The sequence below is a fragment of the Marivivens sp. JLT3646 genome, from assembly GCF_001908835.1.
In the GTDB taxonomy this organism is placed as follows: domain Bacteria; phylum Pseudomonadota; class Alphaproteobacteria; order Rhodobacterales; family Rhodobacteraceae; genus Marivivens; species Marivivens geojensis.
Map to the genome: position 1 here is coordinate 619,393 of NZ_CP018572.1, position 57,671 is coordinate 677,063.

Annotated in this window: 46 protein-coding genes, 2 tRNA genes and 1 pseudogene (2 of these 49 only partly in view); 27 read left to right on the top strand and 22 right to left on the bottom strand. The window is 56.3% G+C overall.

Annotated features, from left to right (window positions below; genetic code table 11):
- From BSK21_RS03175 to BSK21_RS03190, 4 genes are all read left to right on the top strand, one after another.
- A protein-coding gene (locus BSK21_RS03175; RefSeq protein WP_156529573.1) for a hypothetical protein crosses the window boundary here: on the top strand, nt 1–130 show its final stretch. The gene continues 509 nt to the left of window position 1, outside the view; 130 of the gene's 639 nt are visible here — the last part of the coding sequence; the start codon falls outside the window, past its left edge; the stop codon is at nt 128–130.
- Nucleotides 131–142: 12 nt separating this feature from the next.
- On the top strand, nt 143–1,534 hold the full coding sequence (locus tag BSK21_RS03180) for an O-antigen ligase (protein ID WP_067549805.1): 1,392 nt from the start codon (nt 143–145) through the stop codon (nt 1,532–1,534).
- Complete coding sequence (locus BSK21_RS03185) at nt 1,531–2,283, top strand: metallophosphoesterase (RefSeq protein ID WP_067549803.1); 753 nt, start codon at nt 1,531–1,533, stop codon at nt 2,281–2,283. Before BSK21_RS03180 ends, BSK21_RS03185 begins: the two co-directional genes overlap by 4 nt.
- 62 nt (nt 2,284–2,345) lie before the next feature.
- Entirely contained in the window at nt 2,346–4,466 is a 2,121-nt protein-coding gene (locus BSK21_RS03190) for a GNVR domain-containing protein (protein ID WP_067549801.1), read from the top strand.
- A gap of 26 nt (nt 4,467–4,492) precedes the next feature.
- Here the strand turns inward: BSK21_RS03190 and BSK21_RS03195 are convergent.
- A tRNA-Cys gene (locus BSK21_RS03195) sits at nt 4,493–4,566 on the bottom strand.
- Nucleotides 4,567–4,706: 140 nt separating this feature from the next.
- Between BSK21_RS03195 and BSK21_RS03200 the strand changes: the two genes are divergently transcribed.
- The 3 genes from BSK21_RS03200 (at nt 4,707) to BSK21_RS03210 (ending at nt 7,526) form a co-directional block, all read left to right on the top strand.
- Nucleotides 4,707–5,360 (top strand): protein-L-isoaspartate O-methyltransferase, encoded by a 654-nt coding sequence (locus tag BSK21_RS03200; RefSeq protein ID WP_067549799.1) that lies wholly within the window; start codon nt 4,707–4,709, stop codon nt 5,358–5,360.
- Nucleotides 5,361–5,418: 58 nt separating this feature from the next.
- A complete protein-coding gene (locus tag BSK21_RS03205) occupies nt 5,419–6,783 on the top strand; it encodes a TolC family outer membrane protein (protein WP_067549798.1) in 1,365 nt (454 codons plus the stop codon).
- 83 nt (nt 6,784–6,866) lie between these two features.
- Nucleotides 6,867–7,526, top strand: a complete 660-nt coding sequence (locus BSK21_RS03210) for a hypothetical protein (protein ID WP_067549792.1) — start codon at nt 6,867–6,869, stop codon at nt 7,524–7,526.
- Here BSK21_RS03210 and BSK21_RS03215 read toward each other — a convergent pair.
- Together BSK21_RS03215 and BSK21_RS03220 are read right to left on the bottom strand one after the other, a co-directional pair.
- Nucleotides 7,511–8,974 (bottom strand): cobyric acid synthase, encoded by a 1,464-nt coding sequence (locus BSK21_RS03215; protein ID WP_067549790.1) that lies wholly within the window; start codon nt 8,972–8,974, stop codon nt 7,511–7,513. The two genes, BSK21_RS03210 and BSK21_RS03215, sit on opposite strands and share 16 nt — an antisense overlap.
- Nucleotides 8,975–9,108: 134 nt before the next feature.
- Nucleotides 9,109–9,429, bottom strand: a complete 321-nt coding sequence (locus BSK21_RS03220; protein ID WP_067549788.1) for a DUF6280 family protein — start codon at nt 9,427–9,429, stop codon at nt 9,109–9,111.
- A 225-nt stretch (nt 9,430–9,654) separates the two neighbouring features.
- Between BSK21_RS03220 and efp the strand changes: the two genes are divergently transcribed.
- Both efp and BSK21_RS03230 read left to right on the top strand, forming a co-directional pair.
- A complete protein-coding gene (gene efp, locus BSK21_RS03225) occupies nt 9,655–10,218 on the top strand; it encodes an elongation factor P (protein WP_067549786.1) in 564 nt (187 codons plus the stop codon).
- A gap of 102 nt (nt 10,219–10,320) precedes the next feature.
- Complete coding sequence (locus BSK21_RS03230; RefSeq protein ID WP_067550520.1) at nt 10,321–11,427, top strand: pyridoxal phosphate-dependent aminotransferase; 1,107 nt, start codon at nt 10,321–10,323, stop codon at nt 11,425–11,427.
- Here the strand turns inward: BSK21_RS03230 and BSK21_RS03235 are convergent.
- Nucleotides 11,424–12,605, bottom strand: coding sequence for an alanine--glyoxylate aminotransferase family protein (locus BSK21_RS03235; RefSeq protein ID WP_067549784.1), 1,182 nt, complete (start codon nt 12,603–12,605; stop codon nt 11,424–11,426). The genes BSK21_RS03230 and BSK21_RS03235 overlap by 4 nt on opposite strands.
- Before the next feature lie 123 nt (nt 12,606–12,728).
- On the opposite strand from BSK21_RS03235, the gene BSK21_RS03240 reads away from it, so the two are divergent.
- Together BSK21_RS03240 and BSK21_RS03245 are read left to right on the top strand one after the other, a co-directional pair.
- Nucleotides 12,729–14,477, top strand: coding sequence for an ABC transporter ATP-binding protein (locus BSK21_RS03240; protein WP_231924782.1), 1,749 nt, complete (start codon nt 12,729–12,731; stop codon nt 14,475–14,477).
- A gap of 36 nt (nt 14,478–14,513) precedes the next feature.
- Nucleotides 14,514–15,245 carry a folate-binding protein YgfZ gene (locus BSK21_RS03245; RefSeq protein WP_067549782.1) on the top strand — a complete coding sequence of 244 codons (732 nt, stop codon included), beginning with the start codon at nt 14,514–14,516 and terminating at the stop codon, nt 15,243–15,245.
- On the opposite strand, the gene BSK21_RS03250 is transcribed toward BSK21_RS03245, so the two are convergent.
- The 3 genes from BSK21_RS03250 to BSK21_RS03260 form a co-directional block, all read right to left on the bottom strand.
- Nucleotides 15,242–16,876 (bottom strand): acyl-CoA synthetase, encoded by a 1,635-nt coding sequence (locus BSK21_RS03250; RefSeq protein WP_067549780.1) that lies wholly within the window; start codon nt 16,874–16,876, stop codon nt 15,242–15,244. The two genes, BSK21_RS03245 and BSK21_RS03250, sit on opposite strands and share 4 nt — an antisense overlap.
- Before the next feature lie 200 nt (nt 16,877–17,076).
- A complete protein-coding gene (locus BSK21_RS03255) occupies nt 17,077–19,986 on the bottom strand; it encodes a valine--tRNA ligase (RefSeq protein ID WP_067549778.1) in 2,910 nt (969 codons plus the stop codon).
- A gap of 70 nt (nt 19,987–20,056) precedes the next feature.
- Nucleotides 20,057–20,497: an Lrp/AsnC family transcriptional regulator gene (locus BSK21_RS03260; RefSeq protein WP_067550516.1), complete on the bottom strand. Its 441-nt coding sequence runs from the start codon at nt 20,495–20,497 to the stop codon at nt 20,057–20,059.
- Between the two features lie 112 nt (nt 20,498–20,609).
- On the opposite strand from BSK21_RS03260, the gene BSK21_RS03265 reads away from it, so the two are divergent.
- Complete coding sequence (locus BSK21_RS03265) at nt 20,610–21,749, top strand: ornithine decarboxylase (protein ID WP_067549773.1); 1,140 nt, start codon at nt 20,610–20,612, stop codon at nt 21,747–21,749.
- Between the two features lie 69 nt (nt 21,750–21,818).
- Complete coding sequence (locus tag BSK21_RS03270) at nt 21,819–22,886, top strand: DUF2235 domain-containing protein (RefSeq protein ID WP_067549771.1); 1,068 nt, start codon at nt 21,819–21,821, stop codon at nt 22,884–22,886.
- Between the two features lie 9 nt (nt 22,887–22,895).
- On the opposite strand, the gene metF is transcribed toward BSK21_RS03270, so the two are convergent.
- Nucleotides 22,896–23,762, bottom strand: a complete 867-nt coding sequence (gene metF / locus BSK21_RS03275) for a methylenetetrahydrofolate reductase [NAD(P)H] (RefSeq protein ID WP_067549769.1) — start codon at nt 23,760–23,762, stop codon at nt 22,896–22,898.
- A gap of 91 nt (nt 23,763–23,853) precedes the next feature.
- Here metF and BSK21_RS03280 point away from each other — a divergent pair, with 91 nt between their 5' ends.
- Nucleotides 23,854–24,768 carry a LysR family transcriptional regulator gene (locus BSK21_RS03280; protein WP_067549768.1) on the top strand — a complete coding sequence of 305 codons (915 nt, stop codon included), beginning with the start codon at nt 23,854–23,856 and terminating at the stop codon, nt 24,766–24,768.
- Here BSK21_RS03280 and BSK21_RS03285 read toward each other — a convergent pair.
- Nucleotides 24,722–26,689 (bottom strand): bifunctional diguanylate cyclase/phosphodiesterase, encoded by a 1,968-nt coding sequence (locus BSK21_RS03285; RefSeq protein WP_197498167.1) that lies wholly within the window; start codon nt 26,687–26,689, stop codon nt 24,722–24,724. The genes BSK21_RS03280 and BSK21_RS03285 overlap by 47 nt on opposite strands.
- A gap of 150 nt (nt 26,690–26,839) precedes the next feature.
- Here BSK21_RS03285 and BSK21_RS03290 point away from each other — a divergent pair, with 150 nt between their 5' ends.
- From BSK21_RS03290 to BSK21_RS03305, 5 genes and pseudogenes are all read left to right on the top strand, one after another.
- Nucleotides 26,840–27,634, top strand: coding sequence for an inositol monophosphatase family protein (locus tag BSK21_RS03290; protein WP_067549765.1), 795 nt, complete (start codon nt 26,840–26,842; stop codon nt 27,632–27,634).
- A gap of 267 nt (nt 27,635–27,901) precedes the next feature.
- Entirely contained in the window at nt 27,902–28,387 is a 486-nt protein-coding gene (locus BSK21_RS03295; protein ID WP_067549763.1) for an Lrp/AsnC family transcriptional regulator, read from the top strand.
- A 70-nt stretch (nt 28,388–28,457) separates the two neighbouring features.
- Nucleotides 28,458–28,543, top strand: a tRNA-Leu gene (locus BSK21_RS03300).
- A gap of 75 nt (nt 28,544–28,618) precedes the next feature.
- Nucleotides 28,619–28,759, top strand: a pseudogene (locus tag BSK21_RS16250) (DUF6538 domain-containing protein); the annotation flags it as partial.
- A 15-nt stretch (nt 28,760–28,774) separates the two neighbouring features.
- Complete coding sequence (locus BSK21_RS03305; protein ID WP_197498165.1) at nt 28,775–29,809, top strand: tyrosine recombinase XerC; 1,035 nt, start codon at nt 28,775–28,777, stop codon at nt 29,807–29,809.
- A 202-nt stretch (nt 29,810–30,011) separates the two neighbouring features.
- Here the strand turns inward: BSK21_RS03305 and BSK21_RS03310 are convergent.
- The 8 genes from BSK21_RS03310 to BSK21_RS03355 form a co-directional block, all read right to left on the bottom strand.
- A protein-coding gene (locus BSK21_RS03310) for an IS3 family transposase (protein ID WP_156529555.1) occupies nt 30,012–31,165 on the bottom strand; the annotation gives its coding sequence in 2 pieces (ribosomal slippage) (nt 30,012–30,889 and nt 30,889–31,165; 1,155 coding nt in all).
- 881 nt (nt 31,166–32,046) lie between these two features.
- On the bottom strand, nt 32,047–33,303 hold the full coding sequence (locus tag BSK21_RS15825) for a hypothetical protein (RefSeq protein WP_156529554.1): 1,257 nt from the start codon (nt 33,301–33,303) through the stop codon (nt 32,047–32,049).
- 121 nt (nt 33,304–33,424) lie between these two features.
- Nucleotides 33,425–33,838 (bottom strand): hypothetical protein, encoded by a 414-nt coding sequence (locus BSK21_RS03325; RefSeq protein ID WP_067548647.1) that lies wholly within the window; start codon nt 33,836–33,838, stop codon nt 33,425–33,427.
- Between the two features lie 175 nt (nt 33,839–34,013).
- Nucleotides 34,014–34,445, bottom strand: coding sequence for a hypothetical protein (locus BSK21_RS03330; RefSeq protein ID WP_067548644.1), 432 nt, complete (start codon nt 34,443–34,445; stop codon nt 34,014–34,016).
- Between the two features lie 222 nt (nt 34,446–34,667).
- Nucleotides 34,668–36,764 carry a VapE domain-containing protein gene (locus BSK21_RS03335; RefSeq protein ID WP_067548641.1) on the bottom strand — a complete coding sequence of 699 codons (2,097 nt, stop codon included), beginning with the start codon at nt 36,762–36,764 and terminating at the stop codon, nt 34,668–34,670.
- Nucleotides 36,765–37,680: 916 nt separating this feature from the next.
- Nucleotides 37,681–39,420: a SulP family inorganic anion transporter gene (locus BSK21_RS03345; protein WP_067548292.1), complete on the bottom strand. Its 1,740-nt coding sequence runs from the start codon at nt 39,418–39,420 to the stop codon at nt 37,681–37,683.
- Nucleotides 39,421–39,519: 99 nt separating this feature from the next.
- Entirely contained in the window at nt 39,520–41,193 is a 1,674-nt protein-coding gene (locus tag BSK21_RS03350) for a bifunctional protein tyrosine phosphatase family protein/NAD(P)/FAD-dependent oxidoreductase (protein WP_067548289.1), read from the bottom strand.
- Nucleotides 41,194–41,235: 42 nt separating this feature from the next.
- The gene (locus tag BSK21_RS03355) at nt 41,236–42,120 is read right to left on the bottom strand and encodes an MBL fold metallo-hydrolase (protein ID WP_067548286.1); all 885 of its coding nucleotides are present in this window, start codon (nt 42,118–42,120) and stop codon (nt 41,236–41,238) included.
- Between the two features lie 411 nt (nt 42,121–42,531).
- Between BSK21_RS03355 and BSK21_RS03360 the strand changes: the two genes are divergently transcribed.
- Both BSK21_RS03360 and BSK21_RS03365 read left to right on the top strand, forming a co-directional pair.
- Nucleotides 42,532–43,788 carry a hypothetical protein gene (locus BSK21_RS03360; RefSeq protein ID WP_067548283.1) on the top strand — a complete coding sequence of 419 codons (1,257 nt, stop codon included), beginning with the start codon at nt 42,532–42,534 and terminating at the stop codon, nt 43,786–43,788.
- 165 nt (nt 43,789–43,953) lie between these two features.
- Entirely contained in the window at nt 43,954–44,214 is a 261-nt protein-coding gene (locus BSK21_RS03365; RefSeq protein ID WP_067548280.1) for a hypothetical protein, read from the top strand.
- Here the strand turns inward: BSK21_RS03365 and BSK21_RS03370 are convergent.
- The 5 genes from BSK21_RS03370 to BSK21_RS03390 all read right to left on the bottom strand — a co-directional run bounded on the left by BSK21_RS03370 (nt 44,207) and on the right by BSK21_RS03390 (nt 49,567).
- On the bottom strand, nt 44,207–45,838 hold the full coding sequence (locus tag BSK21_RS03370; protein ID WP_067548277.1) for an alpha-D-glucose phosphate-specific phosphoglucomutase: 1,632 nt from the start codon (nt 45,836–45,838) through the stop codon (nt 44,207–44,209). The genes BSK21_RS03365 and BSK21_RS03370 overlap by 8 nt on opposite strands.
- Nucleotides 45,839–45,936: 98 nt before the next feature.
- Nucleotides 45,937–46,587, bottom strand: coding sequence for a sugar transporter (locus BSK21_RS03375; protein ID WP_067548274.1), 651 nt, complete (start codon nt 46,585–46,587; stop codon nt 45,937–45,939).
- Complete coding sequence (locus BSK21_RS03380; RefSeq protein WP_197498130.1) at nt 46,588–47,373, bottom strand: ATP-binding cassette domain-containing protein; 786 nt, start codon at nt 47,371–47,373, stop codon at nt 46,588–46,590. It abuts the gene before it with no gap.
- On the bottom strand, nt 47,370–48,449 hold the full coding sequence (locus BSK21_RS03385; protein WP_067548271.1) for an ABC transporter permease: 1,080 nt from the start codon (nt 48,447–48,449) through the stop codon (nt 47,370–47,372). The genes BSK21_RS03380 and BSK21_RS03385 overlap by 4 nt, the downstream gene beginning before the upstream one ends.
- 98 nt (nt 48,450–48,547) lie before the next feature.
- Complete coding sequence (locus tag BSK21_RS03390) at nt 48,548–49,567, bottom strand: substrate-binding domain-containing protein (RefSeq protein ID WP_067548268.1); 1,020 nt, start codon at nt 49,565–49,567, stop codon at nt 48,548–48,550.
- Nucleotides 49,568–49,764: 197 nt separating this feature from the next.
- Between BSK21_RS03390 and BSK21_RS03395 the strand changes: the two genes are divergently transcribed.
- The 6 genes from BSK21_RS03395 to BSK21_RS03420 all read left to right on the top strand — a co-directional run.
- Entirely contained in the window at nt 49,765–50,193 is a 429-nt protein-coding gene (locus BSK21_RS03395; protein WP_067548265.1) for an RbsD/FucU family protein, read from the top strand.
- 18 nt (nt 50,194–50,211) lie between these two features.
- Entirely contained in the window at nt 50,212–51,450 is a 1,239-nt protein-coding gene (locus BSK21_RS03400) for an ROK family transcriptional regulator (RefSeq protein ID WP_082959389.1), read from the top strand.
- 39 nt (nt 51,451–51,489) lie between these two features.
- A complete protein-coding gene (locus BSK21_RS03405) occupies nt 51,490–52,320 on the top strand; it encodes a YihY/virulence factor BrkB family protein (protein ID WP_067548262.1) in 831 nt (276 codons plus the stop codon).
- A gap of 141 nt (nt 52,321–52,461) precedes the next feature.
- Nucleotides 52,462–55,926 (top strand): Ig-like domain-containing protein, encoded by a 3,465-nt coding sequence (locus BSK21_RS03410; protein ID WP_074038954.1) that lies wholly within the window; start codon nt 52,462–52,464, stop codon nt 55,924–55,926.
- Nucleotides 55,927–56,001: 75 nt separating this feature from the next.
- A complete protein-coding gene (locus BSK21_RS03415) occupies nt 56,002–57,327 on the top strand; it encodes a TolC family protein (protein WP_067548259.1) in 1,326 nt (441 codons plus the stop codon).
- Nucleotides 57,324–57,671, top strand: partial view of an ATP-binding cassette domain-containing protein gene (locus BSK21_RS03420; protein WP_067548256.1) — the beginning only. 1,884 nt of this gene lie beyond the right edge of the window; only the first 348 of its 2,232 coding nucleotides appear in the window; its start codon is at nt 57,324–57,326; its stop codon lies off the right edge, out of view. The genes BSK21_RS03415 and BSK21_RS03420 overlap by 4 nt, the downstream gene beginning before the upstream one ends.

Sequence of the window (57,671 nt, forward strand, 5' to 3'; positions counted from 1 at the left end):
GGTCGATTACTTTCTATACCACCCAGAACACCGCGATTGGTTGGTCGCTTTGCTGCAAGATCAATCAGGAAATGCTGATTTTCTACAATCGCTTAGGGATCGGCTCGCCGAAGAGGCGATGCAAGGATGATGGGGGTAAATCGTGTTCACCTTTGAAGATGTTGGCGCGGCCCAGCCATATCGCCCCGCCCGCAGTGGGTGGCTGTCTAACGTCTACGGCCCCTTGTTGATCGTCCTCGTCCTCCTGTCCGCTGTCGCCGCGGGCGGGGATCGTCCGCTTGTGTGGCTCTTGATGACGCTGAGTTTGGCTGTCCTGGGGTTGCTCTATGGGGTGGCTCAGATCATGTGCAGCCGTTGCCACGTCGATCTTGTGAAAGGGCAGATGGCGATTATCCTACCCGCCGTGGTCGCGATAGGTTTTGCATTTGTGCAACTTTTGCCGCTGGGGTTCGATCCGACAGGGGCTTTGCCGCCCGACCTCTGGCCTGATTTTTGGACGATCAACCGTAGTGCTACGATCCTCGCGTTGGTGCGGATGGCGGGCTACCTGCTGATGTTCTGGCTCTTGATCAGCGTGGGCGATAGTGCCGCGCGCTTGACCCAGATGGCGACACTGTTGTTCTGGGGGCTCTTTGCCCATGCGGTTTGGGGGCTGCTGGCGCTGTCGTTCTTCGGCGATATCCACTTTTGGGGTGACAAATTGGACTACGTGGGGTCGGCCACGGGAACGTTTATTAACCGCAACGCTTTTGCAACGTTTCTCGGGATGGGGGTGTCGTTGGGTGTCGCGCTGACGGTCCGGCGCGCCTTCGCGCCGTCGATCCGCATGCCCGCTGGTCCCAAGGCGTGGTCGCCTCACAAGCTGGACGTCGTGGCCTTGGCGACGGCAACGACGGTGATTTTAGCCACGGTGTTTGCCACGCAGTCGCGATTGGGGGGCTTGGCGACCGTTGTGGGGGCCGCTGTCACTCTTGGCCTCATGATGGCCAAGGCGGAGCGGATGAAGCGCGGCCATATCTGGCGTGTCTTGGTCTTTGGTGGTGTTACCCTATCGGCGATCCTTTTGGTCATGGGGCAAGGGCTGTTGGATCGATCGATTCTCACTGTTGCGGGCAGCATTGATCGGTTTGAACTCTACCGCGAGGTCATTGGGATGATCGCCCACCGCCCCCTGATGGGTTTTGGGTTGGACGGGTTTCCCGATGCGTTCGAGCTGTACCATGACCCCGCGCTGGACCCGTCCTTGGTCTGGGATCGGACGCACAATACCTATCTGGCCCTTTGGGTCGAACTGGGACTGATCGCGGGCAGCCTTCCGATGGTCGCGGTTGCCATCGCGGTCGTCAAAGCGTGGAGAAACTTGATGCGCAGATCGGACGGATTCGCGACCTCAGCGGCGGCAATAGGGGCCACAGTAACGGTCGCGGTTCATGCGTCGGGGGATTTCAGCCTTGAGGTCGCGGGGAACGTCTACCTCTTTGTTGCCCTAATCGCGCTGGGCGTGGCGCGGTTCCGCAGGGCGGGGGGCGGATGATTGGGCGTTGGCGCAAAACATCGCGGCGGATGCTGCACCTGCCGACCATGCCAGCCGCGATCTATGCCGTGGGCGATATTCATGGGCGGTTCGATCTCTATCACCAGATAGAGCAACAGATCATAGAGGACGCCGCGTCGATTGATGGGCCAAAGCTGCTGGTTATTCTCGGTGACATTGTGGACCGCTCGGCAGGGGTATCGGGGCTAATCGATCACCTTCTTGCGCCTGATCCTGCAGGGATCCAACGCGTTATTCTCTGTGGAAACCATGACGATATGATGTGTCGTTTTTTGGACGATCCAGCGGGCAATCGGGCGTGGTTGGACTGTGGCGGTGCTGAGACGTTGGCCTCTTACGGTTTGCATCTGGGTGAGGTGATGCCGCCGACTATGAGGTTGCAGCATCAGCTGACGACGATCATCCCGCCCGATCATCGTGATTTTCTCATGGGCCTGCCGCTTTCGCTGACCGTTGGCGATTATGTCTTTGCCCATGCGTCTTATAACCTTGATCAGACTGACGCGCGGCAGGACGCGCAGACCCTCATGTGGGGCGATCCCGCGCTGGCTGATCGGGCAAAGTCGAGGCGCATCTTGATCCACGGCCATGTGATCGAAGACGAACCCTGCATTCGCCCAAACCGCATTTCGATTGATACAGGTGCTTATAAGACGGGGGTTTTGACGGCCGTTCGGCTTCTGGCCGGGGGATGCACCCCCACCTTTCTCTCAACCAAGCCTAAATAAACCAAATTTAAAACAATTTGGGCCAAAACCCGTTCTGAAGCCCCAAGTGCCGAGTGTTCAGAATGACGACGCCCTCGCGAGAGACGATTGATATCAAGGACCTATTGTCGATCCTGCAGCGTCAGGTGCGGCTGATCGGGATCACGATCTTTGTCTTTTTGACAATCGCGTTTCTCTTTTTGGCCCGCGCTGTGCCGCTCTACACCGCGACGGCTTTGATCGAAGTGGACCCTGCGGGCCGCAGTCTGCTCGATCCGCAGGACGCTCAGCGGGCGGCGGCGACTATGGCGGATGCGCGGCTGGAGAGCGAGGTTGAGAAATTGCGCTCCAGCAGCCTCGCGCTCGATACGATCCGCGATACCGAACTTTACCTGACCGATGAATTCGGCGTGTCGCTGAGCCTGACGGACCGCGCGAAACAGGCGATTGGATTAGAACTGCCAGAGTCGCCGACGGGGCTAGAGGTGGTGCAGGCGACCTTGGGGCGGTTCAATGATGCGATGTCGGTGCGGCGTCGGGGGCTGACCTACCTTGTCGCCGTGTCATTTACCTCGGAACATCCGACCCGCGCGGCAGAGGTCGCGAACGCCCACGCGCAGACATACATTCGCAGACAACTCGATGCGAAAGTGCAGGACGCATTGGCGGGGCGCGATATTTTGCGGGCGCAGCTCGATCTGGCACAGACGCAACTGGCTGCGACCGATGGAGCGTTTTCGGACTATATCAACCGAAACCTTGATCGGTTGATGGCCGAGTCTGGATCGATGGCCGTCGAAAACCTGCGAGATCAGATGACTGCCGCCGCCGCCACGCGGGTCGAACTGCTTCAGGCGCAAACGCGGGCACGAGCCGCGTTGGAGGCGTCAGATTTTGACAGGCTCGCCAATGAAATCGGTGATGCGACGCTTAGTGCGCTGACCGAACAGCGCAGCGTGTTGGCCCGTCAGATCGCAGGTAGCACTGAAGGCGCGGCAGAGGCTATCGACCTTGCCGCTGGGCTCGCCGATCTAGAGGCGCGGATCGCGACAGAGGGCGCGCGGGCCGTGTCGCAACTCGATGCGAGTGTGACGGGATACGAGACGGCCGAAGCCGATCTGCGGGCCCAATTGCAGACCGAATTGCTCTCTAGCCCGCTCAGTCCGCAAACGCTGACAGAAGTCTATAGTCTGCAACAAGAGGCCCAGATCGCGCAGCGCCAATATGACACGATGCTCTTGCGGCTGCGCGAGATTGAAACGCAGGCATTGGTTCAGATCGCGGATAGCCGTGTCGTGTCCGAGGCCCTTCCGCCGCGCCAACCGTCCTACCCGAACAAAAAACTGATCCTCGCCCTCGCGCTCTTTGCAGGGATCGGTGGCGGGATCACGCTGGCCTTTGCCTATGAATATTTTGTCGGCGGCGTCACCTCGGCCATTCAGTTGGGTAATCTGCTGCCCGCTCGCGTCGGCGCTGTGATTCCGCGTGAGTCGCTGCCTGCCGATCAAAAAACGGTCGCGGATAAAGTTGTGAATGAACCGATGTCGCTGATCGCGGAATCCTTTCGTCGACTACGCGCTGCCGTTGACCGCGCTTGGCCTGACGATCCGGGGAAGGGGAAGGTGATCATGGTGTGCTCTTCCGTTCCTGCCGAAGGGAAATCGACCACCGCGCTCGCCCTTGCGCGAACCTATGCGGCGGCGGGCAAAAAGACGCTGTTGATCGACGCCGATCTTCGTAACCCGAGCCAGCACAGCTTTATCGGCTGTGAACCAAAGCACGGGATTCTCGATTACCTCTTGGATGAGGTCGACGGAGATGAGGCGTTCTATGACGCCGATCCGAAATCCTCGCTGGGCGTGATGATGGGGCGCCGACGGTCGATGGTCCCGACCGATGCACCGCTGCAATCCACCACGTTCCGCGATCTGATCTCAAATGCTCGCGGGGCCTTGGACGTGATTATCATCGACACAGCGCCGCTCGTTCCAGTGGTCGATGCCCGCTACATCGCGCCGCTGGCCGATTGTGCGGTCCTTTGTGTCCGCCACGGCATCACCAAACAATCCGAACTGCGCACCTGTTTCGACCAACTGACCGACTCATTGCCCAGCGACACCGAAGTGGTCACGGTTCTCAACTGCTACGAGGGCCGCGAAAAATCTTACCGATACGATGGCTATTACGGCTACGCGGGCAAATAGGTCACAATTTTCAGGGGGATACCCAGTGGAGGCGAGTAGGAGAATCGAACTCCTGTACACGGATTTGCAATCCGCTGCGTCACCACTCCGCCAACTCGCCGCCAGTGGTGCGGGTGATCTATACAACTTCGTTCTGGGGTGCAAGCGTGTGCTTTCGTGGAATCTTTACCTTTCCGCCGTTGATCGTTCGGGGTAGATATGGCAAGACCCCAATTGGAACTGAACGAAAGAGTTTAGACCGTGGCAGATTATACCACCCGCCGGACCATGATGGTCGACACCCAAGTACGTCCTTCGGACGTTACAAAATTCCCGATCATCGATGCGATGCTATCGGTTCCACGTGAGGCGTTCGTGCCCTCTTCGATGCGAGAGGCCGCCTATATTGGCGAAAACCTCGATATTGGAGGCGGTCGCGTGCTGCTGGAGCCGCGCACATTGGCTAAGATGCTCGATGTTTTGGACATCAAACCGACCGAAGTGATCCTCGATATCGCGCCGGGTCTGGGCTACTCCACCGCGGTTCTTGCGCACATGGCAGAGTTCGTGATCGGCGTCGAAGACGACGAATCCCGCGCAGAAGAAGCTCAATCGATTCTCTCTGAGCAGGGCATCGACAACGCGGCGATCATCTCGGGCGCTCTGGCTGAGGGGGCTGCAAAGTCGGGTCCTTATGACGTCATCATCCTGCAAGGCGCTGTTGAGGTGCTGCCTGATTCTCTGCTCGCGCAGTTGAAAGACGGTGGTCGCATCGTATCTATCTTTGCAGAAGGCGATCTGGGCGTTGTCCGTATTGGTTACAAAATGGACCAACGGATCAACTGGCGTATGGCGTTTAACGCTGGCGCGCCTGCTCTGACTGGGTTCGCTAAGAAAGCAGAATTCGCCCTTTGACAATTTGCCGCGATTTCGGCGGTTGCGCGAAGAGGCCCAAAAGCATAAAGGAATTGTTATGATTCGAAAAACTTTTGCCTCTGCGGCCGCCGTCGTCGCGCTGATTATTGCCTCTCCCGCTGCCTTTGCTGAAACGCTGGGCGGCGCATTGGTCTCGGCGTATAATTCCAGTGGTCTTTTGGACCAAAATCGCGCGGTTCTGCGTGCTGCCGACGAAGATGTGGCCTCTGCCATGGCGTCTTTGCGGCCCACGTTGTCATACAGCGCGAACGCGACGCATTCGCCTGACAATACCGGCGCTGAGTATTGGACTGAAACCTACTCCTTGATTTCGCAACTCACCCTGTATCAAGGCGGCGCGAACAAACTGGCGCTTGATGCAAGCAAAGAGCTTGTTCTGGGAGCCCGCGAAGACCTTATCGCGGCAGAGCAAAACGTTCTTCTGAATGCAGTGTCCGCCTATCTGGGTGTGCGCACGGCGCAAGAATTCGTAAACCTGCGTCAATCGAACGTCCGCGTGCTGTCCGAAGAACTGCGTGCGGCGCAGGACCGGTTCAGCGTAGGTGAAGTGACCCGTACCGATGTGTCGTTGGCCGAAGCGCAGCTTGCCTCTGCGCGCAGCCTTTTGGCCGTTGCGCAGGGTGATTTGATCCAAGCCCAAGAACAATATCGTGTCGCCGTCGGCACAGCCCCTGTTTCGCTGCAAAGCGCGCCGCGTGCAGATGTTGGTATGACGCAGGATGCGGCAACCGAATATGCACTTCGCGAACATCCCTCCATCGTGTCCGTTCAGCACGCGATTGCTGCGGCTGAATTGGGTGTCCGCATCGCGCAGGCGTCGAATATGCCTTCCGTTGATCTGAGCGCGTCCTTTACCGAACGTCGCGTCGATGGTGGCAGCTTTAACGACAGCACCTCTTATGGTGTGTCGGTCTCTGGTCCGATCTACGCAGGTGGCGCGATCTCTAGTGCGGTCCGCAAGGCCAACGCACAGCGCGATCAGGCACGTGCGGGTCTGCATCTGACAACGCTGAGCGTTGAGCAGGGCGTGACAAACGCGTTCTCGAACTACCGTGCGGCTGTGGCTGCGTCGGAGGCCTACCGCCAAGGTGTTGCGGCAGCACAGCTTGCCTTTGATGGTGTCCGCGAAGAGGCCGCAGCTGGATCGCGCACAACGATTGACGTGTTGAACGCCGAACAATCCTTGCTCGATGCGCGGGCGAACTTGGTTCAGGCAAACGCCAACGTCGTTCTGGCCAGCTACAACATTCTCTACGCAACGGGTCTTTTGACGGCAGAGCATTTGAACCTGCCTGTGACCCAGTATGATGTGATCGGCCACTACAACATGGTTGCAAACGCGCCCATTCGTTCCTCGGCCCAAGGCCGTGCGCTCGACCGCGTTTTGCAGGCGCTGGAATAATTTACCCAGCCAAGCGCGTCGTGTTGGTTGTCTGAGAGCGTAGCTTTCGTTACACTCACCATTGAGTGAGCAGGAAAATCGTCATGTCTGACCAACGCGCAAATGTAGAGATCGAAGATGTCCTATCTTCCATCCGCCGTCTGGTGTCGGATAACGAGTGGTCGGCGCAGCCTGCGCCGCAACCCGTTTCCGAAGACGTGGCAGAGTCTGACCATTTCGATCCGCAGCCCGAAAAATTCGTTCTGACGCCTGCCTTGCGCGTGGTCGAACCCGCGCAAGCGCCTGTCAAAGAGGCCCCTCAAGAGGGCTCGGCGATGACAGAATTGGAACAGATGATTGCTGAGTTGGAACAAGCTGTTACCAAGTCAGATCATCAGGATTGGGAACCCGAAGGCGACAACGTCGAAGATTTGATCGACACTCCCGAACCGTTCCCATCGCTGCGCAGCGCGACCATCGACGAGGCCGATGTGCTGACCGCTGATTTGCAGGATGAATCCACCGCGCAAGACGACGATCAGGTCGTTGCGAGCGATGATCCCGATCTATCGGACCTCGATGGACAGATCGACGAATACCTCGACGGTGGCGCCCTCATCGACGAAGACAAACTGCGCCAAATGGTGACAGAGATTGTCCGCTCTGAACTGCAGGGGGCCTTGGGCGAACGGATTACGCGCAATGTGCGCAAGCTGGTCCGTCGTGAGATTTACCGCGTTCTGTCCTCTCAGGAATTCGAATAAGTCACGGGCGCGGCCAGTTCGGCCACCAAATCCACATCCAAATGCGTTTCCATGTGCTGGGCCAATGCGTCCAACGCGTCCTCAACGCTTTGGTCATATTGTGCCTCGGAACGAATGCCAAAGCTGCGCAGGTATTCGGCGCGGAACCCGTCAGCGGCAAACAGACCGTGGATATAGCAGCCTTGAACGAGGCCATTCTGGCTCTGCGCACCTTCGCCGCGTCCATCAAGGGTGAGCCACGCACGGTCCCGATCAGGGCCATCCGTTTCGCCGATGTGGATTTCGTAGCCCGTCACGGGCTGGCCGCTTTCGATGTGGTGGGCGTTTGATAGGGTAAGGCGCTTGTGCGGCTTCATTTCTGTAACCACGTCCAGATGGCCGAGGCCCGCAACGCGCGAGGGTGCGCCCTCAATCCCGTCGTCATCGCGGATCTCACGGCCAAGCATCTGATACCCGCCGCAAATGCCCAGCACTCGACCGCCGCGGCGGATATGGGCTTGTAGGTCGATATCCCAGCCTTGGGCGCGGAAATGTGCGAGGTCGGCGATGGTCGATTTGCTGCCAGGGATCAGGACGAGGTCGGCGTCTGCGGGCAGTGGGCGGCCCGCTTCGACGATCTCAACTGTCACGTTGGGTTCAGCCGACAGCGGGTCGAGGTCGTCGAAATTCGCGATACGATTGAGGCGTGGCACGGCGATTTTGAACGCGCCACCCGGACGACCCTTGAGGTCCATCACGTCCTCGGCAGGGAGGCGCCACGCTTGATCGAACCACGGCAGGATGCCCAGAGGTGCCCAACCCGTATGGTCTACGATTGCTGTCATCCCCTCAGCAAAGAGGCTGGTGTCGCCTCGGAATTTGTTGATTCCAAACCCCTTAATCCGATTGCGGTCGTCCTCGGGTAGGATGACGTGGGTGCCGACGAGCTGCGCAATCACGCCGCCACGGTCGATGTCGCCAAAGAGGATGACGGGGACACCAGCGGCTTCGGCAAAGCCCATGTTCGCAATATCACCCTCACGCAGGTTCACCTCGGCGGGGGATCCCGCGCCCTCAATGATAATCAGGTCGTGTGCCTGCGCCAAACGATGAAAACTGTCGAGCACGGAAACCATCAGCGTCGATTTCATCTTGCCGTAGTCACGCGCCTTGAGCGTGGTCAGCCGTTTGCCCTGCACGATCACCTGCGCGCCCACATCCGTCTCAGGTTTGAGCAAGACAGGGTTCATGTCGGTATGCGGGGCCAACCCGCAGGCCAGCGCCTGCAAGGCCTGCGCGCGACCAATCTCTCCGCCGTCAGAGGTGACAGCAGCGTTGTTCGACATGTTCTGCGGTTTGAATGGCGCGACCGAGAGGCCGCGTTTGCGAAAGGCGCGACATAGGCCAGCCACCACCATGGATTTCCCCACGTTGGAGCCAGCACCCTGAATCATAATCGCCTTTGCCATGGCGCCTGTTCTACGGTGGGGCAGGGGTTCGCGAAAGCCCCGATGCGGCACGCGGACCCTTAAAAACGAAAACGCGGCCCGAGCAGAGGACCGCGTTTGCGTTTGGGTGGGCAAGAAGCCCGATACTAGAAACCTTAAGCGGCTTCGTCTTGTGCAGCAGCGTTGCGGCGTTCGCTCTCTTCGCGCGACAGCGCAACAGAGGTACGAATACCTTTACCAACGAATTCCATCAGACCCTTAACAACGCGTTCGTTCGGGTCGATGCCAGCGCAGGACAAAACTTCACGGCCATCACGAGACCGCGCCCAACGTGCGATCTGTTCCGGACCATTGCCGTACTTTTTGTCATCAGCAATCGCATCATCCAACGCGGCGAGAACAACAGCAGCAAAGAGTTTGCGTGCACGGTTGCCCTGTTCGTTGTTGAAAGCGGTGCCATCTACGAAATCAGCCATTTCGCGTCCTTTGTTGTTTTTGCTCTTGTGGTTACGGCGTGCAGCGCAATATGCCTATTTTGATCCGATTCGGGGGTCTTGATTTGGAATGGCAGCTATGCACTATCTGCATAGGTAAATCCACTGTTTTGGCATATCTAGCGCCTAAACGCCGGTTTGTTGTTCCGATATAGGGGCTCGCCGCTTTCCGGCAACCACCAGTCACATAATCGAGATAAATGTCCGATGCCCAAAATCAACGGTAACGAAATTAAACCAGGTAACATCCTTGAACACGAAGGCGGTCTGTGGGCCGCTGTTAAAGTGGGTCACGTGAAACCGGGTAAAGGCGGCGCATTTGCGCAGGTCGAAATGAAAAACATTCGTGATGGCCGCAAGCTGAACGAACGTTTCCGGTCCGAAGACAAGGTAGAGCGCGTGCGCCTCGACCAGAAGGACCAGCAGTTCCTCTATGAAACCGACGGTCGTCTGGTGTTCATGGATACCGAAACCTTTGAACAGGTCGAAATCGACTCGGAACTTTTGGGCGAACGTCGTCCGTTCCTGCAGGACGGCATGACCGCAACGGTCGAATACTACGGCGAAGAAGCTCTCGGCGTTTCGATTCCGCAGAAAGTCACCTGCAAAATCGTTGAGACCGAGCCGGTTGTTAAAGGCCAGACCGCTGCGAACTCTTACAAGCCAGCGATCCTCGACAACGGCGTGCGCATCATGGTTCCGCCGTTCATTGCGACCGACGAGATGATCATCGTGAACACAGACTCGATGGAATATTCCGAACGCGCCTAATCGGTTCGTTTTGATGATTTGAACAAAGGGCGCGGGAAAAATCTCGCGCCCTTTGTCTTTGCTTGCATGGTGTGGGGCAGGGCGGTTAACCATGTGCTCACCATGACAAACGCCCCCCGCTTTACCCCGCTCATCGCATCGCTTCCTGCCACTGTGCCCTTTGTCGGGGCTGAGGTGATGGAGCGTGCCAGTGGCCGTCCCTTTGCTGCGCGTATTGGCGCGAATGAAAACGTCTTTGGCCCATCGCCCAAGGCCATTGCCGCCGTGCAGGCCGCAGCATCTGAGGCGTGGAAATATGGTGATTCCGAAAGCTATGACCTTAAGGCCGCCATTGCCGCGCACCACGGCACGACCGTTGAACACATTGCGATTGGCGAAGGCATCGACGGCCTCTTGGGGATGCTGGTGCGGTTGATGATCGCCGAAGGGGATGCAGTTGTGACCTCGGACGGGGCTTATCCGACGTTCAACTACCATGTCGCGGGCTATGGTGGCGTGTTGCACAAGGTCCCGTTCAAGGGCGACCATGAGGACCCCGATGCGCTGATCGCAAAGGCCGCAGAGGTTGGTGCAAAGCTGATCTATATCGCGAACCCTGACAACCCGATGGGCACCCATCACCGTGGGGAGGTCATCGCCCTAATGGTGGATCGTCTGCCCGACGGGGCGCTGCTGATAGTGGACGAGGCCTATATCGACTTTGCCCCCGAGGGTACTGCCTTGGACCTGCCCGTTGATCCTCGCTTCATTCGGATGCGCACGTTTTCAAAGGCCTTTGCCTTGGCAGGTCTGCGAGTTGGCTATGCGGTTGGCGGCAAAGAGCTGATCGCGGGCTTTGACCGTGTGCGGAACCATTTCGGGATGGGGAATGTGGCCCAAGCGGGTGCTTTGGCCGCTTTTCAGGATCGCGAATGGTTGGGCCATGTGGTCGGGCAGGTGGCCAATGCCCGCAAACGGATCGCCTTGATTGCTGCTGACAACGGCCTCACGGCTGTGCCGTCTGCCACCAATTTCGTCTGCGTTGATTGCGGTGCGGACGGCGATTTTGCGCGCAAGGTATTAGGCGGCCTTTTGCGCCGTGGGCTTTTCGTGCGGATGCCGTTTGTGGCACCGCAAGATCGCTGTATTCGGATCAGTTGTGGCACGGAAAAAGACCTCGACCTATTGGCCGAGGCCCTACCTGAAACATTGGCTGAGGCGCGGGGTTAAACCCCCGCGACCACCGAAGTTGCCGCAGAAAGCGCGCCGTCCCCATGCGGGATTTGCAGAGCCTTAAGGCCCGCATCAATCACCGACAGCGTGCCCAGCACCATATGCGCGTTCACGTGCCCCATATGGCCGATACGGAACCACGCAGAGGTCGGTTCACGACCAAGGCCAATGCCCAGCGTCACGCCCGCATGTTCTTCGCACCAGTGGCGCAGGCGGTCGGCGTCATTGCCGCCAAGATGAATTGAAGTCACCGAGTGGCCGCGCCCCGCAGGGTCCGCCATGTTGAGACGCATTTCACCACCCTGACCCCATGCCTCGACCGCGGCCCAAACCGTGCGAGCGAGCGTTTCATGGCGGGCCCAGACCTGTTCGATGCCTTCCTCATTGATCATGTCCAGCGCGGATCGCAGCGCAAAGAGGTGATGCGTCGGGGGGGTGCCTGCAAAGTGCTGGTAGAACATCTCTGGCGAGACGCGCGGTTTCCAGTCCCAGTAGCGCGTTGCCAGATCAGCGCCTTCACGGGCAGCCGCCGCATGTTCGTTGAACCAGACAAAGCCCAAGCCTGCAGGGGTCATCAGACCCTTTTGGCTCGCGGCGATGGTAACATCCGCGCCCCAAGCGTCCATCTCGAACCGATCACAGCCCATCGACGCGATGCAATCCGCCATCAAAACGGCAGGGTGCCCCGCCGCATCCATCGCCTGACGCACGCCGGCAATGTCGTTCTTGATCGAGGTTGAGGTATCCACGTGAACCGCGAGAACGGCCTTGATGCTGTGGTCTGTGTCGGCTTTCAGGCGGGTTTCGACTTGGTTCAGGTCGATCGAAGCTTGCTGCCCGAAATCCATCACCTCTAGGTCGAGGTGCAGACCCCGCGCCATTTCGGCCCAGCCGTGCCCGAACCGCCCCGTGACCAGAACGAGGATTTTATCACCTCGTGACAGGACGTTCGACAGCGCTGCTTCCCATACGCCGTGACCGTTGGCGATATAGATCGCCACATGGCCCGTGGTGCGGGCAACGGATTTCAGGTCAGGGAGGATGGTGGCGGTCATATCGACCAGCTCGCCCTGATAAATATTGGGCGAAGGCCGCATCATCGCTTGCACCACACGATCCGGCAGCACCGAAGGTCCGGGGATGGCAAGGTAGGGGCGGCCGTTGGAAAGAGACATTCTGATCACCTATTCAAAAATCACCGTGACACTAACGCGGCTTCCCGCCGCGTCAATCGGCGAAGTCTTTCCATACGAACGGTTTATCGGTATCCCGAAGACAAGAGACCGAAAGGGATAACAGTGTCAGACACGAAACTACCCGTTGGCAGCCTGTTGCGCTGGTTCTGGGCAAACTACCTCCGCCGTCAATCGGGGAGCCTGCTTGGGGCTGCGCTATTGATGGTGATCGAAGGCTCGATGGTCGGCGTGTTGTCACTGGTTATGAAACCGATGTTCGACAATGTGCTGGTGGCAGGTGAATCCTCTGCGCTGTGGTCGGTCGGTATCGCGATTTTCGTGATCTTCACCGTGCGGGCTGTGACTTCGGTCGCGCAGAGGGTCGTTATGAAATCTGTGATCGAAAAGATTTCGGGATGGATGCGTGGTGACCTGCTGGCGCATTTGATGCGGCTCGATATGTCGTTCCATCAGTCCAATCCACCGGGCAGTTTGATCGAACGAGTACAGGGGGATGTTGCCAATATCGGCACCGTCTGGACGAACATCATCACCAATGTGGTGCGCGATGGCGTGTCGGTGATCTGGCTCTTTGGTGTGGCGCTGTCGCTTGATTGGAAATGGACGCTGGCTGCGCTGATCGGTTTGCCCGTTCTGGTTCTGCCGTCGCTGGCTGTGCAGGGCTATATCCGCCGCAAGACCCAAGCCGCTCGGGAATTGGCGACAAAGATGTCGACCCAGCTCGACGAGGTGTTCCACGGCATCAACCCGATCAAGCTCAACACCCTCGAAGACTATCAACAAGGCCGCTACACCAAACTGACCAAGGGCCGCGTGCAGGCCGAGGTGAAGGCGACATTCGGCATGGCCATGATCCCTGGGATCATCGATTTGATGACGGGCGTCGGGTTCTTTGTGGTGCTGATGTACGGCGGGTCACAGATCATCGCGGGTGACAAAACCGTGGGCGAGTTCATGGCGTTTTTCACCGCGATGGCGCTGGTCTTTGACCCACTGCGCCGTTTGGGGCAATTGTCTGGGGTGGTGCAATCCGCTGCGGTCAGCGCGAACCGTGTCCGCGAAATTCTGAACATTACACCAGCGATTTCCTCGCCCGCGACTGTAGCTGCGGCGCCGGTCGGTGCCCCTGAAATCCGCCTGAACGATGTGCATCTCGCCTATGGTGATCTTCCCGTCCTTCAGGGTGCGACGTTCACCGCTGCGGCGGGCAAGACGACGGCTCTGGTGGGGTCGTCTGGTGCTGGGAAATCCACGGTCTTTAACGTGCTGACCCGTCTGGTCGATCCAGCCTCTGGCCTCGTGACGATTGGCGGTGTTGATAACCGCGCGATGGGATTGGCGGATCTGCGGGGGCTGTTCTCTGTCGTCAGTCAGGATGCCGCGCTGTTTGACGAAACCCTGCGAGATAACATCCTTTTGGGTCGTGATCTGGATGAGGCGAGCATTGAGCGTGCGCTGACTGCCGCCCATGTGGCTGACTTCTTGCCGCGTTTGTCGGATGGGCTGAACAGCCCTGCGGGGCCCCGTGGGTCGAACCTGTCGGGCGGGCAACGCCAGCGGGTTGCCATTGCGCGGGCGCTCGTGCGCAATACGCCGATCCTCCTGCTGGACGAGGCAACATCGGCGCTGGATACCAAGAGCGAGCAGATCGTCCAAAGCGCGTTAGAGACGCTGTCCGAAGGCCGCACCACGCTGGTGATCGCGCACCGTTTGTCCACCGTTCGCAATGCCGACAGTATCGTCGTCATGGACCGTGGTCGCGTGATGGACCAAGGCACGCATGATGAATTGTTGGCGCGTGGCGGAATTTACGCTGATCTGTATCGACTCCAGTTCAAAACCGAAGACTGAGACCTATATTCACCCCTAGAGACTTAGGGAAAACCGATGACCGACAGAACCATTCTGGCCGTGACTGGCAGCGACCGCGTGAAATTCCTCCACGGGCTGACGACAAATGACCTCCGCACCCCGACCGATGGGATTGCTTATGCGGCGCTGCTCACGCCGCAGGGGAAATATCTGGCGGATTTCTTCATGATTGGGCAGGCGGACCGTATCCTGATCGACGTGGCGACGCCCCTCGCGGCGGGGCTGGTGCAGCGGCTGACGATGTATCGCCTGCGGGCAGATGTGCAGATCACAGCGACCGACCTGCAGGTCAAACGCGGCACGGGCGATGCGCCAGAGGGTGCCTTGACCGATCCGCGAGACGCGGCGCTGGGCTGGCGGCTCTATGGTGCTGAAGGGGGCGACGATGGCACCGATTGGGCTGCGCTGCGTATTGAGCGTCTAGTCCCTGAGACGGGCGTGGAGCTTGGCCCTGATAGCTACATCCTTGAACAGGGCTTTGATCGTCTGAACGGCGTCGATTTCAAAAAAGGCTGCTACGTAGGCCAAGAGGTCACCGCACGGATGAAGCATAAGACCGAGTTGAAAAAGGGCCTTGTGCGGGTGCTGGTCGATGGTGTGGCAGAGGCTGGAACGCCGATCATGGCGGGCGACAAAGAGGCGGGCGTGTTGCACACCGTGTCGGGTGGCAAAGGGATCGCCTACCTTCGGTTCGACCGCGCCGACGGCGAAATGACCGCCGGCGAGGCCAAGGTCACACGCGCTTAACCCTCTTGGGCGGCGCGGTTACGGAGCACGTATTTCTGCACCTTACCTGTTGAGGTCTTTGGCAGCGGCCCAAAGATGAGCGTTTTTGGCGCCTTAAAGTGCGCCATGTTTTCGCGGCAGAACGCGATCAGCTCTTCGGCGGTGACCGTTGCACCTGCCCGTAGATCGACAAAGGCACAGGGCGTTTCGCCCCATTTTTCGTCTGGTTTTGCAACCACAGCGGCCTCGGACACCGCGGGGTGACGGTAGAGGACATCCTCGATTTCGATCGAAGAGATATTCTCGCCGCCCGAAATGATGATGTCCTTAGAGCGGTCCTTGATCTCTAGGTAGCCATCGGGGTGCATCACGGCCAAATCGCCTGTCGCGAACCAGCCGCCACGGAAGGCTTCGGCGGTGGCGGTCGGGTTCTTGAGGTAGCCCTTCATGACGATATTGCCGCGCATGAAAATCTCACCGATGGTTTTGCCGTCCTGCGGGGTCGGCTCCATCGTTTCGGCATCGGCCACCATCAACCCATCCAAAACGTGATACCGCACGCCCTGACGCGATTTTAGTTTAGCCTGATCGTCGGGGGTCTCGGTGTTCCATTCGTCTTTCCACGCGCAGGACACCGAGGGGCCGTAACATTCGGTCAGACCGTAGGCGTGCGTGACCTTGACGCCCATCGCTTCCATTTTGGCGATGACAGAAGCGGGGGGCGGTGCGGCTGCGGTCATGACTTTGACCTCGTGGGTAAAGTCCTTCAACTCGTCCGGTGCGCTCGCCAGCATGTTCAGAACGATCGGCGCGCCACAGAAGTGGGTGACCTTCTCATCGCGGATCAATTGGAAGATCGGTTCGACCCGTACAGCCCGCAGACAAACGCAAACGCCCGCCATCGCGGCGATGGTCCAAGGGAAACACCAGCCGTTGCAATGGAACATCGGCAACGTCCAGAGGTAGCGCGAATGGTTCGGCATGCCCCAAGTCAGGATATTGCCCATCGCGTTCAGTGCGGCGCCGCGGTGGTGATAGACTACGCCCTTGGGATTGCCTGTCGTGCCCGAGGTGTAGTTCAGCGAAATCGCGTCCCATTCGTCAGCTGGCATCTGCCAATCGAAATCCTCGTCACCTTCGGCAAGAAGGTCGTCGTAGGTCATGCTGCCGATTTTATGAACGGGTCCGTCATACATCGCGTCTTCAAGGTCGATCACCAGCATATCGCGGCCGCTGATCTTGATCGCGCGGTCGACGACCTCTGCGAATTCTGGGTCGACCATCACGACCTTGGTTTCCGCGTGCGACAGGATAAAGCCGATGGTTTCCGCCTCAAGCCGCGTGTTGATCGTGTTCAGAACGGCGCCCGACATCGGCACGGCAAAGTGGGATTCGAACATCTCTGGCGTGTTGGCCGCGATGATCGAGACGGTATCGCCCTTGCCAATCCCGCGCTTGTTCAAGGCCGAACCGATGCGGCACATGCGAGCATAGGTTTCGCGCCATGTCATACGACGGTCCCCATGCACGACGGCCAGATAATCGGGATACACCGATACGGTGCGGGCAATGAACGACAGCGGGGTCAGCGCTGCGTGGTTGGCGGCATTGCGGTCTAGGCCCGCGTCATAAATGGACGGAATGGCGGTCATAACTCTCTCCCCTACATGCCCGACCTCTTTGTGATCGGGGCCGCGAACTGGCGGCGTTTGGCAGAGTTTAGGGTGAATTTTCGCACCGCGTCCACGGGGTTATGCGAGGGCAGACCGTTTGTCGCGGCGTCCTTTCGGCGTCGGTATAGAAAAAGGGCGGCCCAGTAGACCGCCCCTTTCTGTTCTATTGATCAAACCGATCAGCCGATTTCGGCCAAACGTGCCAGAGCGGCCTTCAACTGGGCCTCTTCTTCTTCGCGCAGGGCGAGGTTGGCGCGGGTTTCCTCGATCACCTCTTCTGGGGCGCTTTCTGCAAATTTCGGGTTGTTCAGGCGGCCACGCAGCCCCCCGAGTTCCTTTTGCAACTTGCCCAAGACCTTTTCGACGCGGGCTTTTTCAGCGGCCACGTCGATGATGTCCGCCAGAGGCAGCGCAAAGGTCGCGCCCTTGGTGGTGATGGTGATCGACCCTTTGGGGGCTTCTGCAGATTCGGTGATGTCGCCGATGCGGGCCAGACGGGTGATGAGCGTCTGGTTGTTCGCCAGTGCCGCCTTTGCGCCTGCGTCGGCCTCTTGCATAACGACAGGCACGTAAAGACCCACAGGCACGTTCATCTGTGCACGGGCCGAACGGATTCCTTCGATCAACGAGATCGCCCAGTTGAGTTCGGCGTCTGCTGCATCGTCCACCAGATCGGCTGCGGTGTAGGACGGCCAGTCGGCATGGACGAGCATTTTCGTGCGGTTGTCCGCCAGTGTGCCCCAGAGCTCTTCGGTGATGAAGGGCATGAAGGGGTGCAGGAGGATCAGACACTGGTCGATGACCCAGCCCATGACCTTTTGCGTCTCGGCCTTTACCTCGGCGTCGCCATCCATGATCAGCGGTTTCGAGAATTCGACATACCAGTCGCAGACCTTGCCCCAGACAAAGCCGTAGAGCGCGTTGGCTGCATCGTTAAAGCGATAAGCCTCGATTGCGGCATCGACCTCTTCGCGGACGCGAGCAGTTTCACCGATGATCCATTTGTTCACGGTTGCTGTGGCGGTCGGGATTTCGGTTGCGCCATGCACCGCACCGTTCATCTCTGCGAAACGCGACGCGTTCCACAGTTTGGTGCCAAAGTTGCGGTAACCTTTGATGCGGTCCTCTGACAGTTTCAGAACGCCGCCAATCGCTGCCATCGACGCATTGGTGAACCGCAGCGCGTCTGCGCCGTATTCGTCAATGATCACCAGCGGGTCGATCACGTTGCCCGTGGTCTTCGACATCTTCTTGCCCTTCTCGTCGCGGACGAGCTGGTGCAGGTAGACGGTGTGGAACGGAATTTCATCAACAACAGCGAGCTGCATCATGATCATGCGGGCAACCCAGAAGAACAGGATGTCCTGACCCGTCACCAACACATCGGTCGAGAAGTATTTCGAGGTGCTCTCGTCCCAGTTCGGCCAGCCCAGCGTGCCGATCGGCCACAGACCCGACGAGAACCACGTATCCAGAACGTCAGGGTCACGGGTGAGCGATTTGCCACCCGATTGCGCAACGGCCTCAGCCTCGGTTGGGGCGCAGTAGGCATTGCCTTCGGCGTCATACCACACAGGGATCTGGTGGCCCCACCACAGTTGGCGCGAGATACACCACGGTTCGATGTTTTCGAGCCAGTGGTAATAAGTCTTTTCGCCCGACTCTGGCATGATCTTGATGTCGCCATTGCGGACAGCATCCAGCGCAGGGCCGACGATTTTCGACGTTTCAACGAACCATTGGTCGGTCAGCATCGGTTCGATCACGACCTTCGAACGATCACCGAACGGCTGCATGATCGGCTTTGCTTCGACCAACGGGACCAGCGCATCTGCGCCTTCTGCATCTGGCTTTAACGCGGCCTTGCCCAAACGCGGGTCGGTGGCCACGGTCATCACGGCGAGGCCCTCGGCGGTGATCGCCGCAACGACCTTTTCGCGTGCCTCAAAGCGGTCCAGACCCCGGTATTCATCGGGTACGAGGTTGATCGCGTCGATCTCTTGAACGGTAAAGTCCTTGCCCGCTGCGTATTCGGCGGCTTTCGCGGCTTCCTCAGCATAGGGCGCACCATCGGCACGCATCGCGCCACGGGTGTCCATCAAACGGTATTGCGGGATGTTGCCACGCTTTGCGACCTCGTGGTCGTTAAAGTCGTGTGCGCCTGTGATCTTCACCGCACCCGAGCCAAAGGCCATATCGGGGTATTCGTCGGTGATGATCGGGATCAGACGGCGCTGTTCTTTAGGACCAACTGGAATTTCGCAGAGTTTTCCCACGATCGGGGCATAGCGTTCGTCATCGGGATGGACCGCAACCGCGCCGTCACCCAGCATGGTTTCGGGGCGGGTTGTTGCGATAGAGATGTAATCGCGTTCCTCACTAAAGGTGACATTCCCGTCCTCGTCCTTTTCGACGTAGGTGTAGGTCGCACCACCCGCGAGCGGGTATTTGAAGTGCCACATATGGCCGTCGGTTTCGATGTTCTCAACTTCGAGGTCGGAAATCGCGGTCTCAAAATGCGGGTCCCAGTTCACCAGACGCTTGCCGCGGTAGATGAAGCCTTTGTTGTACATTTCGACAAAGACTTTGATTACGGCGTCGTGGAAGTTGCCTTCTTCGCCTGCGGGTGCGTTCGGTGCGCCTGACATGGTAAAGGCGTTGCGCGACCAGTCGCAGGACGAACCCAGACGTTTCAACTGGCTGATGATGGTATTGCCGTATTGGCCTTTCCATTCCCAAACTTTGTCGAGGAACGCCTCGCGGCCCAGATCACGACGACCAGGCTGACCCGTCGCGGCGAGCATTTTCTCGACCTGAAGCTGGGTTGCGATCCCCGCGTGGTCCTGACCCGGCTGCCAGAGCGTGTCAAAGCCGCGCATACGGTGCCAGCGGATCAGAATATCCTGCAACGTGTTGTTGAACGCGTGGCCCACGTGCAGCGCGCCCGTCACGTTCGGCGGCGGGATCATGATGGTAAAGGTTTCGTCGCGTGATTTATTCGCGCCGGCTGCAAATGCGCCTGCGTCTTCCCACTTTTTATAGATGCGGGCCTCGGCTTCGGCCGCGTCAAAGGTCTTTTCCATAGCCATCTTTTTGATCCCTTCTGGTCTTGCCCTGTGGATTAGCCAAAAGGGGCCGAAAGGGAAAGGGCGAAGGGCGTTAAACTGCGCGGTTGATGCGGGTTGAGAGGTGGATAAGGCTCTCCATTGCCTGAACGCCGTCAATCTCTCCGATTTTGTCGAGCGTTTGATCGAGTTCCAGCGTCGATCCTGTTCGCAATTGGGCACAGAGGTCGAACCGTCCGGATGTGGTATGCACCACCTCGACCGAGGACATCCGTTTCAACTGCACCAGCACAGCCGCTTGTGCCGAAGGGCGAATATGGATGAGCACGGTCGCCCGAATGGTGCTGCGTTGCACCTGATCCGACAGACGCAGGCTGTAGCCCGCAATCACCCCCGTCCGTTCGAGCCGATCAATGCGGGCCTGAACGGTCGTCCGCGCCAGCCCGAGCGTCTGCGCGATCTTTGCCACGGGTAGGCGGGCGTTGCGGGTGAGTTCCGCGATCACGGCGCGGTCTGTGCTGTCCAGTTCTGTCATATCGTCGATGATACTGTCATTTTGACGAAAAGCAGAGTCATTTTGTTCAATCTGCCACGACACATCGTCCGAATTTTCGCGAACACTGAAGGAAAGCGAACAGGAGAGACAGATGTATCAACAGCCCGTAGAGGCCCAAACCATTGCGGATGTGCTCTCGGTACGGTCCGACACCGCGCCTGTGCACTTCTTTGCGCCCGACCGTCTGGATGCTCGGCTGGCCGAATTTCGGCGCGGGTTCCCCGGACTTGTGACCTATGCGGTTAAGGCGAACCCGACCGAAGACGTGCTGCAGCGTCTCTGCGCGGGGGGCTTGGACGGGTTCGATGTGGCTTCGCCCGATGAAATCGCGCTGATCCGTCGGATCTGCCCCAATGCACCGATGCATTACAATAACCCCGTGCGGAGCAAGGCGGAAATCGCTGCAGGCATCGCGGCGGGCGTTGTGTCGTGGTCAGTTGATGCGCTGTCAGAATATGAAAAGCTGGTCGCTGCGGGTGTGTCGCCCAAGGCCGAAGTCGCCGTGCGGTTCAAACTGCCCGTCGCAGGCGCGGCCTATGATTTTGGCGCCAAATTCGGTGCAGAGGTTGATGACGCGGTCGATCTGTTGCGGCACGTTGCGACCTCGGGTCGGCCCTTGGCACTGACATTTCACGTTGGCACGCAATGCACGGACCCAGCGGCCTATGTGTCCTACATCCATGCGGCGGCACAAATTGCAGAGCGGGCGGGCGCGACGTTGGACCGCCTGAACGTCGGTGGTGGGTTTCCTGCGTCGCGCGATGGCTCGCCCAAACCGCTCGAGCCGTTCTTTGCCGCGATCCGCGAGGCGATGTCGGCCTTTGCGGTGCGTCCGACATTGATCTGCGAACCGGGGCGGGGCCTCGTGGCGGATAGTTTCGCCTACGCAGTTCAGGTGAAATCCATTCGTGGGCAGAGCGTTTACCTTACCGATGGAATTTACGGTGGCCTGTCTGAAATGGTGTCGATGCCCGCGCCTGCCTTGGCCGTGATGAGCGCCAATGGCGGTTGGCGTGATACCGCAAGGCAGGGCGTGCGTGCCTTTGGGCCGACCTGCGATAGCCTTGATCAATTGCGCGATCCTCTGGCTTTGCCCGAGGGTCTGACTGAGGGCGATTGGATCGTGTTTCGGTCGATGGGCGCCTATGTCACGGGCGTCACCACGCGGTTCAACGGCTACGGCCTCTCTGATCCCATCACGGTAAAGGATTTGTGCGCTCCCTATCACTAGGCTGGACACCGTTGGGTTGTGCGTTAGGCTGAGGCGTAGCGGCATAACCTGTTCACCAAAGGGGACAAAGTGGCCATTCGTGATTGGGTTTTAGGTCTCCTTAACCGTCGTCCCCGCAGCGAAGAGGGCGGTGGGCGCAAGCGTGGACAGGCGACCCATGTGGTGATCCTTGACGGAACGATGTCGAGCTTGGCCCAAGGGTTTGAAACCAACGCGGGTCTGACGTTCAAACTGCTCCGCGAGGCAGGACATAAGGCCAATTTGACCGTCTATTACGAGGCGGGGATCCAGTGGCGTGATTGGACGGAAACTTTTGGCGTTATTGCAGGGCGCGGGATTAATCGACAGATCGAACGGGCCTATGGCGTTCTGTGTTCGCGCTGGCATCCAGGGGATCGGATTATCCTGATAGGCTATTCGCGAGGGGCTTTTGCCGTGCGGTCGCTTGCGGGGGTGATCCAGCGGGTCGGCATCGTCAAACACCACGATGCGACCGAGCGGCATGTCAAACTGGCCTATCGCTATTACACCCACGGTGCGCGCAGTCCCTTTGCCCGCAGGTTCAAGGAGCTATACTGTGATCGCTCTGCCGATGTGGCAGCGATTGGCGTGTGGGATACGGTGAAATCGCTGGGTCTTCGGCTGCCGATCCTGTGGAAGTTTGAGGAAAAGCGGCACAGTTTCCATTCGGACGGGTTGGAACCTTGCGTTCGCTCAGCGTTTCACGCGCTGGCCTTGGATGAAACCCGCGATGCGTTTTCGCCAGAGATGTGGTCCCCGCAGAACCGTTGGAATGGGCAGATTGAACAGGTTTGGTTCAAGGGCACGCATGGCGATATCGGCGGGCAATTGGGCGGGCGTCTGGACGTTCGTCCCCTGTCCAATATCCCGCTCGTGTGGTTGCTGGATCGGCTCGAAGGGCAGGGGTTGCCCTTGCCTGATGGATGGCGAGATCGGTTTCCCTGTGATGTGACCGCGCCATCGGTCGGCACATGGGCGCAATGGGGCAAACTGTTCTGGTCGCGGCACCGTCGCAAGGTCGGGCGTGATCCGTCGGAACGGTTGCACGAAACGGTCGCGGACCGTGGGCTGGGCACGAAAAAGCCCGCTCCGAAACAGAGCGGGCTAGAAGCCTGAGGGATGGGATCAGGCCACTTTTTCGAGTTTGACCTGAGGGGTCACACCCAAAGCATGGCAAACATCGCGGGTCAGGTCCGGTTTGTTCAACGTGTAGAAGTGCAGATCGTTCACTCCGCCACGGATCAGGTCGTCGCACAGTTCGGTTGCCAGAGCGGTCGCCAAAAGGTCGGTCGAACCAGATTTCGCCGCGTTGTCAAAGGCGTCCGCCACGATTTGCGGGATAGACGTGCCGCAGAGCTGCGCGAACTTGCGTGCGCCGTTCCAGTTTTCAATCGGCAAAATGCCCGGAATGATCGGTGCGTCGATGCCCGCTTTTTCGCAGGCATCACGGAAGCGGAAGAACGTCTCTGCCTCAAAGAAGAACTGCGTGATGGCGCTGGTGGCACCTGCATCAATCTTGCGTTTCAGCCATTCGATGTCGGCGGCCGCGTCGCCTGATTCTGGGTGCTTTTCGGGATATGCACCGACGCGGATTTTGAATTTGCCCGTGTCAGCCAGTGCTTCGATCAGTTCGATGGAGGACTGGAAGCCATCTGCGGTAGGGCGGAATTTCTCTGCGCCTTTGGGGGCATCACCACGTAGAGCAACGATTTCGGTCACACCGACCTCAGCGTAAGCGTTCGCGATTTCGAGCGTTTCTGCGCGGGTTGCCTCAACACACGTCAGGTGCGCTGCGACGGTCAAACCGATGTTTTTGTGAATGGCACCAACGGCTTCGTGGGTGAGCTGGCGAGTCGTGCCGCCCGCACCATAGGTCACAGACACGAACGTCGGGTCCATCGGTGCAAGGGTTGTCGCGCAGTTCCACAGGCGGAACGATTGGTCCAGCGATTTGGGCGGGAAGAATTCGAAAGAGACATTGGGGCGCGACATGATTCACCTATTTGTTGATGACCCCTTGTCGCAAAATAAATGATGTGAGACAAATTCATAACTTTCACGACAATCATGAGATTTGTTCATAATGCATATTGAGATCCGACATTTGCGTACGATTAAAGCGATCCATGATACCGGCGGGTTGGCCCGTGCGGCGGATTTGTTGAACATCACGCAATCGGCCCTGAGCCATCAAATCAAAGGGATCGAAGATCAAGCGGGTGTCGAACTCTTTGTGCGGCGGGCGAAACCTCTGCGTTTGTCGGCATCGGGGTTGCGGCTTTTGGCGGCGGCGGAACAGATTTTGCCGATCCTTGCCGATCTGGAGGTCGAATTCGAAGGCCTGCAAGACGGGCGCGCGGGACGGCTGCATATCGCGCTGGAATGTCATGCGTGCTTTGAGTGGCTGTTGCCTGTGTTGGAGCAGTTCCGCAAAGTTTGGCCAGATGTGGATGTCGATATCCGATCAAGCCTGTCGTTCGATGCGATGAGCGCGCTGCGCCGCGAAGAGGTCGATTTGGTTGTGTCCTCGGACCCTGAGGATCAGTCGGAAATCGATTTTAACCCGCTGTTTGATTATGATCCGGTCTTTGTTGCGTCGTCTCACCATCCGCTGGCCCAAAAGGCGGTGATCGAGGCGCAGGATTTTGAAGGGCAGACGCTCATCACCTATCCCGTTGATCGGTCGCGGTTGGATATCTTTAAGATGCTGTTGTCGCCAGCGCGGGTCGAACCTGCTGCGGTGCGGCAGGTCGAATTGACGGCGGTGATCCTTATGCTCGTGGCGTCCAACCGTGGTGTGTCGGTGCTGCCGGACTGGGTGGTGCGTCAGGTGCGGCAATCGTCCGATTACGTCACGCGGCCTCTGGGTAAGGACGGAAAGGTTGGCATGACGCGGCGGATGTTTGCGGCGACCCGCGAGTCCGAGAACACGCGACCCTACCTTGCGCACTTCATTCGGCTGGCTCGGCAAGAGGCGGTGAAACTTCAGCGGGGCTGACGTCGCGGCTGGATTCCGCAAAGAGGCGGATGCGGGTTTCATCAATCGGCATCGCTTTGCCAAAGAGATAACCCTGACCCAGACGGCACCCCAGACGGCGGAGGTGATCGACTTGACCTTCGGTTTCGACCCCTTCCGCTATGACAGAGACACCCAAGCCGTCGGCGATTTCCAAAAAGCCACGGATCAGCACTTCGGCGGTGGGATCGCGGCCAAGGTCGGCGACGAAACTCATGTCGATCTTGAGTTCATCGAATTCGAGTTGGCGCAGGTGTTGGAACGACGCAAAGCCTGTGCCGAAATCGTCGAGCGACACCCGCAGTCCTTCGGATCGGAAATGGGCGATGCTGGCCTGAATGGTGTCGGCAGAGCGGGCGATGAACACGTCCTCGGTGATTTCGAGCGTGATGTGGCGACGGGCGTTCGGGTGGCGGCTCAGTAGGTCGTCGAGGTCAGCGCGGCCCGACTGCGTGGCGAGGGCGACCTCGGGGACGTTGATCGACACTTCACCCGGGTTGAGCCCTTCTGCCAAAAGCTGTTCGATGTCATGGAGCACACAGCCCGCCATATGCGACAGAAAATCGCCGTGCAGGCCAAGTTCATTGATCTGCGGGATGAAGAGGTTCGGGGGTAAGGGGCCTTTGGTCGGGTGAATCCAGCGGGCGAGGGCCTCAAACCCGATGCTGCGACCCGTGGCGAGGTCGACCTTGGGCTGGTAATAGGGGCGGATCTCTCGGCTGTGCATCGCGGCAAGGATTTCGCGGCGGTCCTCAAGCGACAGGCGGCGTTCGAAATCATCGGCACGATAGATCGCGGCTGAGATGCCAGAGCTGTTTTTCGCGCGATACATGGCCTGATCGGCTGCACCGCAGAGACCCTCGACCGTGGTGCCCGCGTGCCGTGTGAGGCCGATGCCGACCGAGGCCGAGATATGCAGTTCCTTTTCGTGCCATTCTACGGGCGCTTGGATGGCGCGGGCGATGTAATCGGCCAGTCGAAGCGCGGCCTTTTCAGATGTGATCGTACGAAACGCGATGGCAAATTCGTCGCCGCCCAAACGGGCCACGATGCCCGTGTCGCCAACCAGTTTGGATAGGCGGCTCGCCACGGCCTGAAGCACCTGATCGCCCGCTTCGTGGCTATAGGTGTCGTTGATCGGCTTGAATCCGTCGAGGTCGATGAGGAACACGCCCAATTCGCTACCCAAACGGCGCTGGGTAATGAGGTGTTCAAGTTCTTCATCAAACGCTCGACGGTTCAAAAGGCCCGTGAGTGGGTCATGTCGGGACAAGTGTTCGAGGGCACGCAGGCGGGCGTTTGCCTCTTCGCGAGCGGCGTTGAGGGCGCGCTGTGTGTCCTTTTGTTTGTGAAGGGTTTCGAACGTGTTGAAAATATAGACGACCATCATGCCCGTTGTGATGATCCATTCCCCCTCGCTCGACGGGAGGAACGCGTTTTCGCTAGCGAGCCAGAATACAGCAAAGGCAGAGCCAAAAGAGGGGGCCATCAAGCTCCAGTTATAAAACGGGAGGGCGGCGAAGGTGTTGGTGATGTGGACGAAGACCCCAAAAAGCCACAAGAACCCCGCGAGGAGCATCGCGGAGGATGGTTCTGCCGCCAAAAGGAACGCGGGCGCGAGATAAAAGAGGACGGAACTACAGTTTACGAGCCAGACGGTAAACACGTAGGTGGCGGTGATATCCTCGTCCCTTTCAGGCAATTTCTGGGCGAGCCAGTGGGCCGCGAGTTCATAGGCGACCAGAATACCAGACATGGACAGGGCCACGGTGCCGTAACCGACCCACCACAAAATTACCAACATCATCGCCGCAGAGGCGAGGCGTTTGGCGATGTCCCGCGTGGCCACGTGAATGGCAAAACGGGTTTGATAGCGGATCTTATCAAAACTCTGCGCGATCATGGGCCTCTTCCTGCCTTTGGGCCCATGTTGCCAATCAAAACCAAACAAATCGTTAACGGTGCGTTTTTCCCGAAAGAGTGCCATTCGCGGCCTTGCCCGATTGATCGGATTTGCCTATACGCGCTGCTTGGACCGTGAACGGAGGCCCCGATGGCTGGTAGTGCAAACCTGAACGTGATGATGAAGACCGCCCGTAAAGCTGGGCGCGCCTTGCTCAAAGACTTTACCGAAGTTGAACAGCTTCAGGTCAGCACCAAAGGACCCGGTGACTTTGTCACTCGCGCCGACCGCAATGCAGAGGAAATCATCCGCACGGAACTGATGGAAGCCCGCCCGACCTATGGCTTCCTCGGTGAAGAATCCAAAGAGATCGAAGGCGAAGATCCGACCCGTCGCTGGATTGTTGATCCGCTTGATGGCACCACCAACTTCTTGCACGGTCTGGGTCACTGGGCTGTGTCGATCGCCCTTGAACATAAGGGCCAAATCGTTGCAGGCGTGGTTTATGACCCCGTAAAAGACGAGATGTTCTATGCCGAAAAAGGTTCGGGTGCGTGGATGAACGAGACCCGTATTCGCGTCTCTGGTCGTCACCGTTTGATCGACGGTATCTTTGCAACGGGTCTGCCGTTTGCCGGAAGCACCGATCTGCCGCAGACCCTGCGAGACCTTGGCCAATTGCTGCCCGCGACCTCGGGTGTGCGTCGTTTGGGTGCTGCGTCTCTGGACTTGGCCTATGTCGCTGCTGGCCGTTTCGACGGGTTCTGGGAACGCCGTTTGAAGCCGTGGGATATCGCCGCTGGTCTCGTCATCGTGCGCGAAGCGGGTGCCCTGCTGGAGCCGATTCACGAAGAGGGCAACATCCTTGAGGATGGCAACCTGATCTGCGCGAACGAATCCATGTTCGGTCCGTTCGCCAAAGTGATCCGCGGCGCGGCAGCGTAATCGCTGATCGACCGACAGATTTGAGGGCCGTGCCGAAAGGTGCGGTCCTTTTTCGTTAGTTCGCCTGATTTCGCGCTAAATGGCAGGACATTTGCAGAATTTGTGGTGTGGATGCGAACGGCTGCGGCGTGTGTTTGCACTAAATTTGCGAATTTACCGCACGTTAGGTGGTTTTGCCGTAAATTTACCTTGAAGCTTCGTCTTTCGCAGCGCATTCACGGTTAAAATCGCCGAGTTTGAGCCGAAATTGCTTTGAAAGAGGCCAAGATGATCCATCACAGCTCTGATCTGGACGCATTCGACCGTAAGATTTTGGATATCGTCGCGATTGAGGGGCGGATCAGTGTGACCGAGCTGTCGCGTCGGATCGGCCTGTCGAAATCCCCGACCCAAGCGCGTCTGAAGCGGCTTGAGGAAACAGGGCTGATCCGTGGTTATCGTGCGCTCTTTGACCCGATCCGTTTGGGACGCGACCACGTGGCGTTTGTCGAGGTGAAACTGACCGACACCCGCGAGTCGGCCTTGGCCGAATTCAACGCGGCCGTCATTCGCGTGCCAGAGATTGAACAGTGTCATCTTATCGCGGGTCAGTTCGACTACCTGCTCAAGGTTCGCACCGCGTCGATGTCGGCCTATCGGCTTGTTCTGGCTGAAAAAATCTCGACCCTGCCGTATTTGGCGAACACATCGACCTATGTTGCGATGCAGGCCGTCAAAGAAGAAGGCGTTGGTCCTGTCGCCACTGGCGGATAATTCCGACAAAGCGGCTTTTGCGACTTTCGCCCCTTGCCCATCGGCGCGGGGCAGGGCAAAACACCGTCGTGCCCGCGTGGTGGAATGGTAGACATCGGAGACTTAAAATCTCTTGGCCTTAGTGCCGTGCCGGTTCGAGTCCGGCCGCGGGTACCACAATCCTCAGTTATTCCCATGTAACCCATTGATCTCTAACGATTAACGATTTTGTTTATCGAATGAGGCAACCACATGGTCCACCAAAAGTGCACCTATGTAAGACGCAAAGGGAAGACTTATTACTTCACTAGGCGGATACCCAAAGAGCTACAGAGATTCTGTGACTTAAGCAGGTTTGAGACTTGTTTACATACATCCGATATAAATTCTGCGAGGCGGCAGGCACTAATGTTGTCGCAAGAGCTGGAAGAGCATTGGTCTATCCTCAGGCGAAAAAATAGGAACAGTAGAATTGCAAGGGTCTTCGGCCCAGCAGAACAGAGTTCAACTGCGGATCTGAAAAAACCGAGTAGCAGCGCACCATTATTGTCATTAGCCCTAGAAACCTACGTGAATTTGAAAGGCGCTGGGCGTTCAAAAACCTTTGAGGCTGGAGCTAGGCGATCAATAGGTTATCTGCTTGAAGTGACTGAGGATAAGCATCTCGATTATTACGACCGTGCAGATGCCAATGCATTTCGAGAGTTTCTGAGGGGTCGTGGCCTGGCTCAAGATAGCATTGCTAGAAATATAACCAATGTGAGAGCTGTAATTAATTTTGCGTTAAGAGAGCATGGTCTGCCGCCCAATCAGGCGTTTAGCGGCGTCTATTTGGGTGAGAATGTTCCGGCTAAGAAACGTTACGTACCGAGCGTTGCTGAGGTCCACCAACTACAAAGAGAATGCCGTTACGCGGATGACCCAAGTAGATGGATATTGGCACTAATTGCCGATACTGGGCTTAGGCTGTCGGAAGCAATAGGGCTGTGCCGAGATGATATCGATCTGGATCAACGGTTACCCTACTTAATCGTTAGACCTCATCCATGGCGACGCCTTAAGACACTAAGCAGTGAACGGAAGGTCCCTCTTGTAGGAAGTTCTCTTTGGGCAGCTAAGAGGGCCTTAGAGGTTGGTCAAGGTCAATTTGTGTTTCCGCGATACTGTAATATGCAAGAAGCTATGGCTAACTCCGCTAGCGCCGCCCTCAATAAATGGATGAAGTGCAACATATCTAAAGACATGGTTATCCATTCTTTGAGACATGCGATGCGAGACAGGTTGCGAAATGTCGAGTGCCCGCCGGACATTATCGATGCAATTGGTGGGTGGAGTAGGCAGGGGATAGGTGAGACCTATGGTTTGGGTCACGATCTTGGTATTTTGTCCAAGTGGCTTAAAAAGGTGACTACTGGTGATACCAATTTGGCATTAAAATCGTGATTTCGATACCATGACCGATATTAGATTAGTAAAAACGAAGTGCCCTGTTTGTGGATCTCTGTCCTTGAAGGCTTTGATCTACAGCATCAACTTTCGAGTTGGTTTGCCTGACGGTTTAGATACTGATTTTACGTGCGATGAATGTGCTCATTATCCGGTAGAGTGAGCTACTCCCCGATGTTTGGACAAGATCTGGCGTAGATTAAGCTACTCGTTGCACCTGCTGATCGGGTTGGGTATCATTTTTCCTCGGCCAATAGACCACAGCTGGTGGCCTACCGCCAAGAGCTGAGTGTGGGCGTTGGTGATTGTAGAAAGTCATCCATTTCCGGATGCCTGCCTTCGCTTCTGATCCGGTCTCCCAGGCATGCAGGTAGACGCACTCGTACTTCAGGGTTCGCCACAGCCGCTCGATGAAGATATTGTCTAAGAAGCGTCCCTTGCCATCCATCGAGATGCGCACGCCCGTTCGGCGCAGCCGATCTGTCCAAGCAAAAGATGTGAACTGCGATCCTTGATCGGTGTTCATGATGTCGGGCGGTCCAAACTTGTGGATGGCCTCGTTCAGCGCTTCCACGCAGAAATCGGCCTCAAGTGTATTCGAGATCCGCCAGGACAGAACCTTGCGGGTGTGCCAGTCCATGATCGCCACGAGGTAAAGGAACCCGCTGCGCATCGGCAGATAAGTGATGTCTGAGCACCAAACCTGGTTCGGGCGTTCCACCCGTAGACCTCGCAGTAGGTAGGGATAGGTCTTGTGCCCCTTCGCTGGCCTGCTGGTGTTGGGCTTCTGGTAGATCGGCATCAGGCCCATCAGCCGCATCAATCGGCGAATGCGCTTCTCGTTCACCAGATGGCCGTTGTTGCGCAGGTGCCAGGTCATCTGGCGGACACCGAAGAACGGAGCCTCCAAGAACTGCTCGTCAATTCTCCGCATCAGGTCAAGGTTCTGCTCCGTCTCTCCCTTGGGCGTGTAGTAGAAGGACGACCGTGCGATCGACAGCAACTTGCACTGCTTACCGATGGACAACGCCGAATTGGCCGGCTCAACCATCTTGCGCCTCACTTGCCGGTCCATGGTTTGAGCTTTCGTGACAAAAAATCGTTGGCCACAGCCAGCTCCCCAATCTTAGCATGGAGTTCTTTCACCTGCTCTTCGTCGATCTCGGGGGTTTTCCTGCTGCCGCGCTCGAACACGCCAGACGCACCTTCCAGCAACGCCCGCTTCCATGTATGGATCATCGTCGGATGAACCCCGAACCGGCTCGCCAGCTCGGCCACCGTCTGTTCACCCTTCAGCGCTTCAAGCGCCACCTTCGCCTTGAACTCAGGCGCGTGTTGTTTCCGTTTCGACATCTCTGATCTCCTTCTCGTCGAAGATCAGCAGACAACAAATCGTAGCTTACGTCAGTGTCCGAATTTCGGGGGGTAGCTCAGAGACCATAGATGACGACGCTACTACCGAGGACCTTTGCAGTCGATGGACTGGGCCATCGTCCTAACGACATAAGCTTTGTTTATTACTTTGTAATGCAGTTGAGGTATCTTTCGCGCCTAGTGAAGTAATAAGTCTTCCCTTTGCGTCTTACATAGGTGCACTTTTGGTGGACCATGTGGTTGCCTCATTCGATAAACAAAATCGTTAATCGTTAGAGATCAATGGGTTACATGGGAATAACTGAGGATTGTGGTACCCGCGGCCGGCGCTGGTTCCTTCCCAAGGAACTTACCTCACCATCTATCTCAACGATATCAGCGAGTTAACCTCTACAGGCTTCTAATGTCTACGATAGATTTGGTAGCCTCTACGGTGGCTTCGTTAGTTCGCTTAAAGACGACGCAAGCTGACTTGAGACAACTCAGGTTGTTAGACGCATACTACAGCCATCTTATCACGAAGACACTCATTGGGTCCCATGACATCCAAAGAGACCCCCGGTTGGCCTTTGGGATCTTGGGTTTTCAAAAGTGGGCTAAAGGTCGACTTTGATGTTGTTGTTCGGGGTGTCTTTTTTAGGCGGCCTTATGTGGAACACTGTCGTCTTACTCACTGGTCGACCCAAAGAGAGCCGATTGCGCACGTGTGTATGATGCGTACCGGTTTCTCTATAGGTTCCCCGTAGTAGAGAAACCAAAGACCTCTATAGAAAACTCATACACAACGTGCACACACGCGCATCGTCGGCGTGGTGATTGTCTGGCTGTGGGAGTATTTTTATTCTTGGATAAGCAGTAGGTCACTTTATCGAAATTCCATTATCATTATGATTATCTAATTGGCCTCGATCTAAATATAAGTAGGTGAAAAATCCTTCAGCTGGGCTAATGGAAATAACTTCTCCCATATTTGTAACTCCACGATACCGATTTTCTGTCGGTACGCTCTCAGCGGACGATATTGTGTTTATATTTTCAACAATAAACCTCGTCACATCTTCGCCAGTATTTGCGCAGGCATTAATTGAGTTGCAATTGAATGAAATCAGTCTGGCCTGAAGTGACAGGTATTCTTCAATATGTGCATTCCAGTGTTTTACAAGCGCTTCACGATTTGGCTCCCAATCAATTGGGGTGGTCCAACTATTTGTCGATAATTCCTCTGTGGCCACCTCATTGTACGTCGTAATAATGGGGTGGATCATTATTCTACTATCTCCATTATAACACTCAACGCTTGAAAAATATGACGCTGTATTGAGCATTCGAATATCTGTATTGCAAGTAAATCCTCTAACTTCGAGTGCCCTCACATTGGCGCATGTGCCTGAGTCCACGCGGGTTCCTAAGATTGATGTTGCGGAGCCTTCATGGTAACCAGAGCCATACATCAAGCCACAGATTATATTAAGATTTAATTCAATTTTTATAGAATTTAAACTTTCAGCCAACTTACTGGTGTAGATGTTATTCAGGCTTATTTCCCAAGAATTTGCTCCTTCCTTTCCTGACACCTCGACACCTTCTAGAGATCTAGTTTTTCCGGTAAACCTGAAGTATTCGTCTTCAAAATCTATTTCACTAATTTGTGTTATCGAAGTACTTGGATCTGATAATTGGGCGTGAATTTCTCTCGGCTCCAAACCACAGGTGTCAAGACTTTCGCAATCAAAAGTTATGCCTGCCGGCTTGATGTGTGCAATGTTTTCAGGATAGTTACCTTCATTTTCACTAATTTGAAAAAACTGCACTTCTCTTTCATCTTTTGAGCAGAATGAGTAACTAGGATAGTCTAGGAACAGTTTGCATTGATAACCTACTTCTGTTAGAATATTTACATTATAACAAAGGTCCGAGGTTACTCTTAATCCGAGAATTTCAGTTCCGAGTATCCCAGCTTCAAGGTCTGGAATATTTGAGCAATCAGCACTCAAATCCATAATTCGATCTTCGCCGAATTCTAATAGCCAAGTGTAGTCAATCATTGCTGCTGCACTGGATGCGATTGTAGAAAATATTGCGAAAACTATAACTAATATTTTATTTTGATAATGCATTTTGTTAGGAACCTTCCGTGGAGTATTCAAGATCTTATTTATCGCAGCTATTGGATTGAAAATTGTTAGCGGATATCCTTATGGCTGATAAATGGCGATAGGAGCGCATTGGGTTGTGTGACTACTTTGGTGACCAAGCTTCGACACCAGAGAAACCTTTTTCATCAAAAATTTTTAGGACCATATTGGATAAGTCATTTCTTTTTTTAGGATAAAAATACCTGACGACAGATTCTGAGATTTGAATTTGAATGTATTCAAATGAATTGAATTTGATCGAGCTTAAGAAGTAAACTTGAATATACTCAGATTGCGATCCTAATACAAACCTTGCTGCGTAAATATTATTAAATGGAATCTGCCATACGATTGCATTCTCGTCCGCATTAAATGGAATTTTTTCCTCTTGGAGTTTTTCTATAATTACTTCCCTGTGAGGCATAATTTTTTGGAGACTAATAAAAGTAGAAGACAGTTTTTCGGTTTCCAGCCTAATAACTTTGTCAATACCTAGTAGTTTTGATAAAAATCCCATATAAATCCTCCAATCTTTATTTAGCTTCAAGTTATTATCCTAGAGCCAATTCGATATCTGTATAATAAACCTATTAGGACGCTGTAAGGATGTTTTTAGGGGGATTGATATAGCCTAGATATCCTAACAATGTGCCAATGACAGGGGGGGCACGTCACTTATTGAAAATTACATGTTACCACGTAAGTGCGAGTGATCGACCATCGGAATGCTGACACTGACCAACACCTCCTGCTGAGGTGAAGCCTGTTGTGTCAGCATATTGCATCATACAGTTCAGGGCATTTCCTTTATCCCCGATTAAGACAGCTACAAATTTCCCACCCATTGCGGTTCCCATGCCAAAGCTGTTCCCATAAGCAGTTACCGTATTTGCACCAGAGTAGGCTGTCACTGAGCTAAACCCATTGTTCATCGTAGTTGTAGCGTCAGCGCTTACAGCTTTTCCGACAAAGGCTTCGCCATCAATTACCGTTTTGTAAGTATCAGAAGACATCCCTTGTTCATAATTCATTAAAACCGGTGTGCCGTCACTCATCACACCGTTCATTCCTCCACTCATGCAGCCTGAAAGTGCAACAACACAAACAATGGACAGTTTTTTCATAAATCAATCCTTGATATCAATTTGATCCTAAAGGCAGATTACCTATCGCTTGTTAGTAAGCAAAGATTCTTTTCTGATGCATAGCATCGATGCTGCAGTATCAATGTTCCGGTTATTTGATGAGAATTTGACATAGTGCACATTGAGGCAAATATGGGAACATTTAGTGCTTTTGGACTAAAGTAAGGTGCGCAATTTTCACTGCGCACACTCAGGTTTTATTTAGAAGTCATAAGTTTCGAAACGCGCTTCGACTTTTGGGTCAGGATTCACAAACTTAACTTGATTGCGTCGATCCCCCGTTGTGAAGCGGCCTGACTTCTCCCAACCAGCTTTATGAAGACAAGCACTCATTCTTCGGCTGTCAGCTTGACTGATGCGATCAGTTGTCATCCCAGGGAAGCATTCCAGGTAAGCATCCAGGAGAGAAGTCTCTTCAAGATGAGAGAGATTTGCGTTTATTGCTTCGACCCATGGATCGCTTTCAAAACGCTTCTTGCTCTCATTAGAAGCTACCTTAAGGGTTTCACCGGTTAGCCAGTAGGCTTCCCCATTTGAGAAGGCATGGGATGCCGCAGCCCAAAGCTTGTCCTTGTTAGCCTTGATAGCTTCCAAGTCGACCTTGGTGATCTGGAGCGGTAAAAATCTACGATTTCCCGTATCATCTACCAAGTAATCATCACGGTTGGTCGTACCGATCATGACACAAGTTCTTTGTCGGCGAACTTCATTCCGCCCGTATGGGGGACGATAATTCTCTTCAGTTCTCGTTACAAACGCCTTGATAGTTTCGACTTCCACCTTCGTCTTATAGTCTAGCTCTGCTAGTTCGACGCACCATTTTCCATTCAAGTAACTGGATGCATCTTTGGAAGACATCGGTGGCAGTTGGTCACCAAAGTAACTTTCACCGAACAGTTCCTTTAATAGAGTTGACTTCCCAAGCCCTTGTCGACCTTCAAGAATTACAACGGCATCTGCCTTACAGCCCGGCTGTCGTGCTCTGGCAACCGCCTGTATCAGCACTAAGCGAGCTATCGATGTGACATAAGTCTTCTGAGCTTCATCTTCATAATGAGCACCTAGGTAGTCGTGAACCCAGTTGCTCAAGAGGTCATCATTGGCCGGATGCTCAGATTGAACATAGTCCAAATAATCTACTACAGGGTTGTACGTATTCAGTTTACAAAGAACGCCTACACAATCCCGCACGATGTCCTTGCTGACTTGGGTAAAGCCCATCTGATTTAACCAGATACAAATAGGTGTGTAGTCACTGTCTTCGATGTCTCGGGGGCAATGCTCTTTGGCTGCCGATTGGTTTGCAGGCAATGCTTTGAGTATTTTTTCCTTTTGATCGAAGGCATCAAATCCAAAGGCATTGCTCCACTCAGGGTGTAGAGAGAGGATTTCAATAACATTGCTGTGGTTGCAAATTCTTTTTTCCTGGGTACCCGATCTAGGGCTGCGGATAGGACCCATGAAGTTCGAAGTTGACTTGTCGAAACCTTTTTGGCGAGCACCGTCGATCATTTTTTGTACCTCGTTAAAGGTATCTTCGCATGTGTATTCAGGCGTAGTTGCCAATACCGTTTTCGCGTGAATATCGGCGTCTGAGTATCCTCGTGCGACTAGTGACCCGACCGCAGCAAGCACATTATTATGCCATGATAAGCCACGGCCTGCTTCAGAAAGGGCAGCCTCGATATCTACGCCACCAAACTGGAGTGGAAACTTCGCCTGCGGTTCGGATGCAGGGAATGTCAGGAGTGCTGCTTCGGTGCTTTGAATGGCTTTAGGTAGCCATGTTGGTACTAGCACTGGCTCGACATTATTAACCCAAGCATATCGACCACCGTTAAATGTCGAAGGCGACAATAGAATGTAACCCTTATGCTTAAGATCAATGCCTTCCCCAAGTTGACCCGCAAACGAATGGTTGGCTGCGCAGCTGTAGATGTGGTGCGTCCCACCTCTAGCTGATTTTTGCACAAGCGTTTCTGGTAGTTGGTTGAGCAGGTACATATCGTTTGCAACGCAGTTCTCTTTGTAACTGTCGATATCTACGCAAACTAAGCCGGAATCGACCAAGTTGAGGCCAATGTTTGCATCCGGGTATTGGGTCCACCATTGGGAGACCTTGATAGGATCATTGCTTGCATTCTTGTACCCTTTTGGCGCCGCCGCTGTTAGCGGAGCTTTGCTGTTTGGTGCAACTGGGAACACTTTCCACCCCAGAGAGGCGTAGTATGTTGCCGCTTGTTGTTTGGAGTTCGTGTTTTGGATGATGTCACGAACATAGGAGTCAATGGTTTTCATTTTGCTTCCTTTCGATCACCAAAAGAAAAAGACCCCAGAAATCTCTGGGGCCGTTCTTAATGATGAGTTTTGATGAAAACGCCGCGCAGACGAACTGCATCGACGAGCGAGAAGAGGGATTGTTTCACTCTCTTCCAAGGGTGGACAGAAGGTCGAAGTCCTTATCTGTTGCGTTTTCGGTTTGACCCGTTTTGAGTTTTCGAGGGGGCGTCGAAAGGCCTTTTAATGGCGAAAGTGAAGTACTGTACCCTTCTTCGAGCATGCGGTTTATCTAAACAAAGAGGTCCCCACAGCCAGACAATCACCACGCCGACGATGCGCGTGTGTGCACGTTGTGTATGAGTTTTCTATAGAGGTCTTTGGTTTCTCTACTACGGGGAACCTATAGAGAAACCGGTACGCATCATACACACGTGCGCAATCGGCTCTCTTTGGGTCGACCAGTGAGTAAGACGACAGTGTTCCACATAAGGCCGCCTAAAAAAGACACCCCGAACAACAACATCAAAGTCGACCTTTAGCCCACTTTTGAAAACCCAAGATCCCAAAGGCCAACCGGGGGTCTCTTTGGATGTCATGGGACCCAATGAGTGTCTTCGTGATAAGATGGCTGTAGTATGCGTCTAACAACCTGAGTTGTCTCAAGTCAGCTTGCGTCGTCTTTAAGCGAACTAACGAAGCCACCGTAGAGGCTACCAAATCTATCGTAGACATTAGAAGCCTGTAGAGGTTAACTCGCTGATATCGTTGAGATAGATGGTGAGGTAAGTTCCTTGGGAAGGAACCAGCGCCGGCCGCGGGTACCACCCCAAAAAATCCTTAGCAGACCAGACTAGGTGACCGCCCGTGTGGGCTATCGTTGTCCTAGTTCGACTTAGAAAAAGGGCGCGAACCGGATGGTCGCGCCCTTTTTTGGTTATTCGGCTGCTTTGGCGGCAGTCATGCCAGTCAATTTGGCCATTGCCTCGTATTGCGAGAGGAACACCTCGCCCGTCATGTCGTGCAGGAAATGCGCGGTTTGGAGGCGGTCCATCACGGGGCCTTTGACTTCGGACATGTGCAGTTTGATGCCCATATCTTTGAGGCGGGCGTTGATGGCCTCTAGGCTTTCGAGAGCAGAGAAGTCGATGGCGTTCACCGCTGACATCATCAGCACCACGTGTTCGATGCCACAATCAGCCTGCACGCGGTCGTAGATGTAATCTTCGAGGAAACGTGCGTTGGCGAAGTAGAGGCTCTCGTCGACGCGCATCATCACCAGACGATCATCGGTTTTCACCTGATGGCGTTTGATGTTGCGGAAGTGTTCGGTGCCTTCCATCAGGCCCACTTCGGCGATGTGCGGGCGCGATGTTTTAAAGAGATACAGAAGAACCGAGAGGCCAACACCCGACGACACGCCCGTTTCCACACCAAACGCCCAAGTCATCAGGATGGTTGCAGCCACCGCAAAGAAGTCGGGTTTGGAATAGCCCCAGGACCGCTTCAGGATCGAGAAGTCAACGAGCGACAGAACAGCGACGATAATCGTTGCGGCTAGCGTTGCCTTGGGGAGGAAGTAGAGGAGCGGTGTGAGGGCGAGTGCGGCAATGGCAAGGCCGATGGCTGTAAAGGCACCAGCAGCGGGGGTTTCCGCGCCCGCGTCAAAGTTCACGACCGAACGGGCAAAGCCACCAGTGACCGGATAGCCGCCCGTAAAGGCCGCACCGATGTTTGCAGCACCCAGACCGATGAGCTCTTGGTCAGGGGTGATGCGCTGGCGTTTCTTTGCAGCAAGGGTTTGCGCGACCGAGATCGATTCAACAAAACCGATGATCGAAATCAGGAGGGCAGGGACAAAGAGTTTGCCGATCAGATCGAACGAGAGGTCAGGCATGGTGAAGGGCGGCAGGCTCTGCGGAACTTCGCCGACGACTTTAACGCCCCAGTTATCCAGACGGAACAGGGCAACGAAAGCGGTGGTGACGACGACGGCCGCAACAGGGCCAGCCTTAGTCAGTACATCCGCGAGTTTCGGCGGCACACCTTTGGACAAGAGGAGCGGTTTGAGACCCTTACGCACCCAGAACAGGAACGCGGTTGCTGCGACCCCGATAAAGAGCGTGATGAAGTTCAGTTTGGTGAAGTTCTCAAACAGGCTCTCGAACATATGCGGTAGCGAGTGGCCCGAGATCGAGATGCCGAGGATGTGACCGATCTGGCTCGATGCGATGAGGACGCCCGAGGCGGTGATAAAGCCCGCGATCACGGGGTGGGACAGGAAGTTCGCGATCCAGCCCAAACGCAGCAGGCCGAGGCCCAAGAGCATGACGCCCGAGAGGAACGCCATCGTCAGAGCGGCGGTGGCGTAACCGATGTCACCCGACTGCGCGACTTTGCCAATTGCAGCGGCTGTCATCAGCGACACAACGGCCACAGGGCCAACGGCCAGTGCGCGCGAGGTGCCGAAGACGGAATAGAGCATGATCGGCACGATCGAAGCGTAGATGCCCGCCTCAGCGGGCAGACCTGCGAGGAGCGCGTAAGCCAGCGACTGAGGCACCAGCATGATCGTCACGATCACAGCAGCGACGAGGTCGTTCTGGAAGGCTTCTTTGTTATAGGTGCGGCCCCATTGAAGGACCGGGAGATATTTTGTGAGTGGCGAGAGGGCCATGGGCAACACCTTGGCGGAGGAGAGAGAAAAAAGAACGGCGGAGCCGACGAAGGCCCCGCCAGTTTCTGCTCCGGCATGGACACCGGAACAGGAAGGTCGTTATTTTGCGGTTACCTTTTCAGGTTTGATCATCCATTCACGGCCACGCAACATGGCCTTCCAGTAGATCGGCGGAAGCGCGGTTTCTTTGAGCCACCACGCCAGTTTCGACGGTTTGGTGCCATCGTTGATCCACTTCGGGAAGGACGGAAGCAGCGCACCGCCGTAGCCGAATTCAGCAAGAACGATTTTGCCGCGTTCGACGGTGAGCGGGCAGGAGCCGTAACCGTTGTATTGTGCAACGGCCGATTTGCCGTCGATGTCTGCGCAGACGTTTTCAGCGACAACAGGCGCTTGAACACGGGCCGCCGCAGCGGTTTTCGCGTTCGGTGCGTTCATCACATCGCCCAGCGACCAGATGTTGTCGTAGGTTTTGTGGCGCAGTGTGGCTTGGTCCACATCAACCCAGCCCGCAGCGTCAGCCAGCGGCGACACGCGGATAAAGTCCGGTGCGACCTGCGGAGGAACCACGTGGATCATATCGAAATCGACGGTGACGGTGGTTGCTTCGGTATCCGGCTTTGCAACAGCAAAGGTGGCTTTCTTTGCAGGGCCGTCGATCGAAACTAGGTTGTGGAAGAAGTTCAGGGAAGCGTCGTATTTCTCGACGTATTTTTCCAGAGCGGGCACGTAGTCTTTGACGCCAAAGAGCACGCCGCCAGCATTCATGAACTGGATATCGATGTTTTTCAGAGCGCCGTTTTTGAACCAATGGTCGCCCGACAGATACATCGCTTTTTGCGGTGCGCCTGCGCATTTGATCGGCATCGGCGGCTGGGTGAAGAGCGCTTTGCCCTCTTTCAGCTCTTGCACAAGTTTCCAAGTGTAAGGCGCGAGGTCATAGCGGTAGTTCGAGGTCACGCCGTTTTTGCCGAGCGTATCAACGAGGCCTTCGATGCGGTTCCAGTCGAGTTTGATACCCGGTGCAACGATCAGACGTTTGTAGCCAACCACGCGGCAGCCATCGAGGATGACAGCGTTGTCTTTGGGTTCAAAGGCCGCAACCGCCGATTTGATCCAGTGGACGCCTTTGGGAATGAGGCTGCCCATGGTCTTTGCGGTTTCTTGGGGGTGGAAGACGCCTGCGCCAACCATCGTCCAGCCCGGCTGGTAGTAGTGGATGTCGGCAGGATCGATCACTGCGATGTCGAGGTTCGGTTTGCGGGCCTTTAGCGACGAAGCCACAGCGATACCGCCTGCGCCACCACCCACGATCACAACGTCAAACGATGCGTCGGTGTTGTCGGTTGGGGTTTTGCCGCCGTTAGCGATACGACGCACAACGCCGCCCATGTCGTAGCCTGCGGATTTGGTCGCGGCGAGGATGTCCGAGACGGACAGGGATTTTGCTTGGCTCAGGGACCAGAGGGTCGCAGAGCGGGTACCCGTACGGCAGTAGGCCAGAACAGGACCAGGGAGAGCATCAAGGGCATCACCGAATTTCGCTGCATCAGCGTCCTCGACCTTGCCCGATACGATTGGCAGGTAGAGCGTTTCCAGACCAGCCGCTTTTGCCGCGGTGTCGATCTCTTCGAACGTTGGTTGGTCAGCACCTTCGCCGTCGGGACGGTTACAGATGATGGCACGGAAACCCGCGTCTGCAATCGCCTTAACGTCGGCTGCAGTGATCTGTGGGCTCACGCTGATGCGTTTATTGATATCCTTGATGTCCATGATGTCTCCCCTCGTTTTTGTTTTTTAAAAAAGGAACGGCCCTTAAAGGCCGTTCACTGGTACTTTGAGCATTGGGCGACCGTCTTTGTCGGTCGGGATTTCGCCTGCGCGCATGTTGACTTGCAGCGACGGAATGATCAGGCGCGGCATGTCGAGCTGCGCGTCACGCTCGGTGCGGAATTTGACAAAGTCTTCTTTGGTTTTGCCTGCACCCACGTGGATGTTGTGCTCTTTTTCAGCGCCAACGGTGGTTTCCCATTCGATGTCGCGACCGTTCGGGCCGTAGTCGTGGCACATGAACAGACGCATGTCGTCTGGCAGCGCGAGAACCTTCTGGATCGAGTCAAAGAGCGTTCCAGCGTCACCACCCGGGAAGTCCGCACGAGCGGAGCCACCGTCAGGCATGAACAGGGTGTCGCCTACGAAGGCGGCGTTGCCCGTGACGTAGGTCATGCAAGCCGGCGTGTGACCCGGAGTGTGCATTACTGTGAGTTTGAGTTCGCCGATTTCGAGGATGTCGCCATCTTCGAGTAGGGCGTCAAACTGCGAACCGTCGCGCTGGAATTCGGTGCCTTCGTTGAACACTTTGCCGAATACGTCCTGAACGATGGTGATGTTCTTGCCGATGCCGATTTTGCCACCCAGTTTGTTCTGGATGTAAGGTGCGGCCGAAAGGTGGTCAGCGTGGACGTGGGTTTCGAGCAGCCATTCCAGTTCAAGGTCATTGTCCTGAACGTGTTTGATCAGCGCATCTGCCGATTCATAGGTGATCCGGCCCGCTGCGTAATCGATATCCATGACGGAATCGACGATGGCGCATTTGTTCGATGCAGGATCTTTTACCACATAGGAAATGGTCCAAGTTGCTGGATCAAAGAATGCGGTAACTTCAGGTTTTACATCCATATTTACGGGATAATCGGTCATGTCTGGTCTCCTCGGTCGCCCGCGGGGTGGGGCACAATCGGTTGTTTCGCTCAGATGTATCACAGTTTGGTATATATCTGCATACATTTGAATTTAGAAATGTATATGCTGTTTGGCAAGGCTCTTGTCAACAGGCCTGACGCAAAAGTCGTAAAATATATGTGAAATATAAAATATTTTTTGCAGGGTCAGGTAGATAGGTGGTTTCAAGCAGAGTTTGCCCGCTCAAAGGCAGGCGCGGCAACCTATCCTTGTGCGTTGGTCTGTCTGCCCGTTGCTACCCCTATGGGCAAACCTGCCTAATAAAAGGGCACTGCGCAGGTTTTAGCTGAAACGCGCGCGTTGAGAGGGGCGGTCACTAAACGCAAATGTCCGAGGGGCATAGGGTCGGGGCAGGGGAAAGGACAACGGATGAACTACGATAAAATCGATAAGAAAGCCCGCAAAATCCTTCAGGAAAACGACCGCGGTTTATACACTGTCCCGACCAAGGGGCTGTATCCCTATCAATGGAACTGGGACAGCGCCTTTGCCGCGTGGGGATTTTCGACCCACGATCCGCGCCGTGCGTGGGCCGAGATTGAGACGTTGTTCACAGGTCAATGGGACAACGGGATGGTCCCGCATATCGTGTTCCACAAACAGGCCATCGGCTATTTCCCCGGCCCTGATATTTGGAACGTTGAGCGGGTACCGCATACCTCTGGCATCACCCAGCCCCCTATTGCGGCCACGATGGCGCGTGCGGTCTATGAGGCCGATAAACATTATGGCCGTGTGCATATGGAGTTGATGTATGGGCGGCTGGTGTCGTGGCATCGGTGGTTTGTTAAATATCGCCTGCACGAGGGAATGGTTGTGATCACCCATCCGTGGGAATCTGGGCGCGACAATGCGGTGGATTGGGATGCTGCGCTTGCCAACGTGGATGGGTCGAACGTTGGTGAATACCATCGGCGCGACATTGATCACGTCGACCCCGCGATGCGGCCCAAGAAAGAGGACTACGACCGCTACCTCGCGTTGGTCCAATTCAACCGCGATTGCGGGTATGATGAAGACCACATCCGCGACCACGGCCCGTTTCGTGTGGCCGATGTGGGGATGACGTTCTTGTTTCTGCGGGCTTGCCGCGATCTGTTGCATATCGCGGTCGAACTGGACCACGGCGTTGATGAAATCGAAGGCTGGATTAAGACGCTCAAGCAAGGGGTGGAGCGTCATTGGAACCCAGAGCGCGGTCACTATGACTCTGTCGACGTGCGGACGGGTGCGTTTACCAATTCGCTGTCGAGCGCGTCGTTCCTGTGTTGGTTTGCGGGGATCAAGGATGATCGGATGCTCGCGCACTACGATCGGATCGTCGGGCAGGTGGGCTTTGGCATTCCGTCGAACGATCCCAAGGACCCGCATTTTAACCATCTTCGCTATTGGCGCGGGCCAGTGTGGGGGATGGTGAACGCACTGATCGGGATCGGGCTTGCGGAAACGGGGCACACCGTCCACGCCGAACGGCTGCGCAAACAGACACAAAAGCTCATCGCGGAGCATGGGTTCTGGGAATATTTTAGCCCCCTTGATGGCGCCCCTGCAGGTGGGCCGCAGTTCACTTGGACCGCAGCGATTTGGCTGACATGGGCCTCGCCCCACGCCAAGGGGCGGTTCTGATGCAACCTATGGGTTTTGGGCAGTTTATAAGCCCCGACTTTTCCGCGAAATCTGTTGTTCCAAAAGTCACAAATGCGGGTATTTCAGCGCTGATCAGATAATAAGAATATACGTTCGAATAAAAATTAATACCTTTAGCATGTCTGCTACCTATTGGAGCGTGTCATGCGCAAAAAGTCATTAAAGGTATCACTGGGTAAAGTTGGGTTTCATTTCTTCCAATTAAAGATCGGTCGCACACCGCGCCCGTCTATCCGTGTGATGAACTACGATTTTCGTCCGAACACAGGCAAAAAGCCGTTCAGCCAAGCCTTGGTTAACGTGAGTGCTATTGGGGATGCGCAGCGTCATCCAGTCCTCGCGTTCAAAGGTGAGGTGGTGTCGCGCGAGATGATCGAACAGCCCGCGCTTCGTTTGGTTAAGTAATTACATTTGGGGCATCACGGCCCGTATGGGTGGTGATCCCTGCTATCGCCTCTGCGGCTGCGATGATATGGGCCAATGCCTCTTGGGGGTCTTGGTCCAATTTTGTCGGGTCGGTTTCTAGCTCTTCGAGGTAGACCCGCAGAGTCGCCCCCACAGTTCCCGTGCCAGACAAACGGAACACAACGCGCCCACCCGACGAGAACCCGATGCGGATGCCTTGCTGTTCGCTGCGGCTACCGTCGACAGGATCGTCATAGGCAAACTCATCTGCGCTGCTCACGGTCAACGGGCCGAATTGCTGGCCGACGAGGGTGGCGAACTTTGCCCGCAGGCCATCCATCACCGCATTGGCACGGTCGGCATCGACATCCTCGTAATCATGACGGCTGTAGTAATTGCGGCCATATTCGGCCCAGTGATCGTGCAGAATCTGCGTCGCAGGCTTGCCAGTGACCGCCATGATGTTGAGCCACAAGAGCACCGCCCAAAGGCCGTCCTTTTCGCGGACGTGGTCCGACCCCGTGCCCGCGCTTTCTTCGCCGCAGATTGTGACACGGCCCGCGTCGAGAAGATTGCCAAAGAATTTCCACCCCGTTGGCGTTTCAAAACTCTCGATGCCAAGCCGTTCTGCCACGCGATCAGCCGCGGCGGAGGTCGGCATGGAACGTGCGATCCCTGCGATCCCGTTCTTGTAGGCAGGGGCGAGGTGCGCGTTTGCCGCCAGAATAGCGAGGCTATCGGAGGGCGACACAAACATCCCCTTACCCACGATCATATTACGGTCGCCATCGCCATCAGAGGCCGCGCCGAAATCGGGGGCATCGGGGCCAGTCATCAGCGACATCAGCTCGTGCGCCCAGATTGGGTTCGGGTCAGGGTGTCCGCCGCCAAAGTCGGGCAGGGGGGTACCGTTCACGACCGTTCCAGCGGCCGCACCGAGCTGCCCTTCGATCAGGGCTTTGGCGTAGGGTCCGGTGACTGCGTGCATCGCGTCGAACCGCATGGTAAAGCCCGACTGGAACATCGCGCGGATCGCGTCGAAGTCAAAGAGGTTCTGCATCAATTCTGCATAATCAGTCACGGGGTCGATCACCTCGACCTGCATATCGCCGAGCGTAGAGGTGCCGATGTGGCTGAGGTCCACGTCTTGGGCCTCTAGGATGTGATATTCGTGGATGGATTTCGTGATGGCATAAATGCGGTCGGTGACGGCCTCAGAGGCGGGGCCGCCGTTTGCGCCGTTGAACTTGAGCCCGAAATCATAGTCGACGCCACCGGGGTTGTGTGAGGCAGAGAGGATCAACCCGCCGTCCATCTGATATTTGCGGATGAGGTTGGACGCGGCAGGGGTCGAACAGATGCCGTTCTGCCCAACGACGCATTTAGCAGCGCCATTGGCAGCGGCCATGCGTAGGATGACTTGGATCGCGCGGTCATTGAAATAGCGACCATCGCCACCAGCGAGCAGGGTTTTCCCCTCAACCCCGCCGATCCCGTCAAAAATCGCCTGCACGTAGTTTTCCAGAAAATGCGGCTCCATAAAGGTGCGCGTTTTCTTGCGAAGCCCGCTCGTCCCCGGTTTTTGGCCCTCAATTGGCTGGGTCGGGACGGTGATCTTGGTCATTATAACAGTGTCCTTTGGAAACAAATGTGGCTCCCCGCGAGGGGGAGCGACTATGGGACACAGAATATTCTGCTGGTAGGCAGGAGCAACCCGAAACGCTACAGCGCACCTATTGCAGGCAGGGTGATGTCGCAGGGTAACGCATGGGCGAGCACGCGTTCGGCGTTCGGGATGTCGTTCCCTTCGGCGCGGCGCACGGCGTTGGTGCGCGAATGGTTGAGCGACAGCCAGCGCTGGATCAAACGCGCCCGCAATTCAGGCAGTGGCACATCCCAACGAATGGTGAGATCCCACATCGGGGCAAGCTCGCGCCACGGGTCTTCGTCGAACATCAGGTAATTGCCTTCGACGATGATGACTTGGCACTCTGGGCTGACCAGACCAGCGCCAGCGATGGCGATGTCACGGGGGCGGTCGAACACAGGGTAATAGGCTGGGCGACCCTCGCGGATGGTGCGGATGAGGTGCAGGAACCCATGAACGTCAAAGGTCTCTGGCGCGCCCTTGCGGGGCCGCATGTTCATCTCGTCCAAGATGCGGTTGTCGAGGTGAAAGCCGTCCATCGGAACGATCTGCGCATCGATCTTTTTGATCTTGAGACGACGCAGGAGTTCTTCGGAGAGGGTGGATTTCCCGCTGGCAGGTGCGCCTGTGATGGCGACGATCAGGCGGGGCTTTGAGGCAATATGGCCCTCGATAGCATCGAGGACCACATTTACTTTGTTCGTCAGGTCGGTGAAGTCGGCCATTTACGCCAGTTCCAATTCCGTATCCGGTTCTTTGGCGCCAGTCATATAGGCAACGGCGTCCGACATGGTGTGTTTCTTCGGGTCGATCACACACAAACGTTGACCGAGGCGGTGAACGTGGATGCGATCAGCAAGCTCGAACACGTGAGGCATGTTGTGGCTGATCAGGATGATCGGAATACCACGCGACCGCACGTCTTGGATGAGTTCGAGAACGCGACGGCTCTCTTTCACGCCAAGGGCCGCTGTCGGTTCGTCGAGGATGATCACTTTGGAACCGAATGCCGCAGCGCGCGCCACAGCAACACCCTGACGCTGACCACCCGAGAGGGTCTCGACCGCTTGGTTGATGTTCTGGATTGTCATCAAACCCAGATCGTTCAGTTTATCGCGAGCGAAGTCCTGCATGCGAGCATGGTCCATTTTGCGGAACACTTTGCCCAACAGGCCGGGTTTGCGCCACTCACGACCCAAGAACATGTTGTCGGCGATCGACAGAGCAGGGGACAGCGCGAGGTTTTGGTAAACGGTTTCGATCCCCGCGTTCCGCGCATCGTCTGGCCGTTTGAAGTGGACCTCTTTGCCTTCCAAGAAGATCTGGCCGTGGTCGGGAACAACTGCCCCCGACAAGGCTTTGATCAAGGTGGATTTGCCCGCGCCGTTGTCGCCGATCACAGCGGTGATTTCGCCAGGATACAGGTCGAAGTCTGCGCCGTTCATGGCCACAACTTGACCATAGCGTTTCATCAGCCTGCGTGCGGATAGGATAGGTTGCACGTTCGTCATTTCGTGGCCCTCCGCAGCCATTGGTCAAGAGCGACCGCCACAAGAACAAGGCAGCCTGCTGCAAATTGTTGCCAGTAGTCGTCCACGCCACCCAGCGAGAGGCCAGTGGTAAAAACGCCCACGATGATCGCACCCAGAACCGAGCCGATAACCGAGCCGCGACCACCGAACAGGGAGGTGCCGCCGATCACAACCGCGGTGATGGATTGCAGGTTAACGTCGTCAAAGCCGATGGGAGAGATCGACCCAACGCGGCCCGCAGCAGCCCAGCCACCAAAGGCGCAGATCAGGCCAGCAAAGGCGTAGACCGAAACCAAGGTGCGGTTGATGCGGATACCCGAGAGCATGGCTGCGTCTGGGTCATCGCCGATTGCCATCACGTGACGGCCCCAAGCGGTATGGTTGAGCATGTAGTAAACGAGGCCAGCCAGAACCAAGAGCGCGACAACGCCGTAGGTGATCTGGAACCCGCCAAACGATATTCGTTCACCAAAGAACAGTAGGGATGGGGCGGTTTCGCGGATGTCAGAGCCACGGATCGATTGCGAGGCCGAATACCAGAGCTTGAGCGCGGTAAAGATCGACAGCGTGCCGAGTGTCACAATGAACGGCGGCAGTTTGATCACGGTCACGAGGATACCGTTGAACCAACCCATCAGACCGCCAAAGAACAGGCCGATCGAAATGGCGAGGAACGGCGGTAGGCCGAGGTCAACGGACAGTTTGCCCATAATGATAGACGAGAGCACGAGGATCGCACCAACCGACAAGTCGATACCTGCGGTCAGAATGATCAGCGTTTGAGCAACAGCAACGATACCCGTCACAGTCACCTGCTTGAGAACCAACGACAGCGTGCCCGGCGTCATGAAGTTATTGGCGAATGCGCCAAAGAACAAAACGCTCATAATGAGGACAAGTGCCGGAATAGTGGTGGGGTAATCCCGCAGGAATTTGCGGAGGACGTGCGTAAGTGTCTTATCGTCCTGCGCGAAGGAGGCGACGGCCTTATCGGCTTTGTCGAGACCTGCTTCGAATTCGTTAAGTGGTTTTTTGGGTTCTGTTTGGGTGCTCATCTCGTCCGGTGCCCTCCCTTGCGTACGAAACGCGTGACGGTGGATAGATAAAGGGCGGCGCGCTGCCGCCCTTTACCAGTGTAGTCATACTGTGGAACTTAGCCCCAGCAGATTTCAAGGCCTTCAGCGCTGGTCAGGGACGGAACGCCCTCTGCCGGCTTGTCGGTGATCAGGTTTACGCCTGTGTTGAAGAAGGTCAGACCTTCGGACGCGGACGGCTTCGAACCGTCAGCGATGAATGCTGCAACAGCTTCAACGCCTTTGGATGCCATCAGCAGCGGGTACTGCTGCGAGGTTGCGCCGATGACGCCAGATTTCACGCTTTCAACGCCTGGGCAGCCGCCGTCAACGGAAACGACCAGAACGCCTTCTTCTTTGCCAGCGTTAACCAGTGCCTGGTATGCGCCTTCAGCAGCAGGTTCGTTGATGGTGTAAACAACGTTGATTTCTGGGTCACGAGCGAGGAGGTTTTCCATCGCGGTCACGCCGCCTTCAACCGAAGCGTTCGAGGTCTCGTGACCGATGACGCGCGGGTCGGTTTCCGAACCCATGACGGTCAGATCAGGAACTTCGATGCCGAAACCAACGAGGAAGCCGGTGTCACGTGCAACGTCAACAGAGATGTTGTCTTTGTTGATGTCGAGCATTGCGATTTTTGCGTTCGCAGCGTCGTCACCGAGGGTCGCAGCAGCCCATTTACCGATCAGGAGGCCAGCTTCGAAGTTGTCGGTTGCAAAGGTCATGTCCTGTGCTTCCGGATCAGCGAGCGGGGTGTCGAGTGCGATAACCAGAACGCCAGCAGCGCGTGCGTCGATCAGAGCAGGAGTAACCGAGTCGTTCGATGCGGTGATCAGGATGCCTTTTGCGCCAGCAGCAACGCAGTTTTCGATCGCGGAGATCTGCGGAGCAGCGTCGCCATCGGTTACACCAGCGAACGCCATCAGGTTCATGCCCAGCTCGTTAGCGCGTGCTTCGGCGCCTTCGCGCATTTTCACGAAGAACGGGTTGGTGTTGTTTTTGGTGATGAGGCACAGGGTGCCTGCAGAATGGCTTTCGGCCATAGCTGCACCAGACATAGCAACAAGAGCAAGTGCCGAACCGGCGAGAAGTTTTTTCATGGTTTCCTCCCAAGAATTCCAGATACGGACCGTGTTTGATCCGCTCTATCCCATCGCACCTCCGCTCTGGGATTGCCCATAGACAACTCGATTCGTCGGCGTTCGTCAATAAATAAATCAATCTTATTTACTTATTGACAGTTCCAAATGTGATCGGCACTTTCAGAAGTCGGGAAGAGGTCTAAGAGGACATTAAAATGCTTATCGGTATCCCTGCGCTTTTAGGGCCGGACTTGCTTTATACGTTGCGCTCCATGGGGCATGGCGACGAAATCGCTATTGTGGATGGGAATTATCCTGCGCTGGAACATGGCCGTCGGGTTGTGCGCGCGGACGGGTTGGAATTGGTCCCTGTTCTCAAGGCGATTCTGGCTGTGATGCCGATTGACCGTTTTGTTCCCGACGCGATTTTCCGCTCGGCTCAGTTCAATGATCCCGCCCAATTCGCGCCGATCCATCATGAGATCGACGCCGTGGTTGCCTCGATGGTTCCCGATGTTGCCGTGCGTGCGATATCCGGAGACGATCTATATCCGCGCATCCGTCAGGCACATACAATTGTTGCCACGAGCGAGCCTGCGCTTTATGCGAACGTGATCCTACGAAAAGGGGTCATCGAACCCTAATCCACTCTGAAAGAGCACATGAAACTCGACGACCGTAGCCAAGACGAAAGTCAGGACCAATCCACTGGTGATCCGCAGGTGTTCCGCGGGTCAAACCAGTCTGGGTTGCGCGACTACAACGAGCGTCTCGTTCTTTCAATGATCCAGCGCAGCGGCGCCATGCCGGGGGTAGAGATTGCCCGCCGTGCAGGGCTGTCGCCGCAAACGGTTTCGGTGATCCTGCGCAGCCTCGAATCTGACGGCCTCCTCGAACGGGGGGCGCCGCAGCGTGGCCGCGTGGGTAAGCCGTCGATTCCAATGGGTCTGAACCCTGAAGGCTTGTATTCGGTCGGTATGAAGATCGGTCGCCGTAGTGCCGACCTCGTTTTGACCGACTTCCTTGGCAATACGCGGCAGTTGCTTCAGACGACCTATCGTTATCCCATGCCCGATGCGATCGTTGGTTTCCTGAAGTCAGGTCTGGCCTCGTTCCGCGAGGCGCTGGGCGAAAAAGCAGCTGATCGCATTTCGGGTATCGGCATCGCGATGCCGTTCGAAATTTGGAATTGGTCTGAAACCATCGGTGCGCCGCCAAACGATATCGCCGCGTGGCGTGATCTGGATTTCGCGGCTGAGATTGCTCAGTTCACCAACCTGCCTGTGTTCATAGAAAACGACGCGACAGCGGCTTGTCGGGCAGAGCATGTCTACGGCCTTGGTCGGACCTATCGTGACTTTGCTTACTTCTTTGTCGGGTCGTTCATCGGCGGCGGTGTGGTTCTGAACCATGCGGTGTTCGAAGGGGCTCGCGGCAATGCGGGTGCGTTCGGGTCGTTGCCGATCCGACTGTCCACGGGCGAAGATAAGCAGTTGATCGATGTGGCCTCGCTCTACCGTCTTGAGGCAGATTTGGCCCGCAAGGGGATTGAGCCCGCACGGATCTGGGCATCGCCTCAGGACTGGCACGATTTCCCCGAAGTTCTCGAGAACTGGATCGACTATACGGCGCGGCACCTTGCGCGGGCGGCACTGACCGTTTGCGCAGTGATCGACTTTGAGGCCGTGGTGATCGACGGGGCATTCCCAGCCGAAGTACGGACTCGACTGATCAACCGCGTGCGCGAAAATATCGTCGACCTCGACCAGCGTGGCCTGTTCCCGCCTGTGATTGCCGAAGGCACCGTGGGCCGCAACGCCCGCGCAATGGGGGCGGCCTGTTCGCCTGTGTTCAGCCAGTTTCTGCTGAACACATTGGGCGGGTTGTCGCAGAGCAGCTAATCGGTTGCAAAGCCCCAGCCTGCGGCCCATTTTAGCCCTATGGCTGACTTGTCCCTCTCGCGCATTGTTCTGATCTGGCGATCCTTTCGCGATGTGCTGGGAAAAAACGACCTCGATCTTATTTCTGCAGGCGTGGCGTTTTATGGGATGTTTTCGATTTTTCCAGCCTTTGCGGCGTCGATTGCGATGTTTGGCATCGTGGCGGACCCTGTCGTGATTGCCGAACAGCTCGACCTGTTGCGGGACGTGATCCCTGCGGACGTGTTCACCTTGTTTGAAGCACAGATTGATCGGTTGCTTGGGGCAGGGGCTACGACATTGGGGTGGGCGTCGTTTGTGTCTTTGGCCATCGCGCTCTGGTCCGCGCGGGCGGGTGTGGGCGCAATGCTGCGCGGGCTGAACGCGATTTATGCGGGGCAAACGCGGTCAGGGGTTCGGCACGCTGTGACCGCCTTTGTGATGACGGTCGCAATGATCGGCGTAGCGCTGATCGCGCTGGTCGTCGTGGTCGCGGCCCCCATCGCGATTGCCTTTGTCCCGCTCGCCAGTGAATGGAGCGGCCTGATCGAATTGATCCGCTGGGCCGTCGCTCTCTTTGTCCTCTTAGCCGCCTTGGGGATTTTGTATCGCTATGCCCCCAACACCTCTCCGCGATCCCACTGGGTGACCATTGGGGCCTTTGTCGCGGTTTGCCTGTGGTACATCGTATCGATCGCCTTTTCGGCCTACATCGCAAATTTCGGCAATTATAATCAGGTCTATGGATCGCTCGGTGCGGTCGTAGCGCTGCTGATGTGGTTTTATTTATCGGCTTATTTGGTCTTGTTGGGTGGCGCCTTGAACGTGGCCATTGCTCGAACCTACCCCTAAGACTAGGGGCGTATGGTAGAAATTGGGGAATAGTGAAATTTTTTCACTAGTAATTGATGATCCATTCGGATAGTTTCATATCAAAAGAATAACCGGACTCCATCTAACGCGAGCCGGAAATCCGAGGCGGAGTAGTATTTTATGTCGGCGATTGAGTTCGTAGTCCGCGATTCCGCGGGCCAAATTGAGCACGGAAATGTTGCAGGTGATGGCGCAGCCGCTTCGATCATCGTTTCCGTAGATGAAGATATTTCCCTTAATCTTTCGAGGGCGCAGGTTCAGTCGTATTCTCGACAGGGGCAGGCACTTCAGGTTGTTTTGATCGATGGTCGCGTGATCATGATCGAAGGGTTCTTTACCCCAGAAGGTATCCCCGAAAACGACCTCTACCTGTCATCTGGCGGGGTTCTGGCACAGGTCGAACTGGCCGAAGTGAGCGATGGTTTCTACTACGCGAACTACTCCGAAGCGGAAGCCTTTGGAAAGTGGAGCCCTGACGACGATCTTTATTTCCTTCGTGGGTCTGAGGTTCAGCTCGCTGGATATAACGAAGTCTATCCCGTTGAGGATGATCAGGTCGGCATGCTCGCTGCCCCGCTGTTGGCTGGGATTGGCGGCGTTGGTGCGGGCGTTGGCGCGGGCGCTGCAGCAATTGGTGGCGCGGCGATCGTTTCTGGTCTGACAGGCGGCGGTTCGGGCGGTGGCTCGGGTGTTTATGTGACTGCGCAAACGGGTGCTGCAGCCGAAGACACCGTTGTGAACAGCAACGATTATGACAATGGCATCGAACTGGGCGGCACAGGCACCCCGGGTGGCGAAGTGACTGTCACCGTTGGCGGCGTGACCGAAACCACCACCGTTGGCGAAGACGGCACATGGGAAGTTGTGTTCCAACCTGGTGATCTGCCAGGCGGCGAATACACCGAAACAGCGACCGTCACGATCACCAGCGGTGGCGAAACATCGACCACGACAGCTGAGATCGTCGTCGATACCGTCGCGACTGTGACCCTGAACGAAGGTGCCAACGGCGGCGATCTGTTGATCAACGCACAAGAACTCGCTGGCGGCGTAACGCTTTCGGGCACTGTTGAAACGGGTTCGACTGTAATGGTGACCGTGGGCGGCATGGCCTACGAGGCGACTGTCACGGGCGGTACATGGTCCCTGACCTTGCCTGATGGTGCGGTTGAAACGGGCGAGTATAACCTCGACGTGACCGTTTCGGTCACGGACGCTTATGGCAACACCTCTGACATCAGCGGCTCTGTCGCGATCGACACGGAGACGTCTGTCTCAATGTCGACCTCGGCTATCGGTGGCGATGGCACGGTAAACGCGTCCGAACACGCAGCAGGCGTGAATATTTCAGGCATGGCGCAACCGAACGCGAGCGTTGCCGTAACCATCGGCACGGTCACGCACACGGTGGTGGCAGGGGCAGACGGCTCGTGGTCTGCGACCTTCACCTCGACTGATCTGCCCGAGGGCACCTATGACGCAACGGTTACTGCAGTTGCGACTGATCTTGCGGGCAATACCGCAACCACCACAGGTTCGTTCCATGTCGACACAGAAATGGGACTCGCGATCAATTCTGGCGCAGTTGAGGGCGACGGGATTGTAAACGGAGCAGAAGCCTCTGATGGCATCACGCTCACTGGTACGGCAGAGGCTGGTTCCTCTGTCGCCGTAACGCTCAATGGCTTTACCCGGACCGTAACGGCGGGCAACGACGGATCATGGTCCGCATCGTGGATCGCCAGCGAGCTTCCCACGATCGAGACGACCCTCACGGTGAAAGCCGTTGCAACGGATGGGTCGGGCAACGTGGAAACCACCACGGGTTCCGTGACGTTCGACCCCTTCGTCAACACATTGACCCATACGAACGGTCAAGTGGGCGGTGACGGTGTGGTCAACCTCTCTGAACAAGGCCAAGCGATCACCGCGAGCGGTATGGTTGAAGCTGGCTCTACCGTTTCGGTCAGCCTTGGTGGTGTGACACTGCCTGCGACCGTTTCGGCAGACGGCAGCTGGACTGTGACCTATCCTGCGGGCACCTTGGCTGTAGGTGAATACAACACCGCGCTGGTGATCACAGCGACGGATGCCGCAGGCAACACGAGCCAAATTTCGGAAAGCGTTCGCGTTGATACCGTGGCAGGTGATCTGACGCTGTCCTCGGCACCGATTGAAATCGACGACGTTGTGAATGCGGTCGAAGTGGCTGACGGCGTTGTCATCACAGGCACCGCGACACCTGGTCTGCCGGTCACTGTGACCTTTGGCAGCGCTACACACACTGTTGTTGCCAACTCGGCAGGCACTTGGTCGTCCAAGTTCCTCGCATCGGAAATCCCGACAGGCACCTATGACGCCGATATCACGGCGTCGATCACCGATGCGGCGGGTAACTCCAAAACCGTATCTGACTCTGTCCATATCGACACTCAGGTCGTGAACCACGCGTTCGCTGCGATCCAGTTCGAAGGCGACGACATGATCAGCGGCGACGAAGCCTCTGACGGGTTCAACGTCAACGGCACGGTCGAGCCTCTGTCCAAGGTCGTCGTGACCTTTGGTTCGGGCAGCAGCGCTGTGACGAAAACCGTATACGCAGGGTCTGACGGTCAGTGGAACGTAGAGTTCACCGCTGGCGAAATTCCGAGCGGCGAATACACCGCGCCGATCGTTGCGCGTGCGACCGACCCTGCGGGCAATGTCAGCACCATCTCGGATACCGTGCGCGTCGATACTATCGTGAACACGCTGACCGCCGATGCGACTGAAACGAATAACGTTGCTAACGCTTACGAGCTTCAGGATGGGATCACCCTGACTGGCACGGTTGAGGTGGGTTCGACGGTCCTTGTCACCTTTGACGGTATGACCCGTGTGGCGACCGTAGGCCGTGACGGATCGTGGGAAGTGACCTTTGACGCAGACGAAATTCGCGCAGGCGACTATGCGGCGGATGTCACGATCAAAGCGACCGACGCTGTTGGTAACGTCCGCGAAACAACGCAAACCGTTGAGATCGACACCATCGGCCCAGATGCCGCGACCGTCGACCATAAGATCGTCAGCGGCCAAGGCATCGAGGCGATCATCGTGTCAGATGATGCGGCCAACATCGAACTCTACGATGTGACTGACGGTCAACACGCGGCTCCGCTGACCTTCACGCCGTCGCAAACGATGTCGGGCTGGCTCGATTTTGATACGCCGATTGCGGATGAGACGAACCTCGTTGTGTCTGCAACGGACGATGCAGGCAACGAAACCTCGACTTTGGTTGTTCTCGATGAGGCATCCAGTGGTGTGATCGATATTGCGAACCCGCTTCTCGATAACTTCGACTTTGGCGCGATTGACCTCAGCTTTGCAGAGGATGGCGATCTGACCCTGACCGCATCCGACATTGAAGACCTGACCAAAGGCTCGAACGAACTGACCATTCATGGCGGTTCCGATGACACGGTCACAATCAATGGCGCAGTTGCAGGCGGTGTTGAGACGGTCGAAGGCACGGACTTCCACGTCTACACGCTGGGCGGAAACCACACGCTCTACATCGAGGATGGCGTCAACGTCATCATCTAATCCCGATACGGGCTGCCCCACGGGTGGCCCGATCCATGAGGTTAAGACAGAAGAATTGAGGTAGTTGTGGGCAACATGCGGTCGATAGGCAAAGCTTTGGGTGCGCTCGCGCTCGGCTCTGCCCTGTCGGGATGCATGGGGTCGGGTGAGGGTGGTATTGGCGTTACACGCAATGCGTTTAATTTCCTGTCGCCAGCCGAGGACACCCAACCGCAATCCGTCCTGAGCCCACAAATGGAAAACGGGACCGAGTCCGAAATTATCGCGGGCCTCCTCAACCGTCGTTCCATTTTGCCAGATGGCCCTTACGCCGAAGTGGCAAGTGCTGTCCTCGACGCGAACGCCCGCGCGGCTGAGGCCGATTTGCGTGCCGCGCGTTTGCGGGCAGAGGCGGCATCGTCAAACTGGCTTCCATCGCTTGGCCCGAATGTCAGCCTGACATCTCTGGGGTCTGTGGTGGCGAGCCTCGTCGTGGAACAGACCCTGTTTGACAACGGTCGCCGCAAAGCGGAGCGCGATTATGCTGCCGCCGATGTCGAAGTGGCTGCCGTTGCCTTGGCCCAAGATACCAACCGTCGCGTTTTGGATGCGCTTGAACTCTACATCACCGCAGAGGCGATGCAGGCTCGTGCTGGCGTGAACGCAGCCGCTCTCGAACGCATGAACCACTTCGCCTACGTGATGAGCGAACGTGTGCGGGGTGGCGTGTCGAACCGCGCGGACCTGCAGATCGTTGAACAAAAGCTCGCGCAGATGCGGTCGGACCTCTTGTCTGACCAAGAGGCGTCCTTGGCCGCGCTGGCAGAGTTGAACGCGATGGCGGCCCGTCCGCTAGACACCGTGCACGGCTTGACCGCGATCCAATCGTCGGCTGCGAATGCGCTGCCCTTGAGTGTGCTCAAGGCAGAGGCAGAGGCGCAGCGCGGCATCGCGGCAGCCCGCGCCGAACGCGCAGGGTTCCTGCCGAGTGTGACGGCAACGGGCACCGTGAATAACAACGGATCAGATTTCGGCATTGGGGTGGGCATTCCCAATGGCCTAGGTTTCGGCAATGGCGCAGCAATGCGTGCCGTCGAAGCCCAAGAAGCCGCTGCGCGTGCGCGTGTCGGTCAAACCCGCGAGGATACCAACCGCGACTTGCGCGCATTGGAAGCCGAGCTGGGCAGCCTGCAACGTCAAATGGCGCAGGCGCAAACTCTCGCGGCCCAAGCGGCTGCGAATTATGACATTTTCGCCGCCCAACTTCGCGAAGGGCAGCGAACCGTGAATGACGTGGTGGGCGTCTTCGAGACCAAGGTGCGCACAGAACGTGCCGCCGTGGTCATTCAATATGACATTGCCAAAGTGGAACTTCGAATTGCAGCGATCCACGGCACTCTTGTTGACGGAGAACGGATATGACCGGCCCAGTATTGGCCTTTGATATCAATGCCACCCGTGGCGGTAAGGTGACCCGCCTGACCACGGCTGACAAAACGCAGGCAGAGCAAACCGCTGCCGCGCCTGAACCCCATTACGAGGACCGCTTTACTCCCAAGGCCCGCGCTCGGGCCGATCTGGCCGCGACCTACGCGGGGCTTTTGGGCGTCGATGTGATCCGCGCCGATCTGCTGGAAAAAATCGTGTCCGCTGATGGCGATGCGATCACTTCGGCTGGGATCGCGGGGGCGCTGTCGGACTCTGGTCTGGTGGCCAAGGTCAAAAAGATCGCAACGCCCGTGAACACGCTTTGGCCCGCGCTGGCC

Coding starts and splice junctions, on each gene's coding strand:
- BSK21_RS03345 (WP_067548292.1), bottom strand. CDS start 39,420: ATGGCCCTCTCGCCACTCACAAAATATCTCCCGGTCCTTCAATGGGGC.
- BSK21_RS15825 (WP_156529554.1), bottom strand. CDS start 33,303: ATGCATTATCAAAATAAAATATTAGTTATAGTTTTCGCAATATTTTCT.
- BSK21_RS03260 (WP_067550516.1), bottom strand. CDS start 20,497: ATGACAGAACTGGACAGCACAGACCGCGCCGTGATCGCGGAACTCACC.
- BSK21_RS03365 (WP_067548280.1), top strand. CDS start 43,954: ATGCGCAAAAAGTCATTAAAGGTATCACTGGGTAAAGTTGGGTTTCAT.
- BSK21_RS03390 (WP_067548268.1), bottom strand. CDS start 49,567: ATGAAAAAACTTCTCGCCGGTTCGGCACTTGCTCTTGTTGCTATGTCT.
- BSK21_RS03255 (WP_067549778.1), bottom strand. CDS start 19,986: ATGGCTATGGAAAAGACCTTTGACGCGGCCGAAGCCGAGGCCCGCATC.
- BSK21_RS03355 (WP_067548286.1), bottom strand. CDS start 42,120: ATGACCGATTATCCCGTAAATATGGATGTAAAACCTGAAGTTACCGCA.
- BSK21_RS03280 (WP_067549768.1), top strand. CDS start 23,854: ATGCATATTGAGATCCGACATTTGCGTACGATTAAAGCGATCCATGAT.
- BSK21_RS03380 (WP_197498130.1), bottom strand. CDS start 47,373: ATGACGAACGTGCAACCTATCCTATCCGCACGCAGGCTGATGAAACGC.
- BSK21_RS03210 (WP_067549792.1), top strand. CDS start 6,867: ATGTCTGACCAACGCGCAAATGTAGAGATCGAAGATGTCCTATCTTCC.
- BSK21_RS03185 (WP_067549803.1), top strand. CDS start 1,531: ATGATTGGGCGTTGGCGCAAAACATCGCGGCGGATGCTGCACCTGCCG.
- BSK21_RS03305 (WP_197498165.1), top strand. CDS start 28,775: ATGTTGTCGCAAGAGCTGGAAGAGCATTGGTCTATCCTCAGGCGAAAA.
- BSK21_RS03405 (WP_067548262.1), top strand. CDS start 51,490: ATGGCTGACTTGTCCCTCTCGCGCATTGTTCTGATCTGGCGATCCTTT.
- BSK21_RS03400 (WP_082959389.1), top strand. CDS start 50,212: ATGAAACTCGACGACCGTAGCCAAGACGAAAGTCAGGACCAATCCACT.
- BSK21_RS03205 (WP_067549798.1), top strand. CDS start 5,419: ATGATTCGAAAAACTTTTGCCTCTGCGGCCGCCGTCGTCGCGCTGATT.
- BSK21_RS03385 (WP_067548271.1), bottom strand. CDS start 48,449: ATGAGCACCCAAACAGAACCCAAAAAACCACTTAACGAATTCGAAGCA.
- BSK21_RS03235 (WP_067549784.1), bottom strand. CDS start 12,605: ATGTCTCTTTCCAACGGCCGCCCCTACCTTGCCATCCCCGGACCTTCG.
- BSK21_RS03250 (WP_067549780.1), bottom strand. CDS start 16,876: ATGACCGCCATTCCGTCCATTTATGACGCGGGCCTAGACCGCAATGCC.
- BSK21_RS03335 (WP_067548641.1), bottom strand. CDS start 36,764: ATGAAAACCATTGACTCCTATGTTCGTGACATCATCCAAAACACGAAC.
- BSK21_RS03370 (WP_067548277.1), bottom strand. CDS start 45,838: ATGACCAAGATCACCGTCCCGACCCAGCCAATTGAGGGCCAAAAACCG.
- BSK21_RS03415 (WP_067548259.1), top strand. CDS start 56,002: ATGCGGTCGATAGGCAAAGCTTTGGGTGCGCTCGCGCTCGGCTCTGCC.
- BSK21_RS03295 (WP_067549763.1), top strand. CDS start 27,902: ATGATCCATCACAGCTCTGATCTGGACGCATTCGACCGTAAGATTTTG.
- BSK21_RS03230 (WP_067550520.1), top strand. CDS start 10,321: ATGACAAACGCCCCCCGCTTTACCCCGCTCATCGCATCGCTTCCTGCC.
- BSK21_RS03190 (WP_067549801.1), top strand. CDS start 2,346: ATGACGACGCCCTCGCGAGAGACGATTGATATCAAGGACCTATTGTCG.
- BSK21_RS03215 (WP_067549790.1), bottom strand. CDS start 8,974: ATGGCAAAGGCGATTATGATTCAGGGTGCTGGCTCCAACGTGGGGAAA.
- BSK21_RS03285 (WP_197498167.1), bottom strand. CDS start 26,689: ATGATCGCGCAGAGTTTTGATAAGATCCGCTATCAAACCCGTTTTGCC.
- BSK21_RS03350 (WP_067548289.1), bottom strand. CDS start 41,193: ATGGACATCAAGGATATCAATAAACGCATCAGCGTGAGCCCACAGATC.
- BSK21_RS03220 (WP_067549788.1), bottom strand. CDS start 9,429: ATGGCTGATTTCGTAGATGGCACCGCTTTCAACAACGAACAGGGCAAC.
- BSK21_RS03325 (WP_067548647.1), bottom strand. CDS start 33,838: ATGGGATTTTTATCAAAACTACTAGGTATTGACAAAGTTATTAGGCTG.
- BSK21_RS03360 (WP_067548283.1), top strand. CDS start 42,532: ATGAACTACGATAAAATCGATAAGAAAGCCCGCAAAATCCTTCAGGAA.
- efp (WP_067549786.1), top strand. CDS start 9,655: ATGCCCAAAATCAACGGTAACGAAATTAAACCAGGTAACATCCTTGAA.
- BSK21_RS03395 (WP_067548265.1), top strand. CDS start 49,765: ATGCTTATCGGTATCCCTGCGCTTTTAGGGCCGGACTTGCTTTATACG.
- BSK21_RS03410 (WP_074038954.1), top strand. CDS start 52,462: ATGTCGGCGATTGAGTTCGTAGTCCGCGATTCCGCGGGCCAAATTGAG.
- BSK21_RS03375 (WP_067548274.1), bottom strand. CDS start 46,587: ATGGCCGACTTCACCGACCTGACGAACAAAGTAAATGTGGTCCTCGAT.
- metF (WP_067549769.1), bottom strand. CDS start 23,762: ATGTCGCGCCCCAATGTCTCTTTCGAATTCTTCCCGCCCAAATCGCTG.
- BSK21_RS03245 (WP_067549782.1), top strand. CDS start 14,514: ATGACCGACAGAACCATTCTGGCCGTGACTGGCAGCGACCGCGTGAAA.
- BSK21_RS03330 (WP_067548644.1), bottom strand. CDS start 34,445: ATGAAAAAACTGTCCATTGTTTGTGTTGTTGCACTTTCAGGCTGCATG.
- BSK21_RS03290 (WP_067549765.1), top strand. CDS start 26,840: ATGGCTGGTAGTGCAAACCTGAACGTGATGATGAAGACCGCCCGTAAA.
- BSK21_RS03265 (WP_067549773.1), top strand. CDS start 20,610: ATGTATCAACAGCCCGTAGAGGCCCAAACCATTGCGGATGTGCTCTCG.